General features: G+C 40.0%; 42 protein-coding genes and 1 pseudogene (1 of these 43 running past the window's edge). 13 read left to right on the top strand and 30 right to left on the bottom strand.

What is annotated here, in order from left to right; translation table 11 throughout:
* Positions 1 to 129 precede the first annotated feature (129 nt).
* From KFO40_RS10190 to KFO40_RS10215, 6 genes are all read left to right on the top strand, one after another.
* On the top strand, positions 130 to 1974 hold the full coding sequence (locus tag KFO40_RS10190; protein WP_248005574.1) for a carboxypeptidase-like regulatory domain-containing protein: 1845 nt from the start codon (positions 130 to 132) through the stop codon (positions 1972 to 1974).
* Positions 1975 to 2089: 115 nt separating this feature from the next.
* Positions 2090 to 5269 carry a SusC/RagA family TonB-linked outer membrane protein gene (locus tag KFO40_RS10195; RefSeq protein ID WP_008025639.1) on the top strand — a complete coding sequence of 1060 codons (3180 nt, stop codon included), beginning with the start codon at positions 2090 to 2092 and terminating at the stop codon, positions 5267 to 5269.
* A gap of 37 nt (positions 5270 to 5306) precedes the next feature.
* Positions 5307 to 7361 carry a RagB/SusD family nutrient uptake outer membrane protein gene (locus tag KFO40_RS10200; RefSeq protein WP_008025641.1) on the top strand — a complete coding sequence of 685 codons (2055 nt, stop codon included), beginning with the start codon at positions 5307 to 5309 and terminating at the stop codon, positions 7359 to 7361.
* A gap of 42 nt (positions 7362 to 7403) precedes the next feature.
* The gene (locus tag KFO40_RS10205) at positions 7404 to 8210 is read left to right on the top strand and encodes a DUF3823 domain-containing protein (RefSeq protein ID WP_008025643.1); all 807 of its coding nucleotides are present in this window, start codon (positions 7404 to 7406) and stop codon (positions 8208 to 8210) included.
* Positions 8211 to 8324: 114 nt separating this feature from the next.
* Positions 8325 to 9521, top strand: a complete 1197-nt coding sequence (locus KFO40_RS10210) for a glycoside hydrolase family 76 protein (RefSeq protein WP_008025645.1) — start codon at positions 8325 to 8327, stop codon at positions 9519 to 9521.
* 200 nt (positions 9522 to 9721) lie between these two features.
* The gene (locus tag KFO40_RS10215; RefSeq protein ID WP_008025648.1) at positions 9722 to 11371 is read left to right on the top strand and encodes a glycoside hydrolase family 32 protein; all 1650 of its coding nucleotides are present in this window, start codon (positions 9722 to 9724) and stop codon (positions 11369 to 11371) included.
* 410 nt (positions 11372 to 11781) lie between these two features.
* Here KFO40_RS10215 and KFO40_RS10220 read toward each other — a convergent pair whose 3' ends face one another.
* The 3 genes from KFO40_RS10220 to KFO40_RS10235 all read right to left on the bottom strand — a co-directional run bounded on the left by KFO40_RS10220 (position 11782) and on the right by KFO40_RS10235 (position 15129).
* A complete protein-coding gene (locus KFO40_RS10220; protein WP_211146334.1) occupies positions 11782 to 12891 on the bottom strand; it encodes an AAA family ATPase in 1110 nt (369 codons plus the stop codon).
* Entirely contained in the window at positions 12866 to 13600 is a 735-nt protein-coding gene (locus KFO40_RS10225; RefSeq protein WP_008025652.1) for an RNA ligase family protein, read from the bottom strand. The genes KFO40_RS10220 and KFO40_RS10225 overlap by 26 nt, the downstream gene beginning before the upstream one ends.
* 131 nt (positions 13601 to 13731) lie before the next feature.
* On the bottom strand, positions 13732 to 15129 hold the full coding sequence (locus KFO40_RS10235; RefSeq protein WP_211146317.1) for an RtcB family protein: 1398 nt from the start codon (positions 15127 to 15129) through the stop codon (positions 13732 to 13734).
* Between the two features lie 515 nt (positions 15130 to 15644).
* On the opposite strand from KFO40_RS10235, the gene trxA reads away from it, so the two are divergent.
* Complete coding sequence (trxA, locus tag KFO40_RS10240; RefSeq protein WP_118219463.1) at positions 15645 to 16142, top strand: thioredoxin; 498 nt, start codon at positions 15645 to 15647, stop codon at positions 16140 to 16142.
* Positions 16143 to 16329: 187 nt separating this feature from the next.
* On the opposite strand, the gene KFO40_RS10245 is transcribed toward trxA, so the two are convergent.
* From KFO40_RS10245 to KFO40_RS10315, 15 genes are all read right to left on the bottom strand, one after another.
* Positions 16330 to 17046, bottom strand: a complete 717-nt coding sequence (locus KFO40_RS10245) for a LytR/AlgR family response regulator transcription factor (RefSeq protein WP_009039899.1) — start codon at positions 17044 to 17046, stop codon at positions 16330 to 16332.
* On the bottom strand, positions 17043 to 18152 hold the full coding sequence (locus KFO40_RS10250) for a sensor histidine kinase (protein ID WP_211146318.1): 1110 nt from the start codon (positions 18150 to 18152) through the stop codon (positions 17043 to 17045). Before KFO40_RS10250 ends, KFO40_RS10245 begins: the two co-directional genes overlap by 4 nt.
* The gene (locus tag KFO40_RS10255; RefSeq protein ID WP_009039901.1) at positions 18149 to 19231 is read right to left on the bottom strand and encodes a sensor histidine kinase; all 1083 of its coding nucleotides are present in this window, start codon (positions 19229 to 19231) and stop codon (positions 18149 to 18151) included. The genes KFO40_RS10250 and KFO40_RS10255 overlap by 4 nt, the downstream gene beginning before the upstream one ends.
* Positions 19232 to 19288: 57 nt before the next feature.
* Positions 19289 to 21766 carry a TonB-dependent receptor gene (locus KFO40_RS10260; RefSeq protein ID WP_211146319.1) on the bottom strand — a complete coding sequence of 826 codons (2478 nt, stop codon included), beginning with the start codon at positions 21764 to 21766 and terminating at the stop codon, positions 19289 to 19291.
* A gap of 286 nt (positions 21767 to 22052) precedes the next feature.
* Entirely contained in the window at positions 22053 to 22595 is a 543-nt protein-coding gene (locus KFO40_RS10265; RefSeq protein WP_087318338.1) for a DUF2500 family protein, read from the bottom strand.
* 193 nt (positions 22596 to 22788) lie between these two features.
* Complete coding sequence (locus KFO40_RS10270; protein ID WP_151934665.1) at positions 22789 to 24873, bottom strand: beta-glucosidase; 2085 nt, start codon at positions 24871 to 24873, stop codon at positions 22789 to 22791.
* Positions 24874 to 24940: 67 nt separating this feature from the next.
* Positions 24941 to 26512, bottom strand: coding sequence for a PKD domain-containing protein (locus tag KFO40_RS10275; protein ID WP_004314818.1), 1572 nt, complete (start codon positions 26510 to 26512; stop codon positions 24941 to 24943).
* 18 nt (positions 26513 to 26530) lie between these two features.
* Positions 26531 to 27691 (bottom strand): sialidase family protein, encoded by a 1161-nt coding sequence (locus KFO40_RS10280; RefSeq protein WP_004314819.1) that lies wholly within the window; start codon positions 27689 to 27691, stop codon positions 26531 to 26533.
* Positions 27678 to 29132 (bottom strand): RagB/SusD family nutrient uptake outer membrane protein, encoded by a 1455-nt coding sequence (locus tag KFO40_RS10285; RefSeq protein ID WP_004314820.1) that lies wholly within the window; start codon positions 29130 to 29132, stop codon positions 27678 to 27680. The genes KFO40_RS10280 and KFO40_RS10285 overlap by 14 nt, the downstream gene beginning before the upstream one ends.
* A 19-nt stretch (positions 29133 to 29151) precedes the next feature.
* Complete coding sequence (locus tag KFO40_RS10290) at positions 29152 to 32436, bottom strand: SusC/RagA family TonB-linked outer membrane protein (RefSeq protein ID WP_049702456.1); 3285 nt, start codon at positions 32434 to 32436, stop codon at positions 29152 to 29154.
* A 25-nt stretch (positions 32437 to 32461) separates the two neighbouring features.
* Positions 32462 to 33694, bottom strand: a complete 1233-nt coding sequence (locus KFO40_RS10295; protein WP_211146320.1) for an MFS transporter — start codon at positions 33692 to 33694, stop codon at positions 32462 to 32464.
* 6 nt (positions 33695 to 33700) lie between these two features.
* Positions 33701 to 35341, bottom strand: coding sequence for a sialidase family protein (locus KFO40_RS10300; RefSeq protein ID WP_211146321.1), 1641 nt, complete (start codon positions 35339 to 35341; stop codon positions 33701 to 33703).
* Positions 35342 to 35457: 116 nt separating this feature from the next.
* Positions 35458 to 36369 (bottom strand): dihydrodipicolinate synthase family protein, encoded by a 912-nt coding sequence (locus KFO40_RS10305; protein ID WP_049702454.1) that lies wholly within the window; start codon positions 36367 to 36369, stop codon positions 35458 to 35460.
* A gap of 36 nt (positions 36370 to 36405) precedes the next feature.
* Entirely contained in the window at positions 36406 to 37422 is a 1017-nt protein-coding gene (locus KFO40_RS10310) for a hypothetical protein (protein WP_049702453.1), read from the bottom strand.
* A gap of 47 nt (positions 37423 to 37469) precedes the next feature.
* Positions 37470 to 38222: a FadR/GntR family transcriptional regulator gene (locus KFO40_RS10315; protein WP_004314826.1), complete on the bottom strand. Its 753-nt coding sequence runs from the start codon at positions 38220 to 38222 to the stop codon at positions 37470 to 37472.
* Between the two features lie 414 nt (positions 38223 to 38636).
* On the opposite strand from KFO40_RS10315, the gene KFO40_RS10320 reads away from it, so the two are divergent.
* The 3 genes from KFO40_RS10320 (at position 38637) to KFO40_RS10330 (ending at position 41818) form a co-directional block, all read left to right on the top strand.
* Positions 38637 to 39263 carry a hypothetical protein gene (locus KFO40_RS10320; protein WP_004314827.1) on the top strand — a complete coding sequence of 209 codons (627 nt, stop codon included), beginning with the start codon at positions 38637 to 38639 and terminating at the stop codon, positions 39261 to 39263.
* Positions 39264 to 39563: 300 nt separating this feature from the next.
* Complete coding sequence (locus tag KFO40_RS10325; RefSeq protein ID WP_008025686.1) at positions 39564 to 40589, top strand: AI-2E family transporter; 1026 nt, start codon at positions 39564 to 39566, stop codon at positions 40587 to 40589.
* A gap of 56 nt (positions 40590 to 40645) precedes the next feature.
* Positions 40646 to 41818 (top strand): glycosyltransferase, encoded by a 1173-nt coding sequence (locus tag KFO40_RS10330; protein WP_211146322.1) that lies wholly within the window; start codon positions 40646 to 40648, stop codon positions 41816 to 41818.
* 2 nt (positions 41819 to 41820) lie between these two features.
* Here the strand turns inward: KFO40_RS10330 and rimI are convergent, their stop codons facing one another.
* The 4 genes from rimI to KFO40_RS10350 form a co-directional block, all read right to left on the bottom strand.
* Positions 41821 to 42279: a ribosomal protein S18-alanine N-acetyltransferase gene (gene rimI, locus KFO40_RS10335; protein ID WP_120069056.1), complete on the bottom strand. Its 459-nt coding sequence runs from the start codon at positions 42277 to 42279 to the stop codon at positions 41821 to 41823.
* Complete coding sequence (locus tag KFO40_RS10340; RefSeq protein ID WP_004314832.1) at positions 42279 to 43745, bottom strand: RimK family protein; 1467 nt, start codon at positions 43743 to 43745, stop codon at positions 42279 to 42281. The genes rimI and KFO40_RS10340 overlap by 1 nt, the downstream gene beginning before the upstream one ends.
* A 130-nt stretch (positions 43746 to 43875) precedes the next feature.
* Complete coding sequence (locus KFO40_RS10345) at positions 43876 to 45120, bottom strand: ABC transporter permease (RefSeq protein WP_211146323.1); 1245 nt, start codon at positions 45118 to 45120, stop codon at positions 43876 to 43878.
* A 123-nt stretch (positions 45121 to 45243) separates the two neighbouring features.
* Complete coding sequence (locus tag KFO40_RS10350; protein WP_007757808.1) at positions 45244 to 46443, bottom strand: pyridoxal phosphate-dependent aminotransferase; 1200 nt, start codon at positions 46441 to 46443, stop codon at positions 45244 to 45246.
* A gap of 181 nt (positions 46444 to 46624) precedes the next feature.
* Between KFO40_RS10350 and KFO40_RS10355 the strand changes: the two genes are divergently transcribed.
* Positions 46625 to 47860 (top strand): fucose isomerase, encoded by a 1236-nt coding sequence (locus KFO40_RS10355; RefSeq protein ID WP_008025695.1) that lies wholly within the window; start codon positions 46625 to 46627, stop codon positions 47858 to 47860.
* A 99-nt stretch (positions 47861 to 47959) separates the two neighbouring features.
* On the opposite strand, the gene KFO40_RS10360 is transcribed toward KFO40_RS10355, so the two are convergent.
* From KFO40_RS10360 to KFO40_RS10375, 4 genes are all read right to left on the bottom strand, one after another.
* A complete protein-coding gene (locus tag KFO40_RS10360; protein ID WP_118407360.1) occupies positions 47960 to 48799 on the bottom strand; it encodes a histidinol-phosphatase in 840 nt (279 codons plus the stop codon).
* Between the two features lie 79 nt (positions 48800 to 48878).
* Positions 48879 to 50747 carry an ABC-F family ATP-binding cassette domain-containing protein gene (locus KFO40_RS10365; RefSeq protein ID WP_211146324.1) on the bottom strand — a complete coding sequence of 623 codons (1869 nt, stop codon included), beginning with the start codon at positions 50745 to 50747 and terminating at the stop codon, positions 48879 to 48881.
* A gap of 27 nt (positions 50748 to 50774) precedes the next feature.
* Positions 50775 to 51581 carry a DUF3805 domain-containing protein gene (locus tag KFO40_RS10370; protein WP_004314838.1) on the bottom strand — a complete coding sequence of 269 codons (807 nt, stop codon included), beginning with the start codon at positions 51579 to 51581 and terminating at the stop codon, positions 50775 to 50777.
* Between the two features lie 134 nt (positions 51582 to 51715).
* Positions 51716 to 52909, bottom strand: a complete 1194-nt coding sequence (locus KFO40_RS10375; RefSeq protein ID WP_008019595.1) for a hypothetical protein — start codon at positions 52907 to 52909, stop codon at positions 51716 to 51718.
* 241 nt (positions 52910 to 53150) lie between these two features.
* Here KFO40_RS10375 and KFO40_RS10380 point away from each other — a divergent pair, with 241 nt between their 5' ends.
* Together KFO40_RS10380 and KFO40_RS10385 are read left to right on the top strand one after the other, a co-directional pair.
* Positions 53151 to 53840: a response regulator transcription factor gene (locus KFO40_RS10380; protein ID WP_008025703.1), complete on the top strand. Its 690-nt coding sequence runs from the start codon at positions 53151 to 53153 to the stop codon at positions 53838 to 53840.
* A 27-nt stretch (positions 53841 to 53867) separates the two neighbouring features.
* Entirely contained in the window at positions 53868 to 55649 is a 1782-nt protein-coding gene (locus tag KFO40_RS10385) for a sensor histidine kinase (RefSeq protein WP_004314841.1), read from the top strand.
* A 66-nt stretch (positions 55650 to 55715) separates the two neighbouring features.
* Here KFO40_RS10385 and KFO40_RS10390 read toward each other — a convergent pair.
* The 4 genes and pseudogenes from KFO40_RS10390 to KFO40_RS10405 form a co-directional block, all read right to left on the bottom strand.
* Positions 55716 to 56023 (bottom strand): annotated as a pseudogene (locus KFO40_RS10390) (nucleotidyltransferase domain-containing protein).
* A 265-nt stretch (positions 56024 to 56288) separates the two neighbouring features.
* Complete coding sequence (locus KFO40_RS10395; protein ID WP_008025706.1) at positions 56289 to 56759, bottom strand: HU family DNA-binding protein; 471 nt, start codon at positions 56757 to 56759, stop codon at positions 56289 to 56291.
* A gap of 215 nt (positions 56760 to 56974) precedes the next feature.
* Positions 56975 to 57283, bottom strand: a complete 309-nt coding sequence (locus KFO40_RS10400) for a hypothetical protein (protein ID WP_211146325.1) — start codon at positions 57281 to 57283, stop codon at positions 56975 to 56977.
* A gap of 189 nt (positions 57284 to 57472) precedes the next feature.
* Positions 57473 to 57671 carry the 3' portion of a hypothetical protein gene (locus tag KFO40_RS10405; protein WP_087318765.1) on the bottom strand. The gene runs 149 nt beyond the window's last position, so the window shows 199 of its 348 coding nt (coding positions 150-348); the start codon falls outside the window, past its right edge — the gene reads right to left on this strand; its stop codon occupies positions 57473 to 57475.

The following is a 57671-nucleotide window of genomic DNA, read 5'->3' on the forward strand; positions in this document are numbered from 1 at the left end:
CTATAAATTAACCGTCATACTCTTTTTTTGCCAAAAATTACACAACGAATTATAATGCATATAAAAATCGAAAAAAAGAAAAACACATTTGACAATTCCGGTAAACTTACAATACATAGATATTTAATTATGAAAAACAAAAAACTTTATTTTGAATTGCGTATGAAACTAATGAAAAACTTACGAACGTTTACGTTCTTTATGTTAGTGGGAGCTATCGCTTTCACAACTAGTTCGTGTAGCGATGACGATGATTCGACCAAGTCTGACTATGGTACTGTAACAGGTATGGTAACTGACGAAAACAACACGCCTATCAGTGGTGTTGCAGTTACTATTTCTGATGTCGAAGGTTCTACAGCTACTGGTGCCGATGGAAAGTACTCTTTCTCCAATGCACCTATGGATAAACGTACCATTACATTCACCAAAAAAGATTATCTGACTACCAGCGCAACTGTTTTAGCCAGCAAGTTCGATGCTAATAAAGTAGCATCTATAAGTATTCAGATGCTAAGTGCAGCAGCAAAGGTGATGGGTACTGTAACTGATGCTAAGAACAACAATGCTCCTCTTGCAGGGGTAACAGTAAAACTGGGTTCATTGACTACAACTACCGCCAATGATGGTACATACTTATTTGAAAGTCTCATTATTGATGATTATTCTATTACATTTAGTAAAACCGGTTATGTAGCAGTTTCAAGGGATATCAAGAAAGCCCAGTTTATAGATAAGATAACCACTCTCGATATTCGTCTGGGTGGAGTAGAAGTATTACCAGGTTTAACAGCTGATGATTTGAAAGAGGCTGATAAATGGCTTTATAATGAATACAGAGGCGGAAAAAATGCTGATAGCTATCCTCATTGGGATTGGTCAACCGATTATATGTGTACTTTGAGTTTCTGGGGTAATATGGAAGAACAGAATGAAGGAAGCACTTTAAGGATCAGAAATACAGGTGACGAACAAAAAAATCCGGCTAATCTGGACGCATTTGATTCTTATACTTATGGTAGCAAGAAAATCACGGAAGATAATAAGATTTTGTCATTAAGAATCCGCACCCATAATGCAGATGACAAAGCACCGGCGTATTTTGGAGTGCAAGTAGTAGATCTTTCTGCTGCAGAACCTGTAGCTGTGAAAGTGGGAGAAACCAAAACCTGTGGTTCGCAAAGTTATACAGATTATGATTTTGACTTAAGTGACTATGTTGGAAAAGAAGTTATTATAGCTATCGGAATCTATCGTACCGCAGCAGGTGATTATTGGAAACAATTGGTTCTTCGCGCTATACGCTTCGCTCCACAAAAAGTTGAAGGATGGAACTGGTTGCCCGGCACCGCTATCACAGGTTTGGAAGAATGGAAGTTAACTGCAGAAATGGTCCGTTCAACAATGGTTCAAACAACTAAATCATTCACTGGAATAAGCCCCATTCGCGGTGGTAGCGGCGATTATTATGCAGCATACCGTGAGTGGCGAAATGTAAATCATATAGCCTATTGTTGGGCATTTATGCCGACAGTAAAAGACCCAGAAGTATTCCCCAGTGAAGGTTATCTGATAAAAACAACAGGGAACGGAGCCGCTAATACCAATAAACCCGAGGCCTACTTCTATGCTAAATTTGCAATTGCAGAAGGAAATAATAAATTAACGTTGAAAACCCGCACGTTTGGTGATCAATGGACATTCTTTAAACTTACTGCTATCAAAGAAGACGGAACATTCGTCAATCTAAATCCAATATCTAATACGGCCAAAGAAGCAGCTGCTGCAGAAAATGGTTGTTGGAAGTTCAAACATGATGCAGGAGGTCCGGACAACCCGAATACCTATGCTACATTCGTATACGACCTAGCTCAATTTAACGGCAGTAATGTAGTGTTAGCCATAGGTGTATTTAATGGAGAAAAGAGCAGCAATGAAAATAAGCTGGTATTCCACAGCGTCGAATTAAACTAAAAAAGACACTGTTCTTACTCGAATCTTTTGCTTGTTTGCCTATTCAGGCTAAAGATTCGAGTAGCAACCAGTTCATACTGAATAAAAACATAACTAAATTTTAATAATTATCATTATGATGAAAACACAACGTGCAAAAAAAATGCAATATCTGTATTCTTGCATTCTTATGGTGTTTCTTCTGACTTTGAGCTCACCATCATGGGCGCAGAAAAGAACCATATCAGGTATTGTTACAGATGAAACCAATGAACCTGTAATCGGGGCTAATGTTGTAATCAAGAACACAACCGTAGGTACGATAACCGGTATAGATGGTCAATATCGTATTGAAGCTCCAGATAATGCTACTTTAGTATTCTCTTTTATAGGTTATAATTCTATAGAAGAAAAAGTGAATGGGCGTACACAAATCAATGTTTCTATGAAATCCAATGACATCACTCTTAGTGATGTAGTGGTTGTGGGATATGGTGTACAAAAAAAAGTAAGCCTTACTGGTGCAATAGCAGGAGTGAGAAGTACCGACCTATTGAAAACAAAAAATGAGAATCCGCAGAATATGCTTACCGGTAAAATCTCCGGAGTACGCGTATGGCAAAAAAGTGCCGAACCCGGGTCTTATAGTAATAACTTTGATATTCGTGGATATGATGCTCCATTGGTCATCATTGACGGTGTTCCTCGTGACGTGCAAGACTTCCAGCGTTTGAATGCTAATGACATTGATGATATATCTGTACTGAAAGATGCCTCGGCTGCTATTTATGGGGTACGTTCTGCCAATGGTGTTATATTAGTAACTACTAAAAAAGGCTCAAAAGAGGGAAAAACAAAAGTCTCATACAATGGTTCCTTTACCATCCAACAGCCATCTGACATGCCTAAACTGGCCGATCCGTATGGAACAATGACTTTATATAATGAAAAGGCGATGAATAAAGTAGATGGTGGGAATATTATATACGGTGAAGATCAGTTCGAAGCTTTCCGCAATGGTTCCCGCCGAGCTACAGATTGGAATTCATTAATATTTTCAGATCACTCTCCTCAAACTCAACACGATATCAGCATCTCAGGAGGAAATGAAAGAACCCAATATTATATAGGTATGGGATATTTCTATCAGGAAGGATTTTTCAAATCAGGAGATTTGAATTATGAGAAATATAATATTCGTTCTAACATCTCGACAAGAATTCTTAAAGGATTGACTTTCGAACTCAATCTTAGTGCTTTCCTCGATGAACGAAATTCTCCTTATTACAGTTCAGTCGATATTATTCGCAACTATTGGTCACAAGGGGTATTGTATCCTGCGTATGCCGATCCGAAAAATACAATGCTAAATTACAAAGGATTAGAATTGGAAAATAATACGGTTGCCTTCATGACTTCCGATGTGTCAGGATACAAAAAGAACAAACAGAAAAATATCCAATCTTCAGCATCACTCAATTTTGATTTTGGAACAATAACACCAGTTTTAAAAGGCTTGTCGGCAAAAGCATTGTTTAGTTACGATTACCGATTGGACAACAATGAAAGTTACCGTAAGGAATATTATCAATATGCTTATGATGATTTGACTGATACCTATACTCAAAAATTATACAACAACAGTTCTCCGAGCAACCTCCTCCGAAAAATGTACGATAAACAACAGACTCTGGCTCAGTTGATATTGAATTATAATCGCACATTTGGAGAACATTCCATAAGTGGATTAGTCGGTTGGGAAACTCAGAAACGTCAGGGAGATAATTTCTATGCCCAACGCAATCTTGCCTTCAGCGTTCCATATCTTTTTGTAGGCGAAGACACTGCCCAACAAGGTGGAATGTATTCGGGTAACTCCGATCTTTACGAGGAAGCTAATTCAGCTTTAATAGGTAGAATAAATTATGCTTACGGAAGCCGTTATCTACTTGAAGCTCAATTCCGTTATGATGGATCTTCCAAATTTGCCAAAGGGCATAAATGGGGGTTCTTCCCTTCCATATCAGCAGGATGGCGTATCTCTGAAGAACCGTTTTTCAAATCAATATCTGCTCTTTCTTTTGTGAATCAGTTGAAGGTACGTGCCAGCTATGGTGTATTGGGAGATGATTTAAGTAATAATTGGAATTATGAATGGGCACAAGGATATAATTATCCTGCTACCGGCGAAAACGCAGAAAAAGGGTATTATAATCATTACGCTCCGGGATTTGTTTTTGGTGATAAATTCGTTTATGCCGCCTCACCGAAACCTCTTCCTAATGAGGGTATCTCATGGTACGAATCAAGAACATTCGACATTGGTGTAGACTTTGAGGGATGGGATGGTTTATTCGGTTTTGTGATTGATTACTTCGACCGCCGCCGTAAGAACATGTTTGCCCGTAGTAGCGGAGATTTACCAACAGTTGTAGGTGCTGAAGCTCCATTAGAGAACGTTAACAGCGACCGTCAATTTGGTATAGACCTGGAGCTTACACACCGGAATAAAATAGGAGATTTTTCTTATAAAGTAAAAGCAATAGGTACTATTACTCGCAGAAAACACATGACTGCAGTCGATAAAGGTCCTTGGTCCAGTTCTTATGACAGATGGCGCAATGATAATTTGAACAACCGTTATCAAGGCGTTCAATTCGGTTATAATTCAGCAGGACGTTACACTGATTGGAATGATATCTGGACATACCCTATTTATAAAGACAGAGATATACTCCCTGGAGATTACAAGTATGTAGACTGGAATGGAGATGGTGAAATCAATGGTCAAGATGAACATCCTTTCGCATTCGATCAAACACCTTGGTTAAATTACAGTTTGAATTTGGATTTCGCATATAAAAATTTTGATCTGAACATATTATTTCAAGGTTCTGCCCTCGGTTCTATGGAATATAAAGAACCTTTATACAATATATGGGGTGAAAATGGCGGAGGTGCTTTGGAGCAATTCCTTGATCGTTGGCATCCGACAGACCCTCTGGCTGATCCCTACGATCCGAAGACTCAATGGGTAAGCGGCCACTATGGATATACGGGCCATTATCCAAAAGGGAACTCTGAATTCAATCGCGTCAGCACAGCTTATTTACGTCTTAAGAGTATAGAAATTGGCTATACCCTTCCTCGGATAAAAGCTTTGTCGACCATGAACCTTCGCATATTTGCCAATGCCTACAACCTGTTTACAATAACAGGCGTGAAATTTGTCGACCCGGAACATCCTGACGACGATCTGGGTAGAATGTATCCGTTAAACAAAACCTACACAGTAGGAATGTCTCTTTCTTTTTAAGGTTTTGGACAAAAAAATAATTTAAAATATTATCTATATGAAAAAGATATTTATATTATCATTGTTTAGTATCTTATTATTCAGCGGTTGCAATGATCTGGATATTGCTCCCAAGAATCTCATTACCGATAAAGACTTAATAGGAAGTGAATCGGGAATGGATATTTATATGGCACGAATGTACAGTAATATGCCTTTCGAAGATTTTAAATATATGGCAAAATGGGGATTTGATTTCAATTCCTGGTTAGGTGCATTCGGTATTGAAGGAACAGGTGAAGCCGTAGGCAGAGATAACATCTGCAAGAGCTTTACAGGAGAAGATACTCAATACTGGGGAAAATCATTTCCTTTGTTGCGTGATGCCAATTTTTTAATTGAGAACTTGCCGAAATACGAAGGAAACTTTGCTGGTAATGTTTATAATCACTATATGGGTGAGGCTTATTTCGTAAGAGCTTTTGTCTTTTACACGATGGCAAAGCGCTATGGTGGTGTGCCGCTGGTTACGAGAGTGATACAATATCCGGCTGACGAAAATACGCTGGAAGTTCCCCGCTCATCGGAGGAAGAGACATGGAATCAGGTGTTATCTGACTTTGATACAGCCATATCACTATTAAGTAACAAACCGTTAAAGGATGGCTATTCAAGTAAATACATCGCATTAGCATTCAAATCTGAAGCTATGCTATACGCAGGGTCCGTTGCTAAATATAATGAAACAGTTCAAGGACGTCTTACAGGATTAGGACGCAAAACAGGCGTACGTGTTATCGGATTCGACGAGAGCCAATGGGAAGATGCATCCAAAAAATATTTCACTGAAGCTTATAAAGCAGCCCGTGAAGTAATGATAAATGGTGGTTATGATCTTTATAAGAAAAAATGGGCAGCAAACGATAAAGAAGCTCAATACCAGAATATGGTAGATATGTTTAGCGATCTGACTAGTCCGGAAAATATATATGTAAGAAAATACATATATCCAACCATCACACACGGATATGACGCTTACAGTGCTCCACTAATATTCCGCGCTCCGCTATCATCTGAAACGTGTCCAACTCTTGATTTTGTAGAATTATTTGATGGCTTCGAACATTATGCTGACGGAACAATGAAAGTAACTGACGGTGCTTCCAACACCGATGGCAACTATCTGCTGTTTAATACACCGATGGATTTCTTTAAAAATGCGGAACCTCGCTTACGTGCCTATGTAATCTTCCCCGGTGACATGTTTAAAGGTAGAGAAATTGAAATCAGAGCGGGAATATATACCGGAGCAACTCCAATCAAACCTTTTTTCAATGATTACTCTTTTGCCAATGCTGACACTCACTACCAAGATTTAAATGCATATACCGGCAAGCCCAAAACATTATATCTCAGTCCTAAGATGGAAAATCAAGAAGTTGTAAAATATGACGGTAAAGATATGACTGCAGGAGGAGAAAATGGTCCGTTCTATGACCAGGGAGAATCGGCAATAACCGGATTTTATGGACGTAAATGGCTGAACCCAGATCCATCGTTTGCGGCAGGCGAAGGAAAATCAGCTCAACCTTTTATATTGATGCGTTATGCTGAAGTTCTGCTCAATGCGGCCGAAGCAGCAATAGAGTTATCTTTAGCCGGAGTAACATCTCCTGATGGAGAAAATCTTCTCCAGCTGGCAACCAAAGCGGTAAATGATATCCGTGAACGTGCAGGAGCTACTCTGTTGACAAGTAACCTGACAGCTACAGAAGGAGGACGTGACATCGTACGGAAAGAACGTCGTAAAGAATTAGCCTTTGAACATAAGACTAAATGGGATTTACGTCGTTGGCGTGTACAAGACTACAATAATAGAAGCGGATTCTGGGGTGAAACAAGAGATAAAGATAAGTTTAGCAGTAATTCCCGTTATCGTTTCCGTGGATTATATCCTTTCTTCTCAACCCAAGCTGGTAAGTATTTCTTTGACGCTCGTTTCCAATGGACTTCAAACATAACTGCCGATTACAGTACTATTGACTACTACTTCGGAATACCAGGTGGACAAGTAACTAAGAGTCCGGTAATCGATCAGCAGCCTAATCGATAAAAGATAAGTGATATAAAAAAAACTAATTAAGAAACATAGAATATGAAAAAGATAACATTTTGTACTTTATTGTGTACACTGTTCACTTTCGGTTCCTGTGATATGTTCAGCGTTGACAATTACGACGAACCGGCGGAAACATTGCAAGGTGAAGTGATAGATATAGCTACAGGAGAAAGAATACTGACCGACCAAGGTAGTGAAGGTATTCGCGTACGCTTGACCGAACTTAGTTGGGGCGATAACGTCCAGCATAACCCTGACTTTTATTGTATGCCTGACGGTACATTCCAGCATACAAAATTATTCAAAGGCACTTACAATATTCGTATTGACGGTCCATTCATCCCCTTATTGCGGGAAGACGGCTACGGAGTACCTTTAGCTGATGAAACTATAGAGAAAGAAATATCAGGCGTAACAAAAGTCCGTTTTGAAGTAGAGCCTTTCTTAAAAGTAGTTCTCGTAGGTGAGCCGACAATTAGTAATGGTAAAATTACAGCAAAAGTAAAAGTGACAAGAGGTGTCAGCAAAGAAATTTTCAAAGAAAAGATAGAACCTCTAGGGAAATACAATGACAGCTTCGTGAATATGACTGATATACAACTATTTGTAAGTTATTCTTCAACTGTGGGGTATAGAGCAAGAGACGATCGTTGGTCTAACAAAATAGAATATACGGGAACAGACTTTGAACCTCTTTTCGGAACAGAAGTTACCATTAAGTCCAATGGCACAATACCCTCAGGCAGGACAGTATTTATACGAGCTGCCGCCCGTATAAACTACGCAACAGAAAGTGTCCGCCGCTGGAATTACAGTGAACCAATGGAAGTATTGATTCCGTAATTACTGGTGTATAATTTAGATTAAAACAATCCTATTTTGAAAAGAGGTTATTATCCTCTTATCCTAACGAGGATAACCTCTTTCATTAATTACATGTATAAAAAAAGAACAGTTATGAATAAAAATAAAACAATAATCGTTTTCAGTTGGATGCTGATGGCTATGTTATTCGGATGTTCCGACTCCGATGCCAATGACAACAACAATTCCGGTGATCAAGGATTCACATACAATGATGTAATTACAGCTTACGATTCATTCAATGAAAACTTGTTCCAAGATTCCCGCAAAGTCTATCGCAGAGATGCAGGAGGCGGAACATCAGACATTGCTGTAGGTTGGACACAAGCCACAATGTTTGATATGATAATGAACGCCTACAAACTCACAGGAGATAATAAATATCTAGATCTGATGCAAAAGCACTTCGAGGGATGTTCTAACGAATTCACATTCGATTGGTATGATTATTCCCACTGGGATTTGAACGATGATATGATGTGGTGGATAGGCTCACTTGCCCGTGCATACCTGCTAACTAAGGATAAAAACTACCTTGATATATCAGAAGAGGGTTTCAAAAGAGTATGGTACGGCAAACCGATAGAATTATATCCAGACCGGCATCCTAGAGATACAGGTGGGTATGACCCTATAAACGGAGGTTTGTACTGGGGTTGGAAAGATGATGCTCTAGGAAAAATGGCATGTATCAATTATCCAACAGTCATAGCTGCTATGGAATTATACAAGGCTACCAACAAATCCGACTATCTGGATAAAGCAAAAGATGTTTACCAATGGTCTACAACACATCTATTCAATACGACAACAGGGGCGGTAGCTGACTCTGAGCATCCTGACGGTGTCGACTGGACCACAACTGTTTATAACCAAGCTACATGTATGGGAGCGGCGGCAATGCTTTATCTTGAGACAAAGGATCAGACTTATCTGAATCATGCAAAAGCTGCTATGGATTATATTATAGCAAAAAAATCAACAGCCAATAAAGTATTAAGACCGGAAGGTGATCCAACACAAGATAAAGTAGCAGACGAAAAAGGTATTTATAATGCCATCTTAGCCCAATACATACCTATTTTAATTAATGATTGCGGGCAAACCCAATACATCGAATATATAGAACGCAGCATCAATCTCGGCTGGAAAAACCGTGACAAGGAACGTAATCTGACTAATAAGTTCTTGGAGCGAGTTCCATTATCAACATCACCCCTGTCTTCTTATACAGCTTCCGGTATTCCTGCACTAATGCTAACTTTCCCGAATGTAAAAGACCGGAAATAAAGAAGTTTCAAATATATATCCCTGTATGAGGGAATCAATAGGTAAATTATAATAATCATTTGTGCCTTTAATGTCTGTCTCATTAAAAGGCACAAATGATTTTCTTTATAAAGATAGAGGAACTTACTGAAAAAGACCAAAAAACACATATATTTGTCAGTGATTCCAAAGATTCAAATAGGTTATAATATAAAAACAGCATGAAATTACTTATTCAAAAAGCTATATTAGCCAATATTCTTCTTTTTATAGGCTATTCACTTTCAGCAGGAGAAATCAAAATAAAAATCGATAAGAGATATTTAAATATCCCTGTTTCTCATAAAGAGGACCGACATAAAATGACCTTTGAGGTAAAAGGCCAACCTGCCCTATCGGTTGTTATACGTCTTGCTCACGATGAAGCTGATTATTGGGTATTTAAAGATGTTTCCAATCTGAAAGGGAAAACATTGACAATCAGCTATGAAGGAAATGAAAAAGGATTAAGCAATATCTATCAGGATGACAATATTAAAGGAGAGGACAACTTATATAAAGAAAACAACCGTCCTCAATTTCACTTTACAACCCAAAGAGGTTGGATCAATGATCCTAACGGACTTGTATATTATGACGGAGAATATCATCTTTTTTATCAGCATAATCCTTTCGAGCGAGAATGGGAAAATATGCATTGGGGGCATGCTGTAAGCAAAGATTTGGTACATTGGGAAGAATTGACAGATGCTTTATATCCCGATCATTTAGGTGGAATGTTCTCCGGTTCGGCAGTCATAGATTATGGTAATACTGCCGGTTACAATAAAGGAGACACTCCGGCTATGATTGTTGCATATACGGCCGCCGGACTTGACAAGCAAGTACAATGTATTGCATATAGCCTCGACAAAGGACGCACATTTACAAAATATACAAATAATCCTGTGATAGACTCCAAGCACATCTGGAATAGTCACGACACACGAGATCCTAAAATTTTTTGGTATAATCCCGGGAGTCATTGGGTAATGGTGTTGAATGAACGTGATGGACACTCCATATACACTTCCGCTGATCTGAAAATCTGGAAATACGAAAGCCATGTTACAGGTTTCTGGGAATGTCCCGAACTTTTTGAGTTATCAGTAGATGGAAATTCCAATAACAAAAAATGGGTAATGTATGGAGCTACAGGTACATATATGCTAGGTTCATTTGACGGTAAAACATTTATCCCGGAATCAGGAAAGTATTTTTATACCAAAGGAAGCCTGTATGCAGGACAAACATATACTAATATACCCGACAGTGACGGGCGTCGCATACAAATTGCCTGGGGACGTATTTCACACCCAGGTATGCCATTTAATGGAATGATGCTATTGCCCACAGAACTAACTCTTCACACGACAAAAGAAGGAATTAGGCTATTCAGTAATCCGATTAAAGAAACCAAGCAATTATTTACCCCTTTGAAAAAATGGGCATCTTTGACATCTGATAAAGCAAACGATCATCTTAAAGAATTTCGCAATGCCGGAACTTTGAGAATCAAAACGACTTTCAAACTATCTCATGCTACAAGTGCCGGCATTGACCTTTTTGGTCAGCGAATCTTAGATTACGATATGAATGCAAATACAATCAACAGTGTGTTTTATTCTCCCGAAGACAGAAACAGTATGGAACTTACAGCCGATATATACATAGACAAAACTTCCATCGAAGTATTCATAGACGGAGGGATATATTCTTATTCTATGGAAAGAAAAGCGGCAAAAAACAATCAGGATGGAATCTGCTTTTGGGGAAATAATATTGATATAAAGAATCTGGAGATTTTTTCTGTAAAATCCATTTGGAATTAAAATGAGGTTATTCAATAAGTCTTCTAAAATGAACTTCCTCTTGCTGCAATTGCTTGTTGCAAGAGGAACTTTGCCATCCATATAGACGCATCGACTCATCTATTAATAATAAACTTTCTTTTGCTTACTAGTAAACTTGTGTTTAACCAATACCAAACTTGCAATGCACTAACAGCAAACTATAAATAAAGCTTTCATTTATATAATTAGAAGCTTTGTTTTTATAAATGCAAGTTCTGTTTATAAAAACAGAACTTGCATTTATAGATTTCAACTAATGAAAAATAACTTTCCTCCCTATCCTTTAGAAGTTTATAATTAATAGGAAGGAAGTTTTCCCTTAATGTCCTGCAAATGGTTTGTAGTTAGTTAGCGAATGACTTGAAAAGCCGTAGCATAGAAACCTTTGCTTATACCACATGATATACCACTTCATGCGCTTCTGTCAGCAGTGGAACCTCCAGTTTATCCAACATCTTATCCAATACAGATTCAGGAAGTGCATATTCCCTGCTTTTATTTTGTTGACGCCAAGTGTAATATGGCTGTTCCAGATAGACTATCTTCACTTTTGCACCATAATCAACAAACAGATCAATCAGTTGGGCACGCATCTGACGAGTTATGTTAGTAGCATTCCAAACAAAATCCTGTCCTTTGCGAAGATACGTTCTGGCTTCTTCCTTCGCCATTTGCACTACCCGTCCATTCGCCGACTTATCCGTGGGACTCAATTTGTACTTGCGACGAATGGCATCCAAGCTCACCACCGGCATATCCATGCCAGCAGACTGAATATAATAGTCTTTCCCCATTCCCGGAAGTCCTGACAACATCGTCACTTCACATTTAAACTGTTCGTGAGGGATATAATCAATGTAACTGTCTTCTGCATGGAAGTAATGAAAGCGTGCATAATCTGTGGCAAACTCTCTCGGTTTACTCCAACAATCTTGTTCACGGCAGAAAATCTCAAACAGTTCCACAGCTTCCAACAACCCATTCTTATCTTCACAAATACGTCCTCTGACATCAGCTTCAGCCAACATTTTCAGTAATGAAGTATCTACCCGTAAAGAAGCTTCACAGAGTTTCTTTACAGAATCCGGTTTCTCCATCAGCCAAACAGGCAATCCGTGATACCGGACTAAAGACGCAATCTGCTCCCGAATATGGAACGGAGCAGGACAATCCCGGTATAAAATAGTACGGGCAGTGTACTCTCCTTTTCTGGCGTGCCCTTTAGCAGATACCCGTCCCTCTCCTTCATCCACGGAAGTCGAACGTTTTTCAACATCATGTAACAATGCAGATGTCCAAATAATTTCTTTCTCCAAGGTGGAGAGAGTCTGATAAGCAGAAGACTGCTGCAATGCTTCCAACACCATACGGGTATGCTCGGCCACACTTCCCTCCGCGTGGTAACGAGTATCTTGCGGGACGACATTCATTTCTCGTACCCACTCGAACTGTTGTTCGAGTGAGCACCATGATTTATCTTCTATCAATTTCCAATTCATCATTATTCTCCTTTTCATTACTCAATTCCCAGACAAGCGGGGCACGTTTCCAATTACGCGTCCAATGCTCATCTGTTTTGACGTGTCCTTTTCGCACATACTTAAACACATGATGCGCAAATTCGCTTACCGGATATTCCTCGATATTGCGGCTGACTACTCCTTCACGAGTACAAGCCTCTTTCGTCCACGGATCACATGAACCGAAAACAGACGGGTCTTGTGACATATCGATGATTTCCTGTTTTAAAAGTTCCGGCGTTAAACCGGAAACAGGTTCTATCTTCAACTCCGGAACCGTAGGCAAGTCAAATAAAGCTGCATAAAACTTCACTTCTTCCCATGACAACCATTGATCCATGCAACGAACCGCAAAGATATAAAAATGCGTTTCTAATCGCTGATATTCAATAGAATGTATGGCGTATAGATTTTCTCCAAAGATTTCTATATCACCCAAATCATTCTTTATCAATTCCCAACGTTCCCGCAGTTGCCTCGTCCAGGGTGAAGTGGTGGGAGCCGCATGCGAACGGGCAAAGACACCCCACTGACTCAAACAATTATTCTCTCCATCCAACTTCTCGGTATGCACCAATGTCTTAATCCGTTGGATATCTTCCCAATACGTATGATTAATTCGGTCATCACTAGTCGTTCCGGGAGAGAACGGATAGTGATAGGTACGACCATATTTCTCTGATATCATCTTCTTCTTTTTTTTTAATTAAATACTTATTCTTTTTTGCACAGCTAAACAGCACTAAAGCCACTACCCGGCAACATTCCGCAGGTCCTCTGCCGGAAGTAATTTGTAAATAGACTTTTTCTTTCATCGCATCATTCCTTATTCATTCGTACAATGCGAGGCATAAATTTGCCTTGCACTTCCACCAGTGTCTCCTGCGTATACATCACTCTGTCAATGTCCTTGTATGCCAACGGCATTTCTTCCACGCTCCCACCAATCAAAGTTACTCCTGCTTGCGACAATACCTTCTTCAAAGCCGATTGCGTAAAACTATCTTTTGCCTTTTGGCGGGACATTGCCCTGCCGGCTCCATGAGAAGCCGAATTCAACGCTTCTTCCATCCCTTTGCCACAAACCAGATAACCCGGGGTGGCCATACTTCCGGGAATCAATCCCGCTTGTCCCTTTTGCGCCGGAGTGGCTCCTTTACGATGGACGATTGCCATACGTCCCGGTGTTATTTCCTCTTTCCAAGCGAAGTTATGATGATTATTGACATTAGCGAGAGGCTTCAACCCTAAGGCTTTCGCCAAATTCAAATGAATCCGTTCATGACAGGCACGGGCATAATCACCCGCCAGATTCATACTCATCCAATACTCCTGCCCCTCTTCCGTATTCAAATCCAACCAGGCAAAATGTTGTGCTTCACGGGGAAGCCTGCACACTTCACGTGCCAGCAGACTGTAATGTTTTGCAATAGCAGCCCCCAATCCTCGTGAACCGGAATGTGACAGCAACGCCAAGTAACTTCCTTCCGGAAGATTCAATACGTTTTTTTCTTGCAAAGTGATCTCGCCGAACTCTACAAAATGATTGCCACCACCGGAACTCCCCAGTTGACGGACGGCCTTTCCATGCAAGTCCCTCAATAAAGACGTCAGACGGAATTCCTCCCTATCCAACACTTCATGTTCCTGCTCAAAACCCAATCCGCCATCCATACCGAAATGGGTGAAGTCTTTCAAGGCTTCTTTCATCTGATAGGCATACCGTTTCAGAAAATCTGCTCCGGCATCGAATACTGTCAGACTCATCCGGCAGCCGATATCAACTCCTACGGCATACGGAATCACCGCATTATCCGTAGCAAGCACTCCACCGATAGGCAACCCGTATCCGGCATGAGCGTCAGGCATCAATGCTCCACCCACTGTTACGGGCAAGCGCATAGCCAGGTTCATCTGTTGTTTGGCAAGCGTCTCGATAAATTTACCTCCATAGGTTTTATACATCAACGGCTCATCCAGTAAATCATAAGCTATAAACTCTTTCGCTATTATAGTCGGCGAAAGGCGTTCGGCCAGCTTATTCCATATTTCATTGTTTTTGTAAGATTCGGGATGCTCGAGTATATCGCTCAATGTCATTTCAATCTGTTCTTTTGTGTCATATTTGCAATGTTTGCTCACAATGTCCACTACCAGACTGCGGGCAACATTATCCTGGTATCCCAGTTTACTTAAATCTTTTAATCGTATTCCCATACTCTTTTTTCATTCGCATACAGCATTCCCTGTCAGCCTCACCGGCAAACGACGATGCAATACACGTGATACCAATGCTTAGGATACGGATATAAAATACCCTCCCACCGCATTGAAGTGATTAATTTAAAAAATAATAAATGTGATTGCAGGACTAATCAACCATTGCCGCCTGTTAGTAGAATTGCGGTCAATGTAAGAACCATCAGTTCAATATAAAAAATAATAAGTTGCAAAGCCTCATCCTCCCGACGAGACAACTTAGTCCTAATTTGAAAATATTATAACTCCAACATAATTAATACCCTTTCCATCAATTTTAAAGGGTGAATACTCATTTTATCGCGGTAAAAGTAGTGCTTATTTTTATATCTTCCAAAGATTAATAGACAAATTTTAGTGTTCAATAACTATCCGAGGGAAGTTTTGCCAAGAGTTTCTGTCAAATTGCTATTTTATGGTCCCTTTATATCGTCTATCTTTGCATCAGATAAAAACAAAAAGAAAAATAATATATGAAACGGATAAAAAGCTTATTAAGTGTCTTCGTCTTGACACTGGCAGCCACAGCTTGCGCGGGAAACAGCGGAGAAAATAAAAAAAGCAATGAACCAACAAAGGAGGACAATAAAATGGAAGTAGTAGCATTAAATAAAGCAGATTTTTTAAAGAAGGTATATAACTATGAAGCCAATCCGAACGATTGGAAATTTGAAGGCAGCCGTCCTGCCATCGTAGATTTCTACGCTACCTGGTGCGGTCCCTGCAAAGTGATGCACCCGATTCTGGAAGAACTTAGCAAAGAATATAGCGGCAAAGTAGACATCTATCAGATTGATGTGGACAAAGAACAAGAGCTGGCAGCAGCATTCGGTATCCGCAGCATCCCTACCCTATTGATGATTCCGATGAAAGAGGAACCGAGAATCATGCAGGGAGCTATGCCTAAAGACCAGCTTAAAAAAGCAATTGATGAATTTCTTCTGAAACAAAATAACGAAGCAAAGCAATAGACTTCGACTTTTTTCTCGTCATGGCAACTGCCCTCTATTCGTCTTTTGAAGATGGATAGAGGGCTGTTTATATATGCCAAATGATAAGAACAAACATATTTGCATATATTCGCACTTCACTTTATCTTCTTATTTATATTTCAAATTGAAAAAATGCAGAAACATTGAATAATACTACATCACGATCTCACACTCTTTGTTTCATCACAAACCCCTCAAAGAAGTCGTCGCGATAACTGTTACCGATAGCTATTTCATACGATTTTATGAATATATCATTATTGTCAAATGATTCGATGTGACCGGTATTGACAATATATGACTTATTCACTCGCAGGAAGGTTGATTTGGGTAACAAATCGAATATGGCTTTCAAACTCATACGGGTGATAATACGTTGATCGCTAAGTTGGATTATAACGTAATCTTTCAATCCTTCAATGAAGAGAATATCGGAGAAGTTGACTTTAAAATACCGGCGTTCTGCTTTCACAAAAAAATAGTCGGCAGTAACCACTGTTTCGATGGCTTCTTTCTCTTCTTTCAGTAACAAAGAATGGTAAGACAAAGCCTTATCCACAGCTTTTTGAAAACGCTCCGCTTCAACAGGCTTAATCAAATAATCTATCGCATCCACTTCGTAACTGTCCAGTGCATACTCTGTGTAGGCTGTGGTAAAAATGACCAGTGTTTTCTTTGAAATCGTACGTGCAAACTCAATTCCTGTAATCCCTGGCATCTGAATGTCAAGAAAAACCAAATCAGTCACATGTTGCTCCATGAAATCGGAAGCAGTGGACGCACTATTAAAACTCCCGATTAATTGAAGGTTACTCGATTCTTCTATCAATAGCTTCATGGCTTCACGTGCCAATGGTTCATCGTCTACAATAATACAATTCATAATGTTATACTTAAAATTACAGTATACTTATTTTCATTCTCTATCTGCTTCAGCTCATACCGACCGGGATACAACAGCCCCAATCTGCGTTGAATATTCACAAGTCCTATCCCTCCGACTTTACCTTTACTAACGGCAACTTCCGGTGTGGAATTCTCGCATCGAAACTCTAATCTATCATTATCAACTTTAAACGAAACGTGCACATACGAAGGATGCTCGCTGTCAAAACTATGCTTTACCGCATTCTCCACAAAAGGAATAAACAATAACGGCTGAACCCAAATGGAATCTGTCTCTCCATGTTCCTCCATCGTAAACTGAAAATTATCACGACGGATCTTTTCCAGATTCAGATAATCATTTAAGAAACGGATATCCGATGCTAACGAGACTCTTTCTCGCGAACTGTCATTTATCTGATAGCGCAATAAATCCTCTAATTTGAAAAGTACTTTGGATGCTTCTTCCGGATTTCTCTTTATCAGGACATTGGCATTATTCAGCATATTAAAAAGAAAATGCGGATTAATCTGATTTTTAAGAAACTTCAGTTCCGACTGTAAAGTCGTGGATTCCAGTTCATCAATACGCAGGTTGTAGCGTAGCCAATGCATGAACAATGAGATAGCTGCAGAGCCTGCCATGACAAAGCCAATGGTCAGTATGCCCGAAAAAGCATTGATAAAAGTGGCAAAGCCATTGGGATCTTTTCCGGGCAGAATCACTTCAAAAAGCAAACCTTGGGTAACTGAAAGAAAAGTAATGACTGTTATATTTGTAATGACTGCCATCAACACATAACTACCCCAACGATTCTTCAACAGGAAATAAGGAACCAATACATACAGGTTTATATATATCACCATATTCATAGAAGCAAAATATGCCAGACATCCGCCCAGTCGCCTCCCAAAAGAGACTGTTTGTAAAGGCTCATACCAAAGGACATTGATTGTTATCAAAACAACAACCAATTGCAGCAGCAAATGCCTGTATATCCGATAACGGGGACTCAATAGAAATGCAGTGACACTTTTATCATTCATGTTTCTATCAGTGGTATTTTTATTGAAGTCATTACCATGATTGGTATCCATACTCATGACTCACCTCCTTTCAGTTCCAGCCATATACTGCCGACAGCCAATGACAATCTGTAACGGCTTCCATACAAAATATCCAATCTTTGTCTGATTCTTTCCAGCCCTTTATCGGACGACAAGAGATTTACTTCAGGACAAGCGCAAGCGAAAATAATCGTACCCTTTTCCGCTTTCAAATGAGTTTTCAATGAAACAGGAGGCTGTATCTGTTGCTCGTCTATTGCTTTGACTATATATTGTACAAAAGGGATGAAAAGCAAAGGTGGTACCAACATTCTATTCACTTCGCCTTCGGAAGTAAATTCATAGTAAAATTGTGGTCGGGAGGTCTGTTCCAATGTCAGGTAATTAGTAAGAAATGTAATTTCGCTACTAAGCAAGACTTTGGCCCTATTGCAGTCATACAACTGATAGCGGAGAAGTTGGCTTAACTTCATCAACATCTTTGAGGCTGTTTCCGGCTCACTCAACGTTAATTCTCCCGATTGGTGCAATGTTTTAAAAAGAAGTTCAGGGCTGATCTGTTCTTTTAACCGTTCCACTTCAGAAACGACATGGGCTTTCTCCATTTGTGAAACACGCCGGTTGTTAATCATCCACTCTTTCAGAAGAACTGTCATCGTACCTCCTATCATACACAGCGTAGATAACATAAAAGAAGAAATATAGTCCACTACCATGTGCATCGAAAAATAAGAACCTCGCGCATGGAGTTCCGGCCAATAGGAATATGCCATGTATTCTATTGACATCTGTATCAACAGAGCTACGATCATCGCAGCAGAAAGCAATGACAAATAGGTCAGATAATGTCTCTTCAACAAATATTTCGGAAAGAGTTGGAAAAGATTCAAGTAGATAACCGCTACATAAGTGAGCAGGTAAAGAAAGGTAAATGTGTAAATCCATCCGCCCAATATATCCTTATAATCCAAAAAGATAATAAAGACCTGATTGAAAGAGATCGTCCCCAGCACCAGGATAAGTACCAAATACCGCATCCATCGTAAGTCCGGACTAACGAGAAATCGATATAAAAAGGTAGATTCACTACCTGTTGCAAGTGTTTCAGTTGTCATACGCTTTATTGGGGACGAAGATAAAACATTTTTCCGGTTAGACTCTATACCGTATCTCTAAAATTCAAGTTTATAACTCACATTCGTCAATATCGTAGAATTGTCGCTGACATCTATTTTTCCAGTTTTCACATTATATTCATGACCGTAATGTTCTTTAGCACCCGTAAAATTAAGTCCTTTCACTGCAAATTCATGTGATACTTTTCTCTTGTTGATACGATAACTGACAGTATAATTACCAATCAACATAGGAGAATATTGTTTTGAGAAAGCTTTCGTTTCGTCATATTGCACTTCTTTATCCGGATGATTCATCGTTGCCTCCAAGTCAATCGGAGAATATCGATCACCACCTTGCAAGGTTAGTTTCAGGTTGACACTAAGTATGTTCTGTTTATTTCTTCCCAACATCCATTCTTTACCGATGAGTCCGTTTATCACATAATTACGGTTAAACTTCGTGTTATACCACACACCGTCCCCACCCCGGTAACGGGAATCAAACCAAGAACCCGAAATCATATAATAAAGTCCTTTCTCCAAAAAACGTTCGAAGGTAATGTCTATTCCCACATTGCGTCCTCTTCCTTTATTGACCAACGCATCTTCCACATAAAAATCAGAACGGTTAAGTACGGAGTAAGAACTATCCGCCATTACTGGGACATCATGCAAAAACTGGATATATGGTTCTATCTTCAGATTCATGCTATCAGAAATCTTGTAACCGAATGATAACATAATGTGCTGTGCTTTTGTAAAATCAAGATCTTTATTGACGGATTGATTGCCTGTACTTTTCGTTTTAACAAAATATACATCCATCTTTTCCATGCGACTGTACATTCCATAAGCCAACGCAAAGGTTGCTTTTGGAGTAGCTTGCCACTTCAGGCCAACCCGTGGTTCTACAGACCATTTATTGTTCAGAGTCAGAAGCTGTCCATAGATTCCGGCATTAAGGGTCCAACGCTCTGTTAATCCCACCGATGAACTATTGTAGGCTGAAATCAGACTTGTATTACCTTTTCCTTGAGATACAATTTCCAGTGGTTCGGCTTCATAAGGAGCAATGGAAAGATCCATTTTGTAGAACATATTGGTATAGGTGAATCCTGTCTTGTTCGTAAAACGGTTACTGAATTTACGATTAAAGGTAGTGGTAAATATCAGGTTGGTATATTTTGAATCAAGATCCATATAAGGAGTAGACTCCATCGAATGGTTGAACAAGGTTGCTCCTCCGTCGAGTTGCGAATAGGTAGCGGCTATCGTGGTCTTCAATGATGCGTCATTATTAAAGAAATAACGATGGCTGACACCTCCGGCTGCCATATATTGCTTGTCTCTTGATTCACTGCGGTCGCCCCAATAATCCCATTTCTCTGTGTTCTTTTCAAAATCACTGGTGAACTTATCAATCAGGCTCGTTCCCCAAACAGAGAATGTTCCGGCTTTCCGTGTCGGAAAGTTGAGTTTGAGGTTCAGGTCCTGATAATCCATCGTTCCTCCTTCAAGATTCAGAAGGCCGGTTGTAGAATAACGGTAATTGAAAATATACGATGCTTTATGTTTCTTGCTCAAAGGGCCTTCGGAAGCGACATCGATTCCCATAATTCCCACCTGAATGGTATTTTCGTTCTTTTGGTTGTTGCCGTTACGCAATTTCATGTCAAAAACTCCGGATACGGCATTTCCATATTCGGCAGGAAATGCTCCTGTGAAAAAATCAGAGTTTCCAAGCACTTGTGAACTTAGAGAGGAAAGGATTCCTCCACCCAACGTAGCGATGTCCGCAAAATGATTCGGATTAGGAATTTCGACATCCTCCAGTCTCCATTGTAACAGATGTGGGGCATTGCCATGAATAGAAATTCCATTGGAAGAAACGCTGGGAGCTACTCCGGCAAAAGCGGAAACCAAACGTGCGGGATCATCAAATCCACCTGCATAACGGCTCGCTTCTTCTACACTCAACATACGTGCTCCGGTAGTAGCCATCTTATTCATTGCTTCTTCCTTGTTCGTCCGCGCACGAATTATCACTTCGTTTAATTCGTTCACGCTTTCTTTCAAAGGTATTTCCAAATATATTTCCTTGGCGGAGGTCACCAGTATTTCTCTGAAAATGCCCGGTTCATATCCCATAAACGCAGCTTCTACGGTATGTCGGCCGACAGGAACCTGCGGTATACTGAAACGACCAAGACTGTCTGTTATCGTACCCGCCCCCTCTTTTTCAGATAGCTTTACTGTTGCATACGGTATCGGAAACTTCGAGTCTCCATCTATAACAATTCCACGGATGGTCTGCACCGGACGTCCTTTCCGTCCTGTTGTCTGGCTGAATACTGTTACAGACACAAATAAAGCGATCAATAATAGAATCCATCCGCCATAACGATATATTTTCCGGGAAAGTTCTTCACTTAGAACTTTTTCAAAAGTTTTGAGCACTGTCCCACACTCATCTAAAGAGACGCCGGACTGAATAGATATTTTCTCTAATAATCTAGTTTTATTCATCTTCATGATTTTATTCCATTTTTATTTCGTCACGAAGATAAGGGAGAGATCAGCACTAATTTTTCAAATGAGACGAACGCGTCCCATTTGTAGACTAAATGCAAAATTAGCAAGATGAAAAATAAAAGAAAAGAAAAATGAATGAAGAAAATAACGACAAAGATGTGAAGGCTAACGATTAATCTAACGATAAGCTGCGCAACTTCCACTTTGAAAGCAGCCTCACCTTTTAATAAAAGTCACATCGCTTTTAAAGAATATATAACCCATTCTAAAGGTGGTGTGACTTTCATTAAAGTCCTTTGGTAATTACAGGCAACCCAAATAAGCCCTTTTGCAAAGTCAGAATCTTCGGCCGACCTGTCTTTATCTTATTATAAGTAGAAGGAGATACATGCAATGTTTCTACATTCCCATTTTCAAAAGCTACCTGCAAATAATATTCTTTACGAACGCCATCCGACACATAACGATGTCTGCCGACTCTACGGGTTTTCTTGTGTGTTTCCACATATTTTTTCTGTACCATGACTTTCTCTTCATGCGTGGAAGCAGAATCGGCGAACCAGTAATTCCCCCCAAGAAACAAAACACAACTGATAGCACCGACACAAACCAAATGGCAACAACAATTAATTACTTTATTATCCATTGTTGTCAGCCAAATCCATCCTTTATAGAAAGGAATTGTTGCTATCACTATTATAAGTGCCACTCCAACAGGTATCCACCAGGCAGCCAATGTATCTTCGTATACTACATAGGCAACTCCACATGAAATCATAATCACGAGAATCATCAGGATACGAAGTGTATTAATAAATATAATTTTCATGATATTGTAATATATGTCTGCAAATATACAGAATTGGCCAAATAAATAAGACAACTCCACCATTAAATAATAAATGAATGAGATATTATCAAAAAAACTACAATCTAAATAATTATCAGACTGTAGTTTTATTAATTTATGCTTAAAGGCAAATTCTATCATCGGCATCCACAAAGTAGCCCTAAAAGTATTCCTATTCTTTTATAAAAGAAAGAGTTTGATTTATATGCCTGGAGGATGTTCCTAGAAAAATTGTATATTGTCCAGTATTTGTTTTCCAACTATGTGTCTGATCATCCCAAAAAGCTAAATCCTTGGAAGTTATTATAAACTCAAGGATTCGATTTTCCCCAGGTTTCAAGGATACTTTCTCAAATCTTTTTAGTTCTTTTTCGGGACGTAATACACTTGGCTGGTTCTCTTTGATATATAATTGTACCACCTCAGCTCCTTCACACTTACCTGTATTCGTAAGAGTAACAGAACATTTTATAGTCTGTTTATCATTCATCTTGTTAGATGATAATCGTGGTTTTGTCAAAGCAAATGTTGTATAGGATAGTCCATATCCAAAAGGATAAAGCGGTTCTATCTTCTTTGTATCATACCACCTATATCCAACTAATACATCTTCCTTATAATTGACATCATACACATTAATAAGATGCTCATTTTTAAGCTCATTATAGAGTGATGCCCCTTGTGGCAAATATCCCCATGCCGGTGAATCTTTAAATGACCTTTCTATAGTCATTGGTAATTTTCCTGATGGATTTACTTTTCCGATAATAATATCAGTAAGTGCTTCAAATCCAGATTGTCCTCCATACCAACCATAAATCAAAGCTGCTAATTGTTCGTTCCATGCTGACATATCAATCGCAGCCCCAGTATTGATAATAGCAATAGTGTTAGGATTATTTTTAGTGATATAGCGCATAAATGATTCGTCTTCCCTAGGTAAAGCAAACGGACGTTCTACGGCTTCTTTATCCCGTGTACCCATGCTCAATAAAACAACATCAGCCTCTTTTATCTCTGCCACAGTAGGCTTTTCAATATAATATACAGTTCGCCCAAAGACTTTCTGCAAAGCATCAATCAGACTTACATTATTATACCCTATCACTTCTGCCGCACCATAGCCACGAGGTATTTCATATACAAATTTACCGGTTAATAATATTTTTCTATTTTTTGTAGGATCAAGCGGTAAAATTTCATTCCTGTTTTTAAGTAATACCACACCTTCTTCTGCAACTCGCCTCGCAGTCTGCTCATGTTCAGGATATTTACTTAACAAAGTCGTGTCATACTTAGGCCTGCTATAAAATCCCATAGCAACACAAGTAGCCAAAGTGGGCCGTATCATATCGTCTAAATCCTTCTCTGTTATTTTCTTTTCATGATATAAATCCAATACTGATACTCCAAAATTATATGACCCCGGCATTTCCAGATTTTGACCTGATTTAATAACCTTTTCCAAATCCCACACAGAGTTCCAGTCACTCATAACCAACCATTTAAATCCCAGCTTTTCTCTAAGAATCTTCTTTATTACATACGAACTTTGTCCTGCCCATTCGCCATCGATCTGATTATAAGAAGTCATTACAGACATAGCTCCTGCATCTATCCCAGCTTTAAAACCCGGCAAATAGATTTCATTCATAGCACGTTCTCCGATAATGGAATTACTCCGTTTACGATAAAATTCAGTATTATTCCCGTAGAAATGCTTTAAACATGCCGCTGTACCCGTACTTTGAAGTCCGGTCACATATTGACTGACCATTTGAGATACCAAATAGGGATCTTCTCCAAAATATTCAAAATTTCTGGCACATTGAGACTGTCGATAGATATTTAATCCGGGACCTAACAAAACCTCAATTCCTCCAGCTCTACATTCTTCTCCAATAGCTTTAGCATATTGGTAAGATAACTCCGGTGAAAATGTTGAGGCTAGCAAAATGGGAGAAGGAAAAGCTGTTGAACGTTCCAGTTGCTTTACAACGTTAGGATCAGGCAAATTATTCCGGATATTAACCCCTTGTGTCGCATCCGACAAATAAACAGGAAGTATTCCTTTTTCTTCAAAACCTTTGATAAAAAACTTATTATAGCCCCTAACCATGAGCGCTTTTTCCTCAATTGTCAGCTTCTTTAATAATTCATCCGCCTTCTTGTATGCTTCACTTGTCTCCATTACCTGTTGTGCATATAAACCAATGCAATTTACAAGCATGAAAATCAATAAAAAAAGTTTTTTCATATTCTGATATTAATTGAATGTGGAACTTCTCTTTTACTAATTAAAAGAGAAGTTCCACAATTAGTTTTTAGTTATTGTATAAATCTTGTATTTCTTCTTCTGACAATATTCTGTTATACAAAATAAAATCATCCAGATAACCATTCAAGAAGTTCTCAGGTGCAAATTCTCCATTAGTAAATCGATAGTTACAACCAATATAGTATGGCCAATTATCTACCACCTTGTCAACAACCCCTTTCTTTTCAATAACTTTCTGCCCATCTATATACAAATAACTATCTCTTTTTCCATCCACTTTCTTATAAATACATACATAGTGATGCCATTCACCGTCATCCATTCGTTTACCTTCATATTCAGCCCAGTTTCCCGCTTTTCCCTTGTATTCTACACAGAAAACAACAGTTTTACCACTGGTATCAAGTCTAAACCAACTTTGTCTGGGCACAGGATCGGTATAAGTAGCACCAGGTCCCACACCTTGATGAAAGACTGCATTCTTAGCTGTCATATTTGAAACCTTCACCCAAAATGCAACTGTAAATTCACTATCCGTATAATGATTCTTCAATCCTTCTTCAGGAATAGACAAAATTGAATAATTTTGCTTGTCGCCTTGGAAGTGTGCTGCAAATCGACATTCAGCACTTTCTCCGGAAAAGCGCGCCTGAGAATTATATACACTGGAACCAGCTCCTGCCGTAAGTTCCTCAGGATTCAATTGATTTGGACCTGCATCTTTATTATCACCATCGAATGGCAAATACAATACTAACTTTTCTGCAGAAACAACATATACATAACCTTCTTTCTCTTTCGTAGAGCTATTTACTGAGTTTTTAGCTTTCAACGTCACTTTGTATTTTCCTGGATTATTATATTGCACTACAGGATTTTGTTCTACAGAACTGGCTGGAGTACCTCCTTCAAATGTCCATTCCCATTCTTCAACCGTTCCTAATGTCTTATCCAAGAAGTTAATATATCCCCCGGCATAAGTATTCCGGCATTGTGCACCAAAATCAGCGGCAATCGCATTTTTATCAATAACAGTAATATAATCCTCTCTTACTTTGTCCGAAGACGCTTTGGGATTCTTAGCTGTCAATTTAATAGTATAGATTCCCGGAGAAAGTGTCATTTGTGGATTTTGTTCTGTTGAAGTGATAACTGCTCCACCTTCTTTAGGTGTGAAACTCCATAACCACTCATTCGGATAGCCTTTGGACAAATCTTTAAAAGAAATAACATCTTCATTTGTAGCAGTAGTTTTATCTGCAGAGAAGTCAACAGTTATCTGCGACGGATAGTTAACAGTAATATATTGTTCCTTCACCATTTCGTTTGCTTCTTCTCCGCGTCCGACAGACAAGGTAACCGAATAAACTCCAGGCTTATTATATACAACATTAGGACTAAATAAGATTGAGGTTTCTGGTTCTCCACCTTCGAACCGCCAATTCCATTTAGAAGGTTCACCAGTAGATATGTCTTTGAAAGTAATACTTTCTCCGATTGTGACTTCCTGAAGATCTGATTCGAAAGCAGCTTGCAAGGACTGCAAATCATCTTCAGAACAAGCCAATAACAATATCACAACAATACACTGTAATAAATATATAGTTTTTCTTTTCATATCAGTAATGTATTAAATTCATTGTATTGATTTTATGCTAACAACTTTAAATGCCAGCCCATCCGTATATCGTTTTTCTCCTCCCTCATAGATAATAGCAATCTGTGAATCAGAGAGCTCAACTATATCAGAGTAACCAGAGTTACCTTCATAAACTGTATATTGTCCCTTCCAGTTTTTCCCATTATCCGTACTTTTTTTGATAGTCATATTAATACGTTCCGTAGCGGAAGCAGCATTCGAAAGAAAAACAGCTCCTCCTATTGATAATATACTACCCTGACACTTACAGTCTATTTGATCAATGCTAATTTGAGGTGAAGACCAAGTAAGTCCTCCATCTATGCTAGTACAACTTTTCCGATAAAAGCCTTCATCTGCTCTCATATTCAACATTAACGTTCCCTCTCCTATCTCGGCTACAGAACATTCTCCAACACCACCGACAGGAGTAGGTTCTCCTGGTTTCCATGTTTTTCCGTAATCATCAGAATAAATGATATGAGAATAACTCGTGACCTTTCCACTCTCCCGAGTTGTAAAATAGTTTGGAGCAACTAATCTTCCTTTATGTATTCCCTTTTGAATCTGAATACCATGGCACGGACCGGTAGCATACCAATCCCATTTTTCTTTTTTTACAGAAGAAGTTATTTCAACTGGTTGCGCCCAAGTAATGCCGTCATCATCAGAATATGTATAGTACGGACGTCGGCTGTCTTCTCCGGTACCATTGGTTATTGCCCCCCATTTATCAGTCTGGAAATTCCAAGTCATAAGCAGATGTATTCTACCTCTGTCGTCAACAATAGGCACGGGATTTCCACAAGTGTTTTGTCCATCATTCCATATCGTAATCTGTTTACTCCATGTTTTTCCATTATCCGACGAACGTTTGACTACAAGATCTATATCTCCGCTATCTCCATTACTTCGAGCTTTTCTAGCTTCAGCAAAAGCTAATAAAGTATTGCTTTTACTTTTAACAATAGCAGGTATTCGATAGAGTTCAAAACCATCCGTCCCTTGATTATAAATATAGTTGAATTCGGACGAAGGCACTTCTTCTTCCGGTGGAACAGGAGTTGGGTTTCCTTGTGTCTCATCATCTTTTTGACAAGCCTGTGTAAACATACTTGTAAAAAGAAATACGCATGTAATAATCTTATAGGTTTTCATATCCTTGAGTTTGTTTTAAATTAGGATTGATATTTATATCGCTCAATGGGATTGCAAGATATAATGGAATGATAATATTATCATCGACTTTTTTCTTTAAGTTCGGGACCTCCTGATAAACATCAATCGTTCCACCATAATGAAATCTAAGAAGATCGGGCCATCTTTTTCTCTCAAGATATAACTCTCTTGCACGCTCGTTCAGAATTTCTTTCTCCACTGCTATTTTATTGGTACTTCCATTATAAGTTCCAATCTTGGCACGGTCTCTGACTCTATTCAGTTCAATAATAGCCTGTGGTGTTTGATTTAACGCCGCATAAGCTTCTGCTTTAAATAAATACATCTCTGCAAGCCGATATATAACTATATCTGAGTCATAGGTGCGATCTCCTTCTGTTTTTGTTCCCTTCATCTTATTATCAAAAGTCCCTATTTCATTTCCGTCCGCATCCTTTGCAGTGATATAAGAGTCTTTGGTTCTGATATCTGCCGGATTTGCATTAAAAAGACCTATCAAAAACGGACTTGGTGCATAAGTGCTGCGAGCTCCTCCTTTAGCATAAGGAATTTCATCCTTATTGACCGCCTTTTCTACAAAAACATCTCTTGGCTTCAGACTCTGACTATACTGAGCTTCCTTTTCATAAATTTCGAAATGGATAGTCCATATCACTTCTTTCCCATATTTAGTTCCATAAATATCTGCAAAGTTATCTTCCAGTGAAAGTCCTTTACTTGCCAAATCCGCATAAGTTATGACATCTTTCAAATCTTGTTCCGATCCATTCATCACTTTTGCTTTCCATAGCAAAATATCGGCTTTCAATGCATAGCATGCCGGCTTCGATGCCCTTCCTTTTCCATTTGCATAACTTTCTTCCGGAAAAAGATCAATTGCCGTATTTACATCACTTAGAGCACGTGCCAAAACTTCCTCCGCGGGTTCTCTTGCTAACTTAGGCTTATTTGAACTTTCTGTCGGTTCCAGTTCCAAAGGGGCATCCCCCCATATCCGGGCAATACAGAAATACATATACCCTCTGATACAATACGCCTCTGCCAATAATCTGTTTTTATCAGCCTCTACACCAAAATCTATTCCGGGAGTATACTTCAGCAACATATTACAATGTTGTATTACAGAGTAATAGCTCGACCAGCTATAACCATTTTGCGATGTGAGGTTTTGCGCCCATAAATTAGAAGGGCCACCTTCCAGCCCTGTTGTAAAGGCATCTCCTCTGTCTTCAAAATGAAGAGTAGAATTCGATGTATCGCGCAATTTGGTATAAATACCAATCATATAACTTTCTACATCGCCTTTTGTATTCCAGTATCCATCTCCGGTAATGCTTGAAACAGTATCTACATCCAGTAAGTTACACGAATGTAACAAGAATAAAGAAATGCCTAATAGTATTGATTTAAATTGTTTCATAATTATGAGTCTTATTTAATTAGAAATTAATTTTTACTCCCATGTTATATTGTCTGGGTCTCGGATAAATGCCATAGTCAACACCAGTATATATTTCAGGAAACATGCCATCATATTTTTTTATATAACCAATATTATACGCTCCTGCAAAAACTTCCACAGCACTGAGTCTCATCTTTCTAATCCAAGATAATGGCAACATATAACTTAAAGACACTTCCCTGAATGCCAGGTAATCTCCCTTGCTAAAATACAAGCTATTATTAGTACTACCACTTGCAGAGCTCCCGATCTGATTATCCCATCTCATATGATTTCTATATTGATAATCATAGTCGCTCTGAACAGTATATTTAGGATATTTGCTCCCATCATTCGCACTCTGCCAAGAATTGGTCATTGCCTCTTTGATGGCATTATTATTATTACGTGAGCTACCCATTATCTGTCCTTTGAAGCCATTGTCTATTACATGCCCCATAGCCCAGTCCATAACGATCCGTACAGTTAGTCCTTTGTATTTCAATGTATTAATAATTCCTCCGACTTTATCAGGACGAACATATCCCATGAAAATCATGTCTTTTGAGTCCAATTGTCCATCATTATTTACATCTTCAAATATTGCATCTCCCGCATGTTTCTTTCTTCCTTGTGCGTTCGGGTCATTAGGTGCCTTGGCCGCTTCTTCTTCAGTCTGATATGTTCCCAAGTAATGAAAAGCCCATCTTCCGCCAAATCTCTCACCTTCGGCAATACCACCCACTTTTTTTGTCCCTCCAGTTGCAGGATCATAAACAAAATTTCCTCCTACACGATGCTTTTCTTCTCCATTATCCGGTAAGTCTACTACCACTCCTTTGTTATAAGCAAATGTCAACCCTAAATCCCATGAGAAATCTTTAGTTTGAATAGGAGTAGCATTCAACTCAATCTCTACTCCGGAGTTTCTAACAGATCCATAGTTACTCTTAATGGAACTAAATCCGGTAGAACTCCATAAAGGTTCATCATACAATCTGTCAAATGTCAGTTTGTTGTAATAGTCGATTAACAGTCCTAATCTATTATTGAAAAAGCCCAAATCAACCCCGATGTCATAGGATTCTGTTGTTTCCCAGCGCAACTGCGAATTTTTCAATGTTGTATTTAATATACCGACAGAGCCCTGATAGTTGGTATCTGTAATCTTATATTCTCCTCTCGAATTAGCCACACTCAAATTGTTGTTACCTGTGCGCCCCCAACTAGCACGCCATTTCCAACGACTAACGATAGCTTCCAATGGTTTATAGAAGTTTTCCCGATGCATATTCCACCCAGCAGATACTCCCGGGAAAAATCCCCATTTATTATCTTCCGCAAATCGCGAAGAACCATCGGCACGCATACTAATAGAGAAAAGATATTTGCCATTATAATCATAATTTACACGTCCGAAATAACTCAAAGTGGCTTCCATTGTTTTAGTTGAACTTGCCCGCTGAGTACTATCTGCCGTTGCATTTAATGTCGGAATTAAATCTATGGAGGAACCACTGCCACTTGCAGAAAGCCTATAACTATAATCATGAGTATAGCTGGCACCTGCTACGACTCCAATATTATGATCTTTCACTTTCTTATCATACGAGAGCACTAAATCTCCCTGCAAATGCCTGTCAAAATTATGTTTGGCAGAAGCCGGACGAATTGTATTTCCGGTTGTTTCATTATCTGCCTGAAAATAATTTTCTATACCTTCCGTACCGAAATAATAGGCTGTAGGCTTTAATATCAAGCCAGGCAGAATATTCCAAATTGCACCTAATTGGAAAGTTGTCCTATATACATTGGTATCATCATAGTTAGTCTTATAATAAATTTCATGCAATCTGCTTCTGAAAGAAGAAATTCCTTCACCCGGAGCCGGAGTTCCATCTTCATAATACAAGCGGTAAGTTGGTGGAGTCAATATGCTTCGTGATATGGTATTAACTGTATTTCCACCTCCTACAGCATCTCTCACCTGCAAACTAGCTTTAGTAGACAGACTCCATGCTTCACTCAATTTATAGTTTCCATTAAACAAAACGCTGTAATTCTTATAATTCGTACCTCGAAGAATACCATCCTGATTCAAATATCTTAATCCTACATAATAGTTAATAGCTTCCGTCCCTCCACTAATGCTCAAATCTATTTCATGCTTCTGCCCAGTTGTAAAGGTGGCTTTCTGAAAGTCATTATCCTGAAAAATAAGTTGTTTACCTGTAACAGGATCTGCCATTGTCTGCCATCCTTCGTTTTCCAACAAGTTACTGACATAACCTTGACCATACTTTTGAAGATAAACATCCAAAAACTCAAGCGTATTCTTTGAGTTTCTAGGATTTCCGGTTGACATACCAAATGAACCGCTCAAAAATTTAGCCTGATCTTCTTTTCCATTATAAGTTAAGTCTGCCTGATTAAATTTGGCAATATTCGAACGAGATAATGTTATATAATCCCGTGCATTCAATAATGGGATTCGCTGAGGTTGTTGTTCCACTCCGTATGTGTATCGCAGACTCACAACAGGTTTCCCTTTCTGACCGGATTTAGTCTTGACAAGAATAATACCATTGGCTGCTCTGGAACCATAGATAGCAGTAGAAGCAGCATCTTTCAAGACCTCTATAGATTCTATATCTGCCGGATTCATATCTGATATATTTCTAAAACCTTGTGATATTATACCATCAATAATTATTAAAGGTGTATCACTTTCCGGCGAAGTTGAACTTCCTCCACGAATAAATAATTGAGGATCAGCTCCAGGCTGCCCACTAGAAATCTGTAAAGACAGACCAGGCACTTTTCCTTGTAACTGTAATAATGGATTCTGTCCGGGTGCCTTCTGGAATTCTTCCTTATTTATCTTAGAAATAGAATTGGTTATTAATGCCCTTGATTGTTTTCCATAGCCTATAGCTACAACTTCATCAAGCAATACAGAACTCTCTTTCAAAACAATGACAATATTTCTACGCCCTTTGACTGCAATTTCTTTTGTTTCCATTCCTACAAAAGAAACAATAAGAGTAGCGTCAGGAGAAACCATTATTGAGAATTCACCGGACGCATTGGTAATGGTACCTTTATCTACTCCTTTTACAGAAATTGAAACTCCGGGCAATTCTACCCCAGTTTGATCCTGTACTATACCAGAAACTTTAATTTCTTTAGAACTGATATCATCTGCTTGAATATTTAGGGAAATAAATAAAAAAGCAAATAACACCGATAATATTTTATTCGTATGCTTTATTGAGTTTTTCATAAAATATAAAATTAAAATTTGAAAATTAATCTTTCATATCAATTGTTTTAGGTCGCAGACAAGTGACCAGAATAACCAGCATAGCCAGTACCAATATAGCAAGCAGTGCAAAATCACGTCCCAGGTGTCCGGCATCCATTGATTCGCCTAAAAGGCTAGTAATAGCAGCTCCGGCAAATACACCACACATATTCATAATACCATAAGCGGTTGCCCTGTAACGTGCAGATACAAACTGACAAAGAATAGGCATATTATTTGCATCAAACATACCAAAACCTATTCCGAATAACACCGCTCCCATGACCAATGCAAAAATAGAATGACCATATCCGATAAACAGCAGGGAAGGTATGATAAGCCCCAAACCCAACGCACCGGTATAAACTCTTCCACGTACATTTTTTAATACCCATCGATCCGAGATGTATCCACCTGCCAATACTCCGAAGAGTGAAGATAAGGCTATAGAAATGGTAGACATAGGACCTGCTACTGAAATATCAATAGACAAGCTATCAGAAAAAAGAGTTGGTAACCAATTCTTTGCCGCCCATCCCGGAGTACCCGGCACACAGAAATAAAATAAGATAACCCAGAAGAAGACATTAGAGAATAACATTCCCAAGCTCTTCAATACCGGAATCTTTTTCATCTTCTGATTCTCCGAGACATTTCCTCTCTCTTTATCACGTAGGAAAAATGCCAGAATAATACCATAACCTACACCTATAATGCCAAACCAATGAAACGTGGTATGCCAGGAATAGATTGCTGCAAAAGTAGCTCCGAACCCACCAATAGCCTGTCCTACATATAATCCCGTCATATGTATTCCCACAGCCAGCGAACGAGTTTTATCTTTGTGAAAATCGGCAATCAGAGACAAAGCAGTAGGTAAATACAGTGCTTCACTAATTCCCATAATCCCACGCAACCAATAGAGTTGATTGAAAGTGGTGGCATAGCCCATCAGATAAGTAACTCCCGACCATACACACAGACTACCTACAATCAACCATTTACGGTTCACACGGTCACCGATAATACCCGACAAAGGACTCATCAGTCCGTATACCCACAGAAAGACAGCCATCAGACGACCAAAATTGGCAGCCGATTCCAATTCCCGGACATCCTCCATCATCGGAATTCGCATAGTGGAAAGCATTTGCCTGTCCATATAATTCAGCAAAGCAACACCCCACAATAGTCCGACTACTACCCAGGGATATATATTTGAAGTTTTATTATTCATGCCTGTTTACTTTAAAATCTCCGTTAAATCGATTTTTATAAAAGCTAAATCCGACTGACTGCTCTCATATAATATGCCTATTGAATTTTCATCTATGGACGTAATGCAGGAATATCCGGCACTGCGATATTGGTCGAAAAGAATCCAATGTTCCTTCGGCCAGGTCATTCCATCATCAAAACTCACTTTCAAAGTCAGTTTATCCCTTTTCCCATAATCATTCGGATTTACAAAGAGAAGCATGCTTTTCTTTTTTCCTTCTTCTATATATTCATGTCGGTGCAGGCTTGCCATACAGGTAGGTTCCACCAGTGCCTTTCTTGAAGTAGGATGTTCCTTCCAACTCGCTCCCAAATCGGTAGTCGTACAAATTCTCCGACCGTTCACCTCTTTATGTCCTCTGTTCCGGTTGTCACGCATGTTCAACATCAGGGCGCCATCATTCAATTGTACGACACTACATTCCGTTACATCCTGATATGCAGAGTTGCTGGTCACCCACGTCTTTCCGTGATCTTTACTATACGTAATATTTGAGAAAGGAAGTCCTTTTTCATCACGTCCCTGTGTGGGAAATACCAACGTGCCATCCTTCAACGTAATCCCTTGTCCCGGTGCCGGTGCAAACAGCCACCATTCAGGGTGTTTCGTCTTTGCGGTTATATTATCCGGAAAACTCCAGCTAAGACCGTCATCCGTACTTTTCGCTATCATAAACTGGCAGGTTTCTTTTAGTCCTGTTCCGGGTTGGGAGCCTTTTCCTTTCCATTGGTGTGTCCAGACCGTGCTACTTTCATTCAATCCTTCTATCCACTTGCCATCTTTATCCAGCAGGCCATGCATCCACAATCCGGCTACATAAATGTCACCTGTATTTTTATCGACTAGAATACAAGCATCGCTCACTCCATTGTATTTCTGCGGCAAGCCGCCCCATTCTCCCATATCTAATACAGTCTGAACAGGTTGCCAGGTCAATCCCTGATCCGTACTCCGATGAAGAGCAATGTCTATATTTCCTTGCAAATCACGAGAGTAGTCATAACGGGCATCAAAAATGGCTAACAAAGTTCCTTGATTGCTGGTAGCCAATCCCGGAATACGTGACGAAACACACCCATCCTGTCCTTTCTGCCGTACCGCTACTCCTACCCGCAAAGGTTTACTTCCTTTTTCCGAGATTTTCAGATTGCCTTTAGTCGTTTTAATCCGGTTACAGTTAAGCTGAATACGATGATCCAATGAAACCGTATCTTTCAACGTCACGGCTACCCAAAAAGACAAAGAATCCTGATTTACCTGTACTTTATCAGTAAATGATATTTTACGTGTAGCGGGAAGCGCTTTATATAGCAAACGGGATGTATCTATCAGTCCATTTTCTTGTGTACCATATATAGCAACAGAAACAACATCTGCCACATCTGTACTCCCTAATAAATCTAAATCTATTTGCTGAATGGTGTAAGGTTGATTGTCTGCCCTGATTAGAGTAACCTTTAATACAGGACTTGCCGGTTTCTTCACCAACACAGGAATTACCGGTCGTTCCAGCACCCATTTTATTTCTTTACCCAAAGACGTGGCTGGCAATACCAATAATAAAATCATTGAAAATATGATTAATATTTCCCTTCTTACTTTCATATTATTTTTATTTTAGGTAATTTTGAACGCATTTAACTAGATTTGAGGGGAATGACAGAAAGTAAAATAGCTAAACCCCAGCAATATACTTTTACTGTCATCTCCTCTTTTTATATCTAAAAATCGAAGAAATTTATTGCATCCAAATCACCTTTTAATTTGTCATACTCCTCAATTGAAAAAGGTTTAATCGGTAAACGACAACTGCCACAATCAATGCCTATTAATTTCATGATAGCTTTACCTCCACGTACGCCTCCACCATATTTAATGATAACTTCCACTGTACGTATAGATTTCATTTGCCAGGCACGTGCTGTTTCCACATCATTTTGCTTCATTGATTCAAAAATGGCATGGTAAACATTGGGAATATAATTATATGTACTTCCTACGCCTGCCACAGCTCCCATTGATAAACCTGCAATCAAAATCTCGTCAAAGCCATGCAGAACTTCAAACTTATGCTGCTCCAAATCGATGCAAGCCCCCATCTCCATCAGGTTATTATGAGTAAATTTAGTACCTACCAAGTTTGGTATTTTCTTCTTACCCTCTACCAAAAATCTATCTACCGGCAAATTAACCCCTGTGATCGACGGCATATTATAGTAATAGAAAGGCAGTCCACTGGCAGACCTACAAACCGGAGCAAAAAAATCGATCAACTCATCTACCGTTCCCGGCTTGAAAAAAGACGGAGCTATTGAAGCAATGGCATCGGCTCCTGCTTTTTCCGCATGACATGCCAATTCCATAGCACTCCGTTGACAGTTTGAACCTACATGGGCAATCACTTTGAACCGCTTACCAGCCGAAGCAACCCATTTTTCAAGAATTAATTTACGTTCATCAATCGTCAGCGAAGAGAATTCACCAGTCGTACCGCACACAAACACCCCTTTAATAGGAGTTGATGCGATCCAATCAGCATATTTTTCAATAATAGATAAATTTACATCCCCATTTTCATCCATTGGGGTGAAGGTGGCCGCAACCATACCTTCCAGTCTTTCATAATTGTTCATAATGCATTTAATTAGATTTGATATTTCATTTTATTTCTAGAAACTTCCTTTTAGAATAAATGGCGTCCGTATTCCCGGCTGTACCTCACCACTTACGATAAATACCTGATTCCCGGCAGAAACAACATTCGTAGTAACCGGAATGCGATAAGGACATTCGAGCGAATCTACCAGAGAATTCGTACTTGTACTGACTACTCGTAACTTGCGGCTGAATCCCGGATGCTCGGAAGATGTAGGAAGAATCTCTTCCACTCCCCCAAATAGCAGAATCTTATCCTCCCCGTATGGTATACCAGTCCCCGCCATTACAGGAAAAGAACCGATCATTTTACTCCATTTTCCAATGCCTGGCTCAAATACGTACCCCTCCGTATGTTCTACCATCGCCTCATCCGGAGCATAACTTCTTCCGCTGAAAAGATAAAATCGTTCCCCTTGAGCCACGCCTACTGCATAGGAAAGAGAAGGACCATTCCAATCCGGCATTTCTTGCCATCCTCTTTCTTTATGCATCAAATCAAGCATGTAAAAATGATGAGTCGACTGTTCATTTACCATAGTCTCTTGCCCCCCAGCAATATAAATACAGTTATCACCCATTGCTCCCGTTGCATTCGCCAACGGAACCGGCAAAGATGGATAACTGACAGAGTCTATCACAAATGAATCTTCTTCTTTCTTTATCAGGAAAACGTTATCACTACACTGCGTACGATCACACCCTCCAATACACAACAATCCTTCCGGCAGACTTATTGAAACTCCATAAGCAAGCGGGCGATCGAGAAAATCATCATAAACAGTCCATTTTCCCGTTTGTAAATCATAGCTATATAAAGTAGACCACCAAGTTTTCGTTCCTCCTTCCCAAGGATACTTGTCAGGAAAGTTAGCTCCGCCCAGCACAAGCAACTTTCCTTCCACTATCCCGGAATATGCACCTGCTAATCCGACGTTCTCCGGCATGCCGGCGCATCCTGGAAGCAGCAATGAGTTTTCCCATTGCACCTCTATCCTCTTTTCCTTTTTTCTCAAACAAGATGTATTCATAAACAATATTATTAAGGATAAACATAAAATGATGAAATGTAGTCTTTTCATATCCCTTCTACCTTTTCACTACTTTCTTTTTCTGCCATCAACTCCTGACTCCGATTGACCTTGAAAATCTTATAAACCTCAAAATGTCTTTCGATGGCATCCCGGTATCCTTTTTCATCCCCTTTTTTTATAAAATCCAGCAAATCAGCATGAGTAGCTATTTTACCACTTTTACTCATTTCTATATTTATAGGTTTCAAATAATCTTTGAATTTTTCTTTCACATAGACAAGTATAGGGTGAATGATTTCCTGAAATTCGGATATTATTTTATTTCCAGTGATTTTATATAGTTTCGTATGAAAAGCCGATTCACTGATTAATGCGTATTCATTATTCTCAAAAACAATTCCCATTTTCACTATCTCGCTTAATTCTTCGATGTCTTTAGGAGTTATCTTACGGAAAATATCGCTTGATATTCCTATTTCAAGTGCAATTCTGAAATCTAACAGATCTAAAATAGTTTCTTCACTCAAAACACGAGGATCTATCACTCTTTTCATCCCTCCTAAAATAGAAGGTTCGGTCAGAACCATTCCTTTGCGAGGACGTGCATGAATCAGCCCCATCATTTTCAAACGACTCAATGCTTCTCTGACAACACTCCTTGCAACTCCTAATTCTGCAGCCAGATTATTCTCATTGGGAATTGAATCTCCACGCCTTAAGTCATTCTTTTTAAAGTAAGTAAGCAGACTGTCTTCCACCTGATCGATTAATGTTGTTTGATTAATTTCTATCTTCATATTATTAGAATTTTACGATTTGTATTATTTGTCTGACAAATAATACAAATGCAATATTAAGGGATTTTTTTTAGAATACAATAATATTAGTATAGAAAAACACTCACTTATGCTGAAAAACATAATTTTCGGCACAGGACAAGAAACGTTCACTTGTTCAACACATTAGAAGATTATTCCCAAACATTGCATCAATTACTTGTCCGCCTCACATAAAACAAATACCTTTACTGCATAATTTTCATTATCCCCTTACAACAAAACAATTATTTTCTTATAGGAAAACAAATAGTTTTTTATAACAGGACAATAGACACCCTATAACAGGACGAGCAAAATTATACTAAGCAGTTTCATAAAAGCTACAGTAAAAAACAATAAAGAATACAGAGAATATATTTAATTATCAGAATAATGGCATATTACGACTTTAAGAAGAAACCGGCTCTCACTACAAAAGAGGGAGAAAAGGATGTGTTGTATCCCAGCATTGTATTTAACGGCACTATCAACACCAAACAACTATTGAAACAACTCGTTGCCCGCACCGGATACAAGCCGGGAGTGGTAGAAGGTACACTGATGGAACTTGTAGACCTCGTGGGAGAATACATAGGACAAGGCTACCGGGTAGAAGTAGGTGAGTTCGGTTATTTTTCCGGAAAGATAAAATCCCGACTGGTGAAAGATAAAAAAGATCTGCGTTCACCTTCCATTCAATTCAACGGAGTGAATTTCCTTGCTTCCAAAACATTCAAGAAGAAAGCAACGGGTAAACTGGAACGGGCTCAAAAACTATTTTTCCAAGCTTCAAGCCAACTGGATGACGAAGAACTGAAAAGAAGACTACTTGAACACGTCAACCGATATGGATTCATCACACGCACCACATATACCGAACTGACCGGACGACTGAAAAATAAAGCATTAGAGGATTTAAAGCGGTTTGCCAAAGAAGGCATAATCTGTAAAGTGGGACGTGGGAATCAAATGCTTTTTGTGAAAAACCAAGAGGATAGTCAAACAGAGCAGAATATATAACATAAAAAAAGGCTATCTATCCCAGACAGCCAATCTTTGTTAACCTTAAATCTAATACTATGAAAAATACACTACAAAGATACGAGCTTTTCGGTTATCTCCAAATTTTCAGGTCAAAGCAGTGTATCTTATAACATGGTTTAATAGAAACAACCAATCCGTTAACATTTAACATAAATCAATTGGATATTAACGAATATCCGCTCAATGAAACCAAACTGTTTTCATATCGTTATCTCACCATAAAACAAACCTTTCCTATACCTTAATTGTTCATTATATAAACGAATTTCACATGATATGAGCACCAAAGAACAATACTGGAAATATTCCCTCATCGTCATCATCCTATTTATGGGGATCATCATCTTCCGACAAATCACTCCATTCCTGGGAGGATTATTGGGAGCACTCACTATTTATATTCTCGTACGCGGACAGATGAGATATCTGGTAGAAAAACGAAAGCTAAAACGTAGCCTAAGTGCTTTACTGATTACCGCAGAAACTATTTTTGTCTTCCTTATTCCTTTGGGACTGACCGTCTGGATGGTAGTAAATAAACTACAAGATATCAATCTGGACCCACAAACGTATATCGCACCGATCCAACAAGTAGCCGAATTTATCAAAGAGAAAACAGGATATGATGTATTAGGAAAAGATACATTGACATTCATTGTCTCCATACTTCCCCGTATCGGACAAATCATAATGGAGAGTATCAGCAGTCTCGCCATCAACCTGTTCGTCATGATCTTTGTACTTTATTTCATGTTGATCGGAGGAAAAAAAATGGAAGCATACGTCAACGATATTCTGCCATTTAACGAGACCAATACTCAAGAAGTAATCCACGAAATCAATATGATTGTTCGTTCCAATGCCATCGGTATTCCCTTGCTGGCTATCATTCAGGGAGGAGTAGCCATGATCGGTTATCTCCTTTTCGGAGCACCCAACATATTGATGCTGGGATTTCTGACCTGCTTTGCAACCATTATTCCGATGGTAGGCACCGCACTGGTATGGTTTCCCGTAGCCGCTTACCTTGCCATAAGCGGAGACTGGTTTAATGCCATCGGAATTGCTGCTTATGGAGCCATCGTCGTATCACAGTCAGATAACCTGATCCGGTTTATTCTCCAAAAGAAAATGGCAGATACACATCCGCTTATCACCATTTTCGGAGTAGTCATCGGTCTGCCGTTATTTGGGTTCATGGGAGTGATCTTCGGCCCGTTATTGCTTTCGCTATTCTTTCTTTTTGTAGATATGTTTAAAAAAGAATATCTGGACTTACGAAATAACCTCCCGTCGAGATGACGGAACTACCGAAAAATTGTGTACTTTTGCCGTTGTAAAAACGACACTAAAATTTGATGGAAACATTTACATTCAATACTGTCGAACTGATTCTTTTATCAGCGGCAGGTATTCTTTTTATCATTCAGCTCATCTATTATTTTGGCCTGTACAATCGGATACATGCCCATAATAAGGCTGTACGCAAAGAAGAGGTACATTTTTCACGAGAACTGCCTCCACTTTCCGTAATTCTCTGCGCACGCAATGAGGCTGAAAACCTGCGTAAAATCCTGCCAGCCATTCTGGAACAGGATTATCCGCAATTCGAGGTGATTGTCATCAACGATGCTTCCACAGATGAAACCGAGGATATACTGGGAATGATGGAAGAAAAATATCCTCATCTTTACCATAGTTTTACCCCTGAAAGCGCACGTTATATCAGTCATAAAAAACTGGCCCTGACATTAGGCATTAAAGCCAGTAAACATGATTGGCTGGTATTTACAGAAACAAACTGTATGCCGGCAAGTAACCAGTGGTTAAAGTTGATGGCACGCAACTTCACTCCGCAGACTCAAATCGTATTGGGGTATAGCGGTTATGACCGTACAAAAGGATGGTTGCACAAACGTACCGCATTTGATACCCTCTTCCAATCTTTACGTTATCTGGGATTCGCTTTAGTTGGAAAACCATATATGGGTATCGGACGTAACTTAGCTTACCGAAAAGAGTTGTTTTTCCAACAGAAAGGATTCTCCAAATACCTGAACCTGCAACGTGGAGAGGATGACCTATTCATCAACCAGTTGGCAACTCCTTCAAATACCCGCGTCGAAACAGACATCAACGCCACCACACGGATAAATCCTGTGTACCGATACAAAGAATGGAAAGAGGAAAAAATAAGCTATATAGCGACCGCAAGATATTATCAGGGAATACAACGATACCTTTTGGGATTTGAGACTTTCTCCCGTCTGTTATTCTATGTTTCCTGTATAGCAGGCATCGCATCCGGCGTCCTCAATTCTCATTGGTTAGTCGCAGGCATCGTACTGTTAATCTGGTTACTACGCTTCATCATGCAAATTGTCGTTATTAACCAAACAGCCAAAGAAATGGGAGGAAACCGGAAATACTATTTCTCATTACCGGTATTCGACCTTCTCCAACCTATACAGTCGCTGAATTTCAAGATTTGCCGATTCTTTCGAGGAAAAGGAGATTTCATGAGAAGATGAATTCATGGAATCAACCGTTGCATATAAATAGCATCCGAACCATCATGATAATAGCATGGCTTTATTCCTGCCGGAATAAAGCCATTTTTCATATATAGCGCAATAGCGGCAGCGTTCGTCACCTTCACTTCCAAAGTAATTTTAGCAGCCTTACATTCGTTAGCTGTCCGAATCGTTTGGTCCATCAATGCTTGTCCCAATCCTTTCCCTCTGAAATCCGGATGGACAGCTATCGAATAGATCCTTAAATAATGAGTTCCACCATGGAATAATAAGGAGACATAAGCGATTACCCTATCCCCTTCCATCATTACATAGAAAGTTCCTTTCGAGCGGCTTATCAGATAAGCAAACTGTTCTTTCGAAAAGCTATCTTCCCGAAAACATTCCCATTCTATTTCCAAAATAGCAGGAATATCAATCTGCTGTGCTTTACGAACAAATAAACCCGTCTCCATCATCAATAATGTTTCGCCTCCAAGGCCTGTTCAAAATGATTCAGTAACCGGTAATACATTTCATCACCGATAATGGCATCTTCCAACCCATGGTCGATACTCGGATTATCATTGATCTCAATAACATAGGCTTTATCATCTACCATTTTCAGGTCGACTCCATACAATCCCTTTCCGATCAGATTCGCAGCTTTAACGGCTGTATCCAACACTACCCGAGGTACCTGATAAATAGGAATCGTATCTACCAGTCCGCAACGACTTCTGCCCGAATCATAGTGGCAGTAAATTTGCCAATGTCCTTTTGCCATATAATATTTGCAGGCATACAGCGGTACCCCATTCAACAGGCCGACACGCCAGTCAAACTCCGTAGGAGTAAATGCCTGCGCCAGCAAGATAGCCGACTTCTCAAAAAGCATCTTCAGACTTGCTTGCAGTTCTTCCTCATTCGAAACCTTTTTCATGCCAATGGAATAAGACCCATCCGGTATCTTCAGAATAAAAGGAGCCCCCACCTGTTCGCTGATCTGCTCAAACGAATGATCGTTTGACTGAAAAATCAGCGTTGACTTAGGAGCAGAAATTTTTTCCTTTTCAAAAAGTTCTTTCAGGTATACTTTGTTCGTACACCGGATGATGGAAAGCGGATCGTCAATAACGGCCATTCCGTTTTGTGCAGCCAATTGCGACAAATGGAATGTATAATGATTCAATGATGTTGTAGTACGAATGAACAAGGCATCAAATTCGAGCAAACGGATGGCGTCATCTTCCGTAATCATTTCCACATGAATATTCATCTTCTTGGCAACTTCTGCCAATTTATGCAAGGCACCTTTGTTGCTGGGCGGAAATTTTTCCTGTGGATCAACCAATACAGCTAAACTATAACGGGAAGCTTTCGCCGACTTAGGCGCACGCCATATTTTCTTATTAAAGTTATCCAATGTGTTGGCAAAGAAATCCTGCTCTTCATCATTGAGCCGATTCAGAGGAAGAAATTGAATACTTTCGATCTGATTTCTGGGATGAGTATTCAAAGCCACCCTCAATAATGGACAAGGGTAATTCTCAAAAATAAATCGTGCAATCCGTTCCAGACCTTTCTCTCTACATTTGCCAAAGTAAATGTTCAGATACCAAATGTCGTCTTTGACATTGTTCTTCTGTATCCACTGGTAACAGAGGGCTTGCAGACTACGATCCATCCGAACACCCGTCCCGGTCTCCAACTTGTTGATTATATCAACATCCGGAATAACTTTCTGTCCTCTCGTTTGAGCTAACAATGAACAGTAATACCCTTCAGAGTTATAACTGTAATCATCGCTAAGATTAATAACTAACTTCCGGTCTTTTTCTACCGGCTTGTTTTTCAGATAGTCGGAAACAGTCAGGACACTACTTGTCTCGTAATACGGTTTCCAGTCATCCAGATTATCCAACAGGATTAACACATTATTCATAATAGTTAGAAATTAAACCTACAAGAGGATATTAAGTAAATTGGGCGCAAATATAGACATATTATTCACTCCACATCACGCAACGGACTAAATTATTTTTGCAGTAGAAAACGGGTAGAAAAAAAGAGGATTATTCGTATCTCATGGAGCTTGCCGGATTGATCTTAGTGATTAAAAAAGAGGGGCCAATCAGCATCAATACAGAGGCAAACAAAGTGCCTAGATTAATCAATACGAAAAGTAAAATATTAAAAGAAACCGGAACTGTATCTACGTAATAAGTCTCCGGATCAAGTTTGAAGAGTCCGAATTGAGATTGAAGAATACAGAATGCCAAACCAATAGCATTGCCCCAAAGCATGCCTTTGCCAATCAAAAAGACTGCAAACCAAAGAAAGGTTCTGCGAATCGTGAAATTATTGGCTCCTAATGCTTTTAAAATCCCAATCATATTGGTGCGTTCGATGATAATAATCAGTAAACCGGAAATCATGGTGAAGCCGGCAACTCCTATCATCAAAATCAGAATCACCCATACGTTCAAATCCAATAAATCAAGCCAGGCAAAGATTTGAGGATTCAGTTGTTCGATGTTACGCACATAATACACACCTCCCAGTTCATCTTGCCTGTTGTCAATATCAGTTGCGATCTCATAGGTTATATCTTCCAGTTTATCATAATCTTTCACCTGTAATTCCACACCGGTCACCTGTTCCGGTTGCCAACCGTTCAAGCGATTCACCAGATTAAGATCCGTCAGTAAAAAGAGGTTGTCGTATTCGGAGAAGTTCGTCTGATAAATTCCGGCAATCGTCAGGCGACGAGCGCGAATATCATCCTGTATATAATAGGTATATATCTTATCTCCCAGTTTCAACTTCATTTTAGTTGCCAACGCTTTCGAGATAAGCACTTGATTGGTAGATACTGAATCACTGAAAACAGGAATCTTCCCTTCTACCAAATACTCTTTTATAAAATGGGGGTCGAACTCCGGACCTACCCCTTTTAACACCATTCCTTGAAAAGCGTCATCGGTCTTAATCATACCCGGTTTGGTAGAGAAACGCTGCACATGGCTTATCTCCGGATAATCAGCAAGAGCAGTCATCATACTGTCTCCTACCGCAATCGGATGAGTTTCGTAAGAACTGACCGCATCCAGATTAGTTATCTGAATATGCGACCCGAATCCTATGACTTTATTTCTCACCTCACTTTTAAACCCGATAACTACCGCCACCGCAATAATCATCACAGCCAAGCCAATAGCAATACCCGCCATGGCAATGAGGACCGCAGGACGTGACACCTGCTTTCCGCCATCGCTTTCACGATAGATACGCCGGGCTATGAAAAGTGATAGAGACATTGGGTTAAGTATTAAGTATAAAGTATTAAGTATTAGACATAAAGTATTAGGCAATTATACACACGAGCAAACACACAAGAAGCTACGGTTAATACTTAATACCTAATACTTAATACTTAAATTTCATTCTGTTCTTCCCGGATATGCTTCCAAAGCCTTCTGCAAGACAAAAAGCGCACGGGTTAAATCTTCTTTCTTCAATACGTAAGCAATACGAACTTCATTGATGCCGGAACCCGGAGTGGTATAGAAACCGGAAGCCGGAGCCATGAATACCGTCTGACCTTCATATTCAAAATCAGAGAGACACCATGCACAGAACTTGTCGGAATCATCTACCGGGAGTTTCGCTACTGTATAGAAAGCTCCCATCGGGATGGGTGAATAAACACCGGGAATACGGTTCAAACCGTCAATCAGGCATTTACGACGTTCTACATATTCATCATACGTTTCACGAGAATACTCTTCCGGAGCATCCAAAGAGGCCTCTGCAGCAATCTGTCCGATCAATGGAGGACTCAAACGAGCCTGGCAGAACTTCATGACAGCATCGCGTATCTCCTTGTTTTTGGTTATCAACGCACCAATACGAATACCACATTCTGAATAACGTTTGGATACGGAGTCAATTAATACCACATTATTCTCAATACCTTCCAAATGGCAGGCAGAGATATAAGGAGAACCGGTATATATAAATTCACGATATACTTCATCGGAGAAAAGGAACAAATCGTACTTCTTTACAAGGTCACGAATCTGATTCATTTCACGACGGGTATACAAATAACCGGTAGGATTGTTGGGATTACAAATAAGAATCGCTTTGGTACGCTCATTAATCAGTTCTTCAAACTTCTCTACTTTCGGAAGAGAAAAGCCCTCTTCAATGGTCGTAGCAATGGTGCGGATCTTTGCTCCGGCAGAGATTGCAAATGCCATATAGTTAGCATAAGCCGGTTCCGGAACAATTATTTCATCTCCCGGATTCAGGCAGGAAAGGAAGGAAAAAAGTACGGCTTCCGAACCTCCTGATGTAATGATTATATCGTCTGCTGTAAGGTTGATATTGAATTTCGCATAATATCCTACTAATTTCTCGCGATAGCTACGATAACCGGCACTTGGACTATACTCCAATACCTTCCGGTCAATATTGCGTATCGCGTCAATCGCGGCCTGAGGAGTGGGCAGATCAGGCTGTCCGATGTTCAGGTGAAACACATGGACTCCACGTTGCTTGGCAGCGTCTGCCAAAGGAGCCAGCTTTCTGATAGGAGATGCAGGCATCTCGTTTCCGCGAATGGATATGGTTGGCATAATTTTAACTACAAATTACTTAATTACTATTTACTTTTTCTACTTGGAGCTGCAAATGTACGCAATAATTTGAATACAGAGACATAAAAACTTTAAAAACCTTAGCAAGGTTAAAATCGTTATGGTAATTTGAAAAGAAAGCTATACATTTGTCATACGGAAAACTTAAAACAATATCATAATGACCATACACCTTATCTCATTTGCTTCAATCCTTCACAAACAAGTCTCGCTACGTAGCTCACACGAAGCTATTTTAAGCGAAATTGAAAAATATTATACCGTAAAGCTCGTCGATTATCAAGATATGGACAAGCTTAGTAGTGATGATTTCAAAATCATTTTTATCGCTACCGGTGGGGTGGAAAGACTGGTCATACAGCAATTCGAAAACCTCCCCCGCCCTGCCATTTTACTGGCAGACGGCATGCAGAACTCTCTTGCTGCCGCATTGGAAATCTCCACATGGTTACGGGGACGTGGAATGAAGAGCGAAATACTACATGGCGAATTACCTGCTATCATCCTGCGTATTCATACACTATATAATAATTTCCGTGCACAACGTTCCTTATTCGGCAAACGTATCGGAGTCATCGGAACTCCTTCTTCCTGGTTAGTTGCCAGTAACGTAGACTACCTGTTGGCAAAACGTCGTTGGGGAATTGAATATGTAGATATTCCATTGGAACGGATTTATGAACAATTTCAACAAATAACGGATGAGCAAGTCGGAGCATCATGTGCAGCTGTAGCATCGCAAGCTCTTGCCTGCCGCGAAGGAACTCCCGAAGATTTAATCAAATCCATGCGGCTGTACCGGGCAATAAAAAAGGTATGTCAGGAAGAAAATCTGGAAGCACTGACATTGAGCTGCTTTAAATTGATTGAACAAATCGACACTACCGGATGCGTGGCATTATCTTTATTGAATGATGACGGGATAATAGCAGGTTGCGAAGGCGATCTTCAATCTGTATTTACGCTATTAGCAGTGAAAGCGCTTACGGGCAAGGACGGATTTATGGCAAATCCTTCCATGATTAATTCCCGTACGAACGAGCTGATATTAGCACACTGCACCATAGGACTCAAACAAACGGAGAGATACATTATCCGCAATCATTTTGAAACAGAAAAAGGAATTGCCATACAAGGGTTACTTCCAACAGGAGACGTAACGATTATAAAATGCGGCGGTGAATGTCTGGACGAATATTACTTATCTACTGGAACATTGACTGAAAATACCAATTATATTAATATGTGCCGCACGCAAGTACGCATCCGCATGAATACTCCAGCCGAGTATTTTCTGAAGAATCCATTGGGAAATCATCATATTATGCTTCATGGTAACTATGAAGATACATTGAACGAGTTTTTCCAGGCAAATGCTTGCAAAAGAACTGAATAACATCTCAAAACATCCTTAAAGAAAGCGCCTCCTTAATAAACAAAATAAATTACCAGTTTATTAAGGAGGCACTTTGGAGATTGACTAAATTCTATTTCTTTATTCTATTTCTCTTTCTTCCCATTTTCCGTTATGCCACTCTGCAACTGAAGTAAAGCCTGTCTTCTTCAAAGCAGCTAATGCTTCGGAGCGTCCATTATTAATCCGTTCCGGATAATGCGCATCACTGTTTACCTGTACTCTGATACCCAGTTCTTTCAGGAATGAAAAATATCGTTTATTGGGATAGAATGTTCCTAAATCGTGATAAGATTTAGTGTTTATTTCAACGATATAGCCATATTCGGCAATGGCGGTGAAATATTTGCGAACCAACGCATCATACCACGGTTCATCCAATAATCCCGGACGATAACAGGAAGCATTATAATGCATCTTGTCAGCATGACCGACAATATCAAATCCTCCCAATTCTACCATACGAAGCAGATTCTTATAGTAAAGACGGACTACATAATCCAAGTCACCATCGAAGTGCTTGTCTATCAATTGACGGAAAAGATCTGCCGGAGTATCAATATCTACGATTTTTCCTTCCGGAGAGTACAACATATGTACGGAACCTATCCGGTAGTCAAGTGGTAGTTTTTGAAAACAGGGTAAAGAAGGGTTGCTTTCTTCGTTCAGGTAATCTATTTCAAGACCAATGGCAAGCTCTATTTTATCTGCATATTTCTTCTTCAGACGGGAAAATTCGGAAAGGTAATCATCCATTCTATCCCACTCCATCGTCCATGCAGTAGAAAACGGCAGTGGAGCATGGGAAGAAATGCCATAGGAAGTAAATCCTTCACTGATAGCAAAACGAATAAAATCTTCCATATTGGCGCGTCCGTCACAATACAGACAGTGGCTATGATAATTGGTTAGGTTTGTCATACAAGGTTATATGTTGTCCGGGATATATTATCAAAGTTATTATCATTATCAGACTATTCTAGTGATACAATGGCACAAATCAGCCTTCTATTTCACTAAGTTCCAGCCATCGCATTGTTTTCTCATCAATCAGGTCATTGACTTCAGGCAAACGTTTCGATTTCTCTGTCAATTCGTCAACAGAAAGGGTACCGCTACATAAGAGTTCTTCAATCTGCACTTTTTCTGTTTCTAATTCTGCTATCTCCTTTTCCAATTGCTCGAACTCTCGTTTTTCCTTGAAACTCATCTTCCGTTTGTCGTTCAAACGAACACGGGCAGTCTTTTCTTCCTGCGGCTTTTCAGCTTCTTTCTCCTTTTGAGCTTTCGCGTCTTTCCAGTCACGATAGTCGCTATAGTTTCCGGGGAAGTCGCGAATATCTCCCTGTCCATTGAATACCATCAAATGGTCTACTACCTTATCCATAAAGTAGCGGTCGTGAGAAACAACAATCACACAACCTTTGAAATTTTGAAGATATTCTTCAAGCACGTTCAGAGTGATAATATCGAGGTCGTTGGTAGGTTCGTCAAGCACCAGGAAGTTAGGGTTACGCATCAGGATGGTACACAGATAAAGACGACGACGCTCGCCCCCACTCAACTTATAGACATAGCTATGTTGCGTTTCGGGAGTAAACAGAAAATGCTGTAAGAATTGCGAAGCAGTCAGTTTCTTTCCATTCCCCAGTTCAATCACTTCGGCAATATCCTGCACTACATCAATCACCTTCATTTGTTCATCAAACTGAAGGCCATCCTGCGAGTAATAGCCGAAACGAACAGTTTCACCAACATCCACCGTTCCACTGTTAGGCGCAACCTGCCCCATTAATATCTTGATAAAAGTAGATTTACCTGTCCCGTTATTTCCCACAATGCCCATCTTTTCATAGCGGGCAAAGATATAAGAAAAATCATCCAGTATCTTCAAGTCACCGAAGCTCTTAAACAAGTGATCGGCCTCGAATATCTTACTACCGATATAGGATGCTTTCACTTCCAGCTTCACATTATCATTGTTGAAACGTTGCTTTGCCACCTTTTCCAATTCATAAAAAGCATCTTCCCGGTAACGGGCTTTATGCCCGCGTGCCTGCGGCATCCGGCGCATCCAGTCGAGTTCCGTACGGTAAAGGTTGTTGGCACGTTCTATTTCTACACTTTTAGCTTCGATACGTTCCTGACGTTTCTCGAGATAATAACTGTAGTTACCTTTATATTGGTAGATTTGTTGATTGTCTATTTCGATAATCTCCGAACAAACACGATCAAGGAAATAACGGTCGTGCGTCACCATCAGCAAACTAAGATTGGTACGACGCAGGTAATCTTCCAGCCATTCGGTCATATCCAAGTCCAGGTGATTGGTTGGCTCATCAAGGATAAGCAGATCCGGCTCGGTAATCAACGCATTGGCTAAAGCAACGCGCTTCAACTGTCCACCGGACAGTTGCTTCACTTTTTGGTCGAAGTTGCGGATTTTGAGTTGCGAAAGAATTTGTTTGGCTTTCTGTTCATATTCCCAGGCTTTCTCCTGATCCATACGCGCCAGAAGATTTTCCAATCCCGGATGACCTTCAGTCTCCATGCAACGTTCATACTCTTTTATCAGTTCCACGGTACTGTTACCGTGATGGAAACAGGCTTCAAGCACGGTCAACTCTTCGGGATACTGTGGATCTTGTTCCAGATAATCCACCCGAAGGTCACGCCGGAAAACAATGTTACCGCTATCATAACCTTCTTTTCCGGCGATTATATTCAATAAAGTAGTTTTTCCGCTGCCGTTCTTCGCTATCAATCCTACACGCTGGCCTTCAGCAATGCCAAAAGATATATTTTCAAAAAGAACCAAGTCACCGAAGGACTTGGTCAGGTTATCTATCTGTAAATAAGGTACAGCCACGTAATTTAGTAATTAGTTGGTTAGTGATTAGTGATTAATAATCACGGATTTATACTCTTCAATAATGTCGCAAGGTTCTCCAGCCTTTACTTTACTCCATGCCAGTTTCAACGGGTCGATGATACGGTCTTTATATTGTAATACAGGAGCTTCCCGGTTACCGTCAATCAACGTTTTCCATTCCATACCTTCCACTTCATTCGTCAGAATTATACAGACTGTGATGCCGATTGCCAACCATTCCTCTTTCTTTTTCGAGCCAATCTTACCGCTATTAATCACTTGCTGAAGTTTCTCCAGGTCTTCTTCTATTCCCTGAAAATCTTTTTTCAATTCCTGCTTCACGGTGGATACCACCCATTCGTACGCTTCATTAATCAAATAGATTTCAGAAAGACGGGCCGGGATCAGTTCAGCAGGATACTTCTGCCCTTCTTTGCGTACCTCCAAAGTAGCGATTACATCTTCCGCCTCCTTCACAACTCCGCCTTTAGGTACAGTAAAAGAACATTCGAAAGCAATATCGTCAACTCCTGTAATCCACAAATGGGAAGTATAATACGTCCCCTCCTCCTGAAACATTTCTTTGCTATACGCACATTCCCACGTTCCGACTTTCACCAACGAAGCCGAATCATTCTCTTTCAGTTCCTGCCGGATGACGTCTTTACCATAACCGGCTTTTCCTTTAAATGCGGATATACGAAAATTTCCCGTCCATACTTCGGGATTATAGAAAAGAAAAGAGCCTTCGCCATCTTCAAACTCATTCCAGTCTGATGGATAGTTCATAGAAAACCATGCTCCGGGAGAGATAAATTTCTTGCCTTGCATCCTTTTATATTAAAAATGATTACTTGGGCAAAAATACGAATTAATAATGAAGAATGAAGAACGAAGAATGAAGAATTTTGCTGCGCTATGCAAGTATACCGCAAGGATATTCTTCATTCTTCATTTTTAATTCTTCATTTTCCTATCGGCTGTATTTTCCTCCGCACTTCTTTAGAAATCTCCAAAAACATATAATTCAACTTTCCGGAATGGATTCCTTCTTCGTTTTCCTTATACTTCTTATTAGCATACTGCTTCGATTTCTCGAAAGTCAGTAACGACATCTCATTCTGTGATTTGCCTACCATTGTAGAATCCAGTTGTTCATCCGGGAAAAAATCATCCAGATCGACATCACCAATCATCGTTGTCTCCAGGAAGTTTTTATTCGTGTGCGAATTATCCGTATAGTATCCTACAAACATGTGCCCCGGTGTACGTACCAGGATAGGATCAATATTAATGGCGCGAAGCAACGACGCAAACAACACACTCCCATCCACACAATTAATCTGTGAAGATTCCAGTGCATCATCAAACGTACGGACACGCTGCGAGAAAACAACATTGCTCGAAAGGCTGGTATTGGAAACAGAACTATAACGGAATTTACGTTTCTGCAATATATTCCAAAGAGCATACACCTGCTTGTCTACCGCCCCTTTAGCCTTACTTTGATAACCGAGAAAGCGATTAACAATCCGAGTATTCAATGCCTCGCGAAGCAACTGATCGATCATCGGATTCTCTTCATTGACATAAGCCGCAAAGAAAATACTGGTATCGTGAAATTTAGTTCCGTTGGCCACATACCCCAACAGACACTCATTGATGCTACGCACTGAAAAAGTACGCACCCGTTGTCCCAAATCTTTTCCGTTCATCTCCACTGTGATGGCTACGCTTACCGGCTCTGCCTGCACCTCATTTTTCAGTGCCTCATAATTCCAGATGATATCAGGATAAATCGTATATTCCGTTCTGGGCTTGTTTAATACAAATTCCGACACCGAGCGGGAGAAAAAAGGCGTTTCGGCTACTTCAATCCGCACACGACTATAAGCTGTCTTCGATTTCAACCGAACGGCAATACACGACTTCGGATTTCCCAAAGACGTCGAATCCGACGGAACAATCACTTGTGCATCAGTGGTGGCAACAGACAGAATCGCCGAAGGAAATATATTTCCTCCCAGATCGTCTACAATCTCAAAACCGGAATTGAATGAAGTATATTTAAACACAGACATACCGCCAAGGAGAATTAACAGTACCACAACAGATCCTATTATTTCCTTCCGATGTCGTTTTAAGTCAATTTTTATCATTATTTGTAGTTTCTATAGTCAAACATTTCTATTGTATCTCGCTAACAAAGATAACAAATAGCGAGCGTTTTTTCCTCTTACAATCAACAAAAACTTCCATATTCCGTATCAATTCCCGGAATTCACAGAATGTAACACGATTGTAACGTCTGTTTCATCTGCCCGTAACAAAGTCTCCTCATCTTTGCAAAGGATAAAATAAAAACGTAACTTTGTCATATCACATTAATACATATATCTTATGAACGATTACCGTATTTTAGTTGTCGACGATGAAGAAGACCTCTGTGAGATTCTGAAATTCAATCTTGAAAACGAAGGTTATGAGGTTGATACAGCAAACTCTGCCGAAGAGGCAATGAAGATGGATATCAGCAGTTATCACTTAATTCTCCTCGATGTGATGATGGGAGAAATCTCCGGTTTCAAAATGGCCAACATCTTGAAGAAAGAAAAAAAAACAGCAAAAGTGCCTATCATCTTTATCACGGCAAAAGATACTGAAAACGATACTGTGACCGGATTCAATCTGGGAGCAGACGATTATATTTCGAAACCTTTCTCCCTGCGTGAAGTCATTGCCCGTGTGAAAGCAGTATTAAGACGTACGGTAACAACGGAAACGGAAAGAGCCCCCGAACGTCTTACTTATCAGTCGCTCGTTATTGACATCACAAAGAAGAAAGTAAGTATCGACGATGAAGAAGTGCCATTGACTAAAAAAGAATTTGAAATATTGCTTCTACTGGTACAGAATAAGGGACGCGTATTCTCACGTGAAGACATTCTGGCCCGTATCTGGAGTGACGAAGTGTATGTGCTCGACCGTACCATCGACGTAAACATCACCCGTTTACGTAAAAAGATAGGTATATACGGCAAACGTATTGTCACCCGTCTCGGATATGGATACTGTTTTGAAGCTGAATAAGTAATAATACCGAATTAAGCAATTATTATGAACCTGCCTGTAACTCAAAAACATTTTCTTTCTTTCAGCCGGAAGCTGTTCCTTTCGGTTATTTCACTCTTTCTGGTATTTGCCATTTGTTTTATTGCGTACCAGTATCAACGTGAACGGGAATATAAAATAGAACTGCTGAATACAAAACTGCAAGATTACAACAGCAGACTCTACGAACAATTGGAAGAGCAACCTCTTGATAGCGAAATAATCAGCGGTTATATCAACAAACATATTCTGGAAGACTTGCGTGTGACCCTTATTGATGCAGAAGGAAATGTTGTTTACGACAGTTATCCAAATCATAATAACCAAATAGAAAACCATCTGAATCGTCCGGAAGTACAGAAAGCAATAAAGCATGGTAACGGATATGACGTACGTCGTACTTCGGAAACAACCGGAGTTCCCTATTTTTATTCGGCCACTCGTTATAAAGATTATATTGTCCGTTCGGCTTTGCCTTATAATGTCAGCCTCATCAACAACCTGCAAGCAGACCCGCACTATCTATGGTTTACCATCATCGTGACCTTATTATTAATGATTATCTTCTATAAATTCACCAACAAACTGGGCACTTCCATCAGCCAGCTCCGTGAATTTGCCATGCGTGCCGACCGAAACGAGCCTATCGAAATGGCTATGCAATCCGCTTTTCCACATAATGAACTGGGAGAAATCTCACAACACATCATCCAAATCTACAAACGATTGCACGAAACCAAAGAAGCTCTCTACATCGAACGTGAAAAGCTAATCACTCATCTCCAAATCTCGCACGAAGGATTAGGAGTATTCACAAAAGACAAGAAAGAAATTCTAGTCAACAATCTTTTCACCCAATACAGTAACCTGATTTCGGATTCCAACCTGGAAACAACGGAAGAAGTCTTTGCCATCAACGAACTAAAAGAGATTATTCATTTTATCAATAAGAATCAGCAGGAACGCTCGAGAGGAAAAGGCGAAAAACGAATGTCAGTTACCATCAACAAGAACGGGCGGACATTTATCGTAGAATGTATCATCTTCCAGGATGCCAGCTTTGAGATTTCCATCAACGACGTCACCCAGGAAGAAGAACAAGTAAGACTCAAACGCCAACTGACTCAAAATATTGCCCATGAGTTGAAGACTCCTGTCAGCAGTATTCAAGGATATCTGGAAACCATTGTCAGCAACGAGAATATTCCACGTGAAAAGATAAACGTATTCCTCGAACGTTGTTATGCACAAAGCAATCGTTTGAGCCGGCTGCTACGCGACATCTCCGTACTCACCCGCATGGACGAAGCCGCCAGCATGATTGATATGGAACGAGTGGATATTAGTGTACTTGTCGGAAATATTATCAATGAAGTATCTCTGGAACTCGACGAAAAGCATATCACAGTAATCAACTCTCTGAAAAAGAGCATACAAGTCAAAGGTAATTATTCATTGTTATATTCCATCTTCCGCAACCTGATGGACAATGCCATCGCATACGCCGGAAGCAATATTCAGATAAATATCAACTGTTTCCGTGAAGATGAGAATTTCTACTATTTCAGCTTCGCCGACACTGGTATAGGTGTATCACCCGAACATCTGAACCGTCTCTTCGAACGCTTCTACCGAGTAGATAAAGGTCGCTCACGCAAACTAGGCGGAACAGGATTGGGACTGGCTATTGTAAAGAACGCCGTTATTATCCACGGCGGCAACATCTCCGCCAAGAACAATCAGGGAGGCGGACTTGAGTTTGTATTTACACTGGCAAAGGAGAAATAGAGGGGTAGCTACATTTTAAAACATTTCCCGAATCATTACTTCGGCTTCCTTCATCCAAGATTTCTCTCATAACACGACACCTTCATTGGTGACGTTAATATAAAAAGGGAGGGGGTAAATGGGCAGCTCTCCCAAAGTTTTTTGAGCGTGACTATCGGGCTGATAGAGACTCCGGTTTTCAGTTCCAGTTCGTAAAGTGGCAGTGTGATAGATTCTTCGTCCTTCAATGTCATTTTCTCGCCGTCGAGCAGGATAAGCAGATCAATATCACTGTCGCTACGCGCTTCGTTCCTTGCTTGCGAACCATATAAAATAGTTTTTGCCGTAGGAGCCACGCGACGTATAATCTCTCTTATTTGTTTCGTTTCATAAATTTTCCATTTATTATAATCAATGCTACGGGCAAAGATAACAATTCCGGTGCAGATTGTTCTGTCAAGAACCGATTATTTCCCCCGGCACACAAAGAAAGATTCGTTTCTCTCATCCGGCAGCAGGCTACAGCAGCGGCGAGTGAAAACGAATCTTTCATCTTAAAGGGTCGTGCGGCAATGCCGGAAGGAGCCTTTGGCAATACAGAAAAGTCCTTTTGCGGTGCAGGAACCCGTCCTTTTTATAGCACCGGAAAAGCATCCGGCTTTATGCTGCCGGATCGGGAGCCTCTCCTCCCCCTTCACCACCACCGCCACCTTCGCTGGGAGTAGTGGATTTTCCGCCCCATTCTTCCCAGAAGATATTGGAATCGACGAGGGAACGGGTGGTAACCTGGTTGTTGGATGAACGGCTCGTTTCAGGGATGAAGCGGACACGGACGCCGGTGATTTGCTTGGCAGTCACTTTGTCGGGGGAGTCCACTCCATTGCCCGAAGCAACGGCTGTGTAGTAGAATGTGCCCACGCCGTCGAGTTTGACGGTGCGGCCGTCTGCCATGTAGCTACCTAATACGCTGCCAAGGGACTTGAGCACGGCAAAGGTGTCGGCAGGGCTTACGGTGGATTCAATGGCAAGACGTTTTGCCACTTCGTCCGTCGTGACAGGTTTGCCAACGGTGATGGATTGCGGATACCACATTCCATTGATTTTCTGTTTTACTTTCTTGAAGAATCCCATAAGTTGATGTTTTTTACCTCTTCCCTGCCGCATCCCGATAGGACTAATACTCGGTGACGGACTTTGCTTATCTCGGTGACGACCTTTGCCTACCTCGGTGTCGGACTTAGCCTACCTCAGTGACGACCTTTGTCTGTCCGTGTCTGCAAGCATTTCCTGATGAGGTGCTGCAAGAAGGAAGCGTGATTAATAAATGTTGCGAATTATCTCAATTATCATATTTGCCGTTCCCCTCCGTATTCCGCCAGCGCGCAAAGCAGTTCGCCCAGTGCAAGGCCGCCGTTGAAGGCTGACACGTAGTTCTGCGTGTCGGTCACGTCCTCGTTGAAATGGTTGAGACGGTCGGTGATGGGGGAAAGGAAGAAGATGGCACGGGGCTGGCTCATACGGTTGTCTCCATCGCACGGGGTGTTTATCAGGTCGGGGAATGGCAATACAGCGGGACGCAGTTTGGGGTTGGTCAGGGCGTTGAGCACGGGTTCCGTTTCCCAGTTTTTGTTGATGATGACGAGTATCTTTTTCATAAGTGTGATGTTTTTTATGGTTTTTACTTTAGGCAGTTGCATCACTTCCGGCAATTGCTTGTTTCTAAGTGTTGGTATTTGAATATACCGAAGTCCTTTTTCCGAGTCAGCGATAAGAAAAACAGACTTCGGAGTTAATGAAAATACTTCCTGCCTCCTAGTCGATCATTTATTCAAATCCTTCAAAGGCTACATTAAGGTCCCACAAAGCTCCGGAAAGAATAAATACGGCGGTGCGATTGGCATGGGGTCATAGGTCAACCACGTCGAACCATATACATCACTGTGTGCGCTGATAGCAGCATAGGCGGTCACCAAATCACCAGGGAATATATACCCATCCTTACGAGATTGCTTTTTTTCTGCATCTCCGATATGATCGTTAAGG

It is taken from the genome of Bacteroides sp. 1001302B_160321_D4, from assembly GCF_015667765.1.
GTDB lineage: Bacteria > Bacteroidota > Bacteroidia > Bacteroidales > Bacteroidaceae > Bacteroides > Bacteroides xylanisolvens.

Coding starts and splice junctions, on each gene's coding strand:
- KFO40_RS10385 (WP_004314841.1), top strand. CDS start 53,868: ATGAACCTGCCTGTAACTCAAAAACATTTTCTTTCTTTCAGCCGGAAG.
- KFO40_RS10195 (WP_008025639.1), top strand. CDS start 2,090: ATGATGAAAACACAACGTGCAAAAAAAATGCAATATCTGTATTCTTGC.
- KFO40_RS10270 (WP_151934665.1), bottom strand. CDS start 24,873: ATGAAAAAACTTTTTTTATTGATTTTCATGCTTGTAAATTGCATTGGT.
- KFO40_RS10340 (WP_004314832.1), bottom strand. CDS start 43,745: ATGAATAATGTGTTAATCCTGTTGGATAATCTGGATGACTGGAAACCG.
- KFO40_RS10190 (WP_248005574.1), top strand. CDS start 130: ATGAAAAACAAAAAACTTTATTTTGAATTGCGTATGAAACTAATGAAA.
- KFO40_RS10290 (WP_049702456.1), bottom strand. CDS start 32,436: ATGAAAAACTCAATAAAGCATACGAATAAAATATTATCGGTGTTATTT.
- KFO40_RS10215 (WP_008025648.1), top strand. CDS start 9,722: ATGAAATTACTTATTCAAAAAGCTATATTAGCCAATATTCTTCTTTTT.
- KFO40_RS10395 (WP_008025706.1), bottom strand. CDS start 56,759: ATGGGATTCTTCAAGAAAGTAAAACAGAAAATCAATGGAATGTGGTAT.
- KFO40_RS10295 (WP_211146320.1), bottom strand. CDS start 33,694: ATGAATAATAAAACTTCAAATATATATCCCTGGGTAGTAGTCGGACTA.
- KFO40_RS10345 (WP_211146323.1), bottom strand. CDS start 45,120: ATGTCTCTATCACTTTTCATAGCCCGGCGTATCTATCGTGAAAGCGAT.
- KFO40_RS10315 (WP_004314826.1), bottom strand. CDS start 38,222: ATGAAGATAGAAATTAATCAAACAACATTAATCGATCAGGTGGAAGAC.
- KFO40_RS10310 (WP_049702453.1), bottom strand. CDS start 37,422: ATGAATACATCTTGTTTGAGAAAAAAGGAAAAGAGGATAGAGGTGCAA.
- KFO40_RS10200 (WP_008025641.1), top strand. CDS start 5,307: ATGAAAAAGATATTTATATTATCATTGTTTAGTATCTTATTATTCAGC.
- KFO40_RS10350 (WP_007757808.1), bottom strand. CDS start 46,443: ATGCCAACCATATCCATTCGCGGAAACGAGATGCCTGCATCTCCTATC.
- KFO40_RS10250 (WP_211146318.1), bottom strand. CDS start 18,152: ATGAGTATGGATACCAATCATGGTAATGACTTCAATAAAAATACCACT.
- KFO40_RS10245 (WP_009039899.1), bottom strand. CDS start 17,046: ATGAATTGTATTATTGTAGACGATGAACCATTGGCACGTGAAGCCATG.
- KFO40_RS10355 (WP_008025695.1), top strand. CDS start 46,625: ATGACCATACACCTTATCTCATTTGCTTCAATCCTTCACAAACAAGTC.
- KFO40_RS10375 (WP_008019595.1), bottom strand. CDS start 52,909: ATGATAAAAATTGACTTAAAACGACATCGGAAGGAAATAATAGGATCT.
- KFO40_RS10370 (WP_004314838.1), bottom strand. CDS start 51,581: ATGCAAGGCAAGAAATTTATCTCTCCCGGAGCATGGTTTTCTATGAAC.
- KFO40_RS10265 (WP_087318338.1), bottom strand. CDS start 22,595: ATGAAAATTATATTTATTAATACACTTCGTATCCTGATGATTCTCGTG.
- KFO40_RS10220 (WP_211146334.1), bottom strand. CDS start 12,891: ATGAATTGGAAATTGATAGAAGATAAATCATGGTGCTCACTCGAACAA.
- trxA (WP_118219463.1), top strand. CDS start 15,645: ATGAAACGGATAAAAAGCTTATTAAGTGTCTTCGTCTTGACACTGGCA.
- KFO40_RS10320 (WP_004314827.1), top strand. CDS start 38,637: ATGGCATATTACGACTTTAAGAAGAAACCGGCTCTCACTACAAAAGAG.
- KFO40_RS10380 (WP_008025703.1), top strand. CDS start 53,151: ATGAACGATTACCGTATTTTAGTTGTCGACGATGAAGAAGACCTCTGT.
- KFO40_RS10280 (WP_004314819.1), bottom strand. CDS start 27,691: ATGAAAACCTATAAGATTATTACATGCGTATTTCTTTTTACAAGTATG.
- KFO40_RS10210 (WP_008025645.1), top strand. CDS start 8,325: ATGAATAAAAATAAAACAATAATCGTTTTCAGTTGGATGCTGATGGCT.
- KFO40_RS10325 (WP_008025686.1), top strand. CDS start 39,564: ATGAGCACCAAAGAACAATACTGGAAATATTCCCTCATCGTCATCATC.
- KFO40_RS10330 (WP_211146322.1), top strand. CDS start 40,646: ATGGAAACATTTACATTCAATACTGTCGAACTGATTCTTTTATCAGCG.
- KFO40_RS10275 (WP_004314818.1), bottom strand. CDS start 26,512: ATGAAAAGAAAAACTATATATTTATTACAGTGTATTGTTGTGATATTG.
- KFO40_RS10360 (WP_118407360.1), bottom strand. CDS start 48,799: ATGACAAACCTAACCAATTATCATAGCCACTGTCTGTATTGTGACGGA.
- KFO40_RS10400 (WP_211146325.1), bottom strand. CDS start 57,283: ATGAAAAAGATACTCGTCATCATCAACAAAAACTGGGAAACGGAACCC.
- KFO40_RS10260 (WP_211146319.1), bottom strand. CDS start 21,766: ATGAAGATGAATAAAACTAGATTATTAGAGAAAATATCTATTCAGTCC.
- KFO40_RS10205 (WP_008025643.1), top strand. CDS start 7,404: ATGAAAAAGATAACATTTTGTACTTTATTGTGTACACTGTTCACTTTC.
- KFO40_RS10235 (WP_211146317.1), bottom strand. CDS start 15,129: ATGGGAATACGATTAAAAGATTTAAGTAAACTGGGATACCAGGATAAT.
- KFO40_RS10225 (WP_008025652.1), bottom strand. CDS start 13,600: ATGATATCAGAGAAATATGGTCGTACCTATCACTATCCGTTCTCTCCC.
- KFO40_RS10285 (WP_004314820.1), bottom strand. CDS start 29,132: ATGAAACAATTTAAATCAATACTATTAGGCATTTCTTTATTCTTGTTA.
- rimI (WP_120069056.1), bottom strand. CDS start 42,279: ATGATGGAGACGGGTTTATTTGTTCGTAAAGCACAGCAGATTGATATT.
- KFO40_RS10305 (WP_049702454.1), bottom strand. CDS start 36,369: ATGAACAATTATGAAAGACTGGAAGGTATGGTTGCGGCCACCTTCACC.
- KFO40_RS10255 (WP_009039901.1), bottom strand. CDS start 19,231: ATGACAACTGAAACACTTGCAACAGGTAGTGAATCTACCTTTTTATAT.
- KFO40_RS10300 (WP_211146321.1), bottom strand. CDS start 35,341: ATGAAAGTAAGAAGGGAAATATTAATCATATTTTCAATGATTTTATTA.